The organism is Limnohabitans sp. 2KL-3 (genome assembly GCF_001269405.1).
Taxonomy (GTDB): Bacteria; Pseudomonadota; Gammaproteobacteria; order Burkholderiales; family Burkholderiaceae_C; genus Limnohabitans_A.
Map to the genome: position 1 here is coordinate 1 of NZ_CXON01000005.1, position 57,671 is coordinate 57,671.

The window sequence follows — 57,671 nt, forward strand, 5'->3', positions numbered from 1 at the left end:
ACCACCGCCACCACCACCACCACCACCACCGCCACCGCCACCGCCACCGCCACCGCCACCACCCACCAGCAATTCCATCTTGGGCACCGCTGGGGCAGACACCCTCAACGGTACAGCGCAAGCAGACCTGATCGAAGGACTGGCGGGCAACGATACCCTGACCGGTGGCGACGGCAACGACACCCTCATTGGTGGTGCGGGCAATGACCGCTTTTCGGGGGGTGCCGGCATTGACACGGTGAGCTTTTTGGGCACCACAGCGGCCGTTACTTTCAGTTTGGCCAGCACCGCCAACCAAAACACCCGAGGCTCGGGCACCGATGTCTTGGTGGTGGGCCATGCCATTGAAAACCTGACAGGCGGCAGCGCCGCAGACACCTTGACCGGAGACACCCTTGCCAACGTGATCGATGGCGCGGCTGGCAACGACACGCTCAACGGCGGTCTGGGCAACGACACCTTGATCGGTGGGGCGGGCAAAGACTTTTTTGTCTTCAACAGCCGACTCGGTGCAGCCAACGTTGACACCATCGAGGCTTACAACGTGGCCGACGACACCATGCGCCTGGAGAACACCGGCATCTTCACCACCCTGACACGCACCGGCACCTTGGCGGCCACGGCCTTCACATCAGGCACCGCGGCCAGCAGCACGGCACACCGCATCATTTACAACGCCAGTACCGGTGCCTTGCTGTACGACGCCGACGGCACAGGTGCTGCGGTGGCCGTGCAATTTGCCACCTTGCAAGGCGTGACCGGCACCCTCGGGAATACCGATTTTGTGGTGATTTAGGAGGTTTGAAAGCTTGGGTCGATTTGTGGTGTTGATGCAACAAAAATATCGTCAAAAAGTAAAAATTCTTTAAAAGCAAGCACTTGCTTGACGTCTTTGACAATTTAAATGAGAATTTCTCAGCGCAGACGAATTTGTTGTTTTCGCATTCACCACGAAAGGAAACCCGATGAAAAATTTGAGTCTTTTGAGCAAACGCTTGAACATCGCTTCGGCAGTTCAGCGTCAAAAAGGTGCCACCATGATTGAGTACGTTTTGTTGGCGGCTTTGATTGGGGTGGTTGTGGCGGCATTTTTGCCAGATTTAACAACTGCCATTGATGGTGCGTTTGGCACAATTCAGACTACTATTAACCCCCCAACCACAACTCCAGGCTCAGGCGGGTGAAAAAGCTTGCATTAACCGCCATCGCCCTTCTTTTAGGGGCTTTGGCAACTTACTTTGTTGCTCGTTCAATGGGCTTATTGGGCTCTACAGCTTCATCGGTGGATATAAAACTGGTTGTTGCTTCTTCCGTTATCAACTCGGGCCAGCTCATTGAAGCAGCTCAGATCAAGGAAGTGTCTTGGCCGAAGACAAATGTGCCTGAGTTAAGCTTTTTTAAGTCTTCACTTGTTGCTGGCCGTATTGCAAAGCAAACCATTTACCCAGGTGAGTTGATTCTCGAGCCAAAACTGGCAGGCGCTGATTCGAAGGGGGGACTAGCCTCTGCGATTGAAACAGGAAAACGTGCCATTTCAGTGCGTGTTAACGATGTCGTTGGAGTCGCTGGCTTTGCTTTGCCTGGCAGCTTTGTGGATGTTTTGGTCAGTGCAAAAGATGCAGCGAACGCCTCATTTTCAACTACGGTCCTGACACGAGTCAAAGTGCTTGCAGTGGCTCAGGAAACTGAGACTGAGCAAATGAAACCAAAGGTGGTCAACGCCGTAACCCTTGAGTTAACACCACCTGAAGCTGAAAAGCTGGACTTGGCGAGAAGCATTGGCACTCTGTCTTTGATTCTGCGCAATGAAAACGACACCACCGATGTGAACTCGGCGGGCACTCGTTTGAACGATATTTTGCGGACTGGCAAACCCGCGCCTGCACCAGCTGCGTCAAGGGTCAATTCTGGTCCCCCTGCGGCTCCACGCCCAGCCCGCCCCCCCTCTGATGAAACTGCCACCGTGACCTCGATTCGTGGCATCGCCAAGCGCGAGGAGCAACCCTGATGCCGACCTTGGCCCCGTTTTTTTCTGGCCACCGCCTTTGGGTCGTGGCCTGTTTGTTTTGTGTCAGTGCTAATGCTGCCTTAGCTTTGGAAACCCGTGAATCTTTGATGTTCAAACCGGCCGCTGATGCTTCGGTCAAGGCGGAGTCCAAAGCCCCGGTCAAACGGGTCACTAAAGCCACTAACGAACCACAGGCCAAAGCCTCCGACAAGAAGTCAGCACGCACTGCGCAGACCAAGGCACTGGCACAACCTGTCGTCGTGAAATCTGTGTTGCCCGCCAACCGCTTGCCTGTGGTCCTCGACATCGCGGCCGGGCGGGCCCATGTGTTGGTGCTGCCTTTTGCCGCCAGCCGTGTGGCCGTGGGCAACCCGCAGGTGGCCGACTTTACCCTGGTCAAAAACAACGAGCTCTACATCCTGGGCAAAAGCGTGGGTGCCACCAACTTGATTTTGTGGGACAAAACCGGCGAATCCCGAACCGTCAACCTCACGGTCGGTGTGAACCTGGGTGTGTTTGCCGACGTGCTCAGCCGTGTGCTGCCTCAAGAGAAAGACATCAAACTCACCAGCGCATCGGGCTCCATTGTGCTCAGCGGCATGGTGTCTGATGCCATTGCGGCCGACTCGGTGGTTAACCTGGCCCAAGCCTTTTTGCAACAGCTGCAGCCGGGCAGCGGCTTTGGCGGGCAAGCCTCGGCACTGTCCAGCAACCCTCAGGCGGGCAGCAACAATGGCTCATCGACGACACCCGGCGGCGGAGCCAATACCGCACAGGCTGGAGCCCTGGGCAACTTGTCGGCCAATGCCCAACGTGCCCAAGTCATCAACCTCATGCGCATCCGTGACCCCCAGCAAGTCATGCTGGACGTCAAGATCGCCGAAATTTCCAAAACCTTGCTCGACAAACTGGGTGTCAAAGGGGTAGAGCGAGGCGACCTCATGCGCTGGAACATCATCTCGAACGTGGTGGGCGGTGCCTCGGACGGCAGCTTGGGCTTGTTGCTGGGGGGCGGCATTGCAGGCAAGGGCACCCTTCTTGAAGCCAAGAAAAACGATGGCTTGGTCAAAATTTTGGCAGAACCCACTATCGTGGCCATGAGTGGACATGAAGGCAAGTTTTTGGTGGGTGGCAAGGTGTTCATTCCCATCACCCAAAACACAGGCAACTCGTCGTCTGTCGCTTTGGATGAGCGTGAGTTTGGTGTGGGCTTGAAGTTTGTTCCCACCGTGCTCGATGGCGGACGGATCAGCTTGCGGGTGGCCTCTGAAGTGTCTGAGATCTCCAAAGAACCTTTGGTGCTGTCGGTAGGTGCAACAACCTCGATCTTGCCGGCCATCACCACACGCAATGTGTCTACCACCGTGCAGTTGCGCGACAGTCAAAGCCTGGTCATTGGTGGACTGATGCGCAACAACATCACCGAATCCATCAAGGCTTTTCCTTTGTTGGGCGAGATACCGATCTTGGGTGCCTTGTTTCGCAGCACCGAATTCAACTCGGAGTTGACCGAACTGATTGTGGTGGTCAGCCCGCGTTTGGTCAGTGCGACCGATAAGCCACCGTCTCTGCCCACAGACAACTTCACGCCACCTTCACGTGCGCAGTTGCTGCTCGAAGGCAAGATGGAAGGCAGTAAACCAACGGAAAAACTATCCAATAAAAAATAAGATATCTTAAGTATGGAAAATAATAAATTTTTATACGAACATGCGATTTATTCAACCTTGTTCAAAAGAATAATGAAATTAAGTTTGATAAGTTTTTTTATCACTCTTTTGCAGGCATGTGGTTCAACAACACCAACGCTAGATGCGCAAATTGGTACGGCGTTGATGCAAGCCAAAACGGCGCAAAGCCTGCCGCCATCAGAGCCGGTGAGTATTGAAGCTATGCAGTTAGGAGAAGGATTGACTAGTGCTATTGAAAGCTTACGAGGTATGAGTCTTCACAACACTGGTCGGCCAGCTCCATCCGCACTCACAGTGAAATGAAGCACCGGTCCAGCTCTCGTAGTCAATGTGGCGTTTTCACGATCATTACGGCGGTCGGATCAATGTTATTGGTAGTGATTTTGGGCTTTGTAGTTGACGGTACCCGACTGATGGTTATCCAGGGCGAACTACAAAACGCTACTGATGCATGTGCACTAGCTGCTTCAGCTGAACTTAACGGTTTACCGGGCGCTACTTTTAGAGCAACTGCTGCAGGTAGTCATGTAGGTGGAGTTTTAAATAAGAAAAATTTCCAAAATGCGCTCGTCGATATAAAATCAAATGATGTCAAGTTCAGCGATGTAATAGAAGGTAACTATGTTGCAGCTTCGGCCGCAACCTCTGCTAATCTTAGATACGTCCAATGCACTGCAACGTACAGCGGTTGGGTCAATTTATTCATGGGTTTGGTTGGCGCTGGTTCTGCAGAGCCTGTAGCTGTTTCGAGGGCGGGACAGCAGCCAACACGCAAAGTTTGTGTGTTGCCGTTGGCACTGCAAACAGCAGCTACAACGGGTGAAATGAAGAATTTTTTGCGCGTAACAGACCATCAAAATGCAACACCAACGAAAACAGACAGTGATTACGAAGAACTTATAAATGGGTTTGGAACTTGCAATATTCCTACTGACTTAACTAAGATTCAAGTTCGTAATCCAACTGATATAGACAAATTATTAAACAACAGGTATAAAGCTGACCCTACATTTCCTGATGTGCCTGGGCAATCTAATCGTCGATTAATTGCAGTGCCTTCCATAAAACCGGATGGGTCCTTTATTCAGTGGGTATGTTTAGAGTTGAAAAAAAGCTCTGACTCAATTCAGGTAAGTTATTTAGGTTCGACAAAAATTCCGAATTCGCAGTGCGTAGTTTCTGGTGTAACAGGTTTTGGTGCAGTTGGCCCACCAGCTCCAGTTCTTGTTAGGTGATAATTATTATTATCAATCATTATTTATTTGTGGTTAGAAATAGTATGAAAAATCGTCATAATCAAAATGGGGTCGCATTTATTGAGCTTACAATTGTGTTGGCGCTTTTTTTGGTGCCTCTTCTAATCATTGTTATCGAAGCCGGGCGTTTGCTTTACACTTATAAGACGCTGGTTCATCAAACCCGCAATACAGCACGTTACTTGTCAGTACAGGTGCCTGGACAAAACCATGAATTAGCAAAATGTCTTTTTAAAACAGGAAAGCTAGTAAGCAATTGTAATGACGCGGATTTATTGCTTCCGGGTTTTGATAATCCAAAATTTGAATTTTCTATTACGGATTCAAATAACAATTCTTCCCAAAATAGAGGAATTCCTGTAGGTAATTCTACATATCCCGTAAATTTAAATATAGTTACTGTGTCTGCTAACAAATATCCGTTTAAATTTATTTTCCAAAATTTATTGAAAGATAATTATCTGTATTTTGGAATGATTGGTTCAACATTTAGACAGGTAAATTAATATGAAATATTTATTAAATAAACAAAAAGGATTAATTTTAATTGAATTTACTTTGAGTTTTATAATTTTCTGGATAATTTTCATAGCAATCATTGAGTTTGGTCGTGCCATGCTCGCATGGAATGCTGCTTCTGAAGCTACCCGACTTTCAGCTAGGGTGGCAAGCATTTGTACAAAAGCATCTAAATCAGCAATTACCAATAAAACCTTGAACCTTCTTCAGCTGACTGGTCAGGTTTTTTATATCGATGAAATAGATCAAGATGGAGACGGTATAAAAGAAATTATAAAAATAGATATGTCTCATGATGATCTTGCTTATGATGGTTCTACGGATTGGCTAAAACTTGATTATTCACCAATTGGTTGTGGTAATGGCAATTGTGAGTCTGTTCGAGCTAGCTTATCAAAACTGTATATTATTTTTGGGATTGCAGGTTTTACCTATAAAATTCCATTACCTTCAAGCTCAATAACCGTTTTGCGTGAGGGTATGAGTACACTAAATAAATTCAATACAGATAACTTGAATAATTTTTGTCGTTGACTATACAGGTTCACTAATGCACATCCTTGTTTATTCATCCAGCGGCTGGTTGATGCCAATTGACTTTTTGGCTAATAAAAATGACCATTTTTTGTTTGTTAGTGGCAGTTTGTCCGATATGGCCGACACTGTTATGGTCCGAAACCCAGAAGTACTATTAATAGCCGGTTTTCAAGATACATCTGCATTGTTGGTGGAGCTCGAAAGAGTTTGCCAGAGGCTGACGCAAACGGCCGTTTTGCCAGTTTGCGTTAGTCCAGAACCAGATTTCTTGATGCGCCTGATGCAGATGGGTGTTCGAGAAGTTTTGCCAGTTGATGGAATCCGTTGGAATGAAGCATTAGACCGTGTACGTTTACGTACATCGCAAGGCGGAACGCCGCAGCAACGGGCCTCGCTCAAAGTCGGCTTTTTGTCGGCCAAAGGCGGCGACGGCTGCACCAGTTTGGCGGTCAATATGGCGGCGGCTTTGGCCAAAGACACGGCGGCTAAAGTCTTGCTGCTCGACTTGTCCTTGCCCTTTGGCGATGCCGACGTTTACCTCACCCGCAAACCGGTGGAGCACGATTTGGCCGACTTTTGCAACGAGGTCAACCGCTTGGATGAGGCCTTGCTGGCCTCCATGGTCACGCCCATTGCCGACAATTTTCACTTCATCGCCTCGCCCGCCTCGTTCGAAAAAATCATGGGCATCGAGCCCGCGCAGGTGGAACAGTTGCTGGCCTTTGTGTCGCCGCTCTACAGCTTCATCTTGATCGACCTGGGCAGCAACATGGGCCCGGTGGGCTTGCGCATGTGGGAGCAACTCGACCAAGCCGTGGTGCTCTCGTCAGTCTCCATGCCGTCTTTGCGCCGCCTGAACCAAATCAAGCAGTTGTGGGAGAGCCTGGGCCTGAGCGCGGCCAAACTCAACTTTGCCATGAATCGCGTGGTGGGCAAGACCGACCTGGAGCTGACCGAGTTCCAGCGCATTTACCCCCAAAAACCTCTGCACCTCTTGCCTGCCGATGGGCCGGGCATGAAAGCCTCGGTGGTGCAAGGCACGCCCTTGGTCAGCCTGCAGCCGCGCAGCGACTACACCCGTGCCGTGGCGGCCTGGGCCGCCGATTGGTCGGGTCAACCCATGAAAGACAAGTCGATATGGCAACGCTTAAGGAAAAAATAAGCGCCTGGAGCTACGGCAGCGGGCCCAGCGCTTCAGCCGCTGCAGCGGCCTCGCCCGCGGGTGTGGCCCAGGCTCAGAGCATGCCGCCAGCCGCCTTGGCCGCTGCGGCCAGCGCCCCAGCGGCTGTGGCTGGCTCGGCGGGTGTGACCATGCCCGCAGCCCCGGCGGTGTCGGGCACTTATTACGCCCTCAAGACCCGGCTGCACCAGTCCCTGATTGCCAAGATTGACCTGGCCGCGGCCGAAGCCATGCAGCCCGACCAACTGCGTTCGCAACTGCGCGATGTGCTGCTGGGACTGATCGACGAAGAAGCCATTCCCATGAACGAGCAAGAACGCCGTTCATTGGTGGCCGATTTGCAAAACGAGGTGCTGGGTCTCGGCCCGCTGGAGCCATTGCTGGCCGACCCTGACATTTCAGAAATCATGGTCAACGGTTTTGACACCGTGTTTGTGGAAAAGCGTGGCCGCATCGAACGCGTGAACATCCGTTTCAACGACGACACGCATTTGCTCAAAATCATCGACAAGATCGTCTCGCGTGTGGGCCGCCGCGTCGACGAGTCCAGCCCCATGGTCGATGCGCGGCTGCCCGATGGCTCGCGCGTGAACGCCATCATCTCGCCCATTGCGCTCGATGGGCCAGCAATGTCGATTCGGCGCTTTGCCGTCAAGCCCCTCAAAATGGCCGACTTGGTCGAGCGGCGCACCTTGACGCCCGGCATGGCCGAACTGCTGGCCGGCATGGTCAAGGCCAAAACCAATATTTTGATTTCGGGCGGCACCGGCTCGGGCAAGACCACCTTGCTCAACATTTTGTCGAGCTACATCCCCGAGCACGAACGCATCATCACCATCGAAGACACGGCCGAATTGCAAATGCAGCAAAGCCATGTGGTGCGTCTGGAAACACGCCCGGCCAACTCCGAAGGGCGGGGCGAGATTTCGATGCGCTCGCTGGTCAAAAACAGCCTGCGCATGCGGCCCGACCGCATTGTGCTGGGCGAGGTGCGCGGCGGTGAGGTGATCGACATGCTGCAAGCCATGAACACCGGGCACGACGGATCGCTGACCACCGTGCACGCCAACACCCCGCGAGACGCTTTGGGGCGGCTGGAAAACCTGGTGGGCATGGGCGGCGTGAGCTTGCCGGTCAAACCCTTGCGCCAACAAATTGCCTCGGCCATCAACGTCATCGTGCAGGCCACGCGCCTGAGCGATGGCAGCCGCAAAATCACCAGCATCCACGAAGTCACCGGCATGGAAGGCGAGGTGATTTCGACGCAAGAGATCTTCCACTTCGAGCGCTCGGGTGTGGGCGCCGATGGTGCGGTGCTGGGCCGCTTCAAGCCCACGGGCATTCGCCCCTTGCTGGCCGAACGCCTCAAGATCAGTGGTGTGAACTTGGCCGAAGAGTTGTTCAACCCCCTGGTGTTTAACGAATGAACACGATGACTTGGCCCGAACTCATGCCTTGGGCGGTGCTCATGGTCACCTTTGTGTTGGTGGTGGGTGCCGTGGTGCTGCTGGCCAGTTGGTGGCGGCGGCAATTTGGCGCGGAAAGCCGGGCGCAGCGCCAACGCCTGGCCGCTTTTGTGCGCAACAACGCCGTGGGCGGTGGTGACGATTTGCTGCTCAAAACCACCGGCGGCAACCCCAACAGTGCCTGGTTGGCCCCATTGCAACAACTGCCGGGCTACGAACGCCTGGCCGACTTGCTCATGCGCACGCAGTCCACCCAATCGCCTTTGGGGTTTTTGGGTCTGGTGCTGGTCTTGTGGCTGGGGGGGCTGTTGCTGACCCTGGTGTTGTTCAAGTTGTCACTGCAGGCATCGGTGCTGGTGGCTTTTGGGCTGGCTGCGTTGCCCTGGTTGTTTCATTTGCGCAAAGACCAGCGGCAGCGGCGCAAGTTTGAAGAGCTTTTCCCCGAAGCGCTGGACTATTTGTCACGCGCCTTGCGGGCCGGGCAGGGCTTGTCGTCGGGCCTGAGCATGGTGGGCCAGGAGTTTGCCGACCCGATTGGGCGTGAATTTAAAAAAACCGTGGACGAGATCAATTTTGGTTTGCCCTTTGCAGATGCACTGGCCAACATGGGGCATCGCGTCAAAAGCCCCGACCTCGACTTTTTTGTGGTGGCCATCGTGATCCAGCGCGAGACGGGTGGCAACCTGGCCGAGTTGCTGGGGGGCTTGGCACAAACCGTGCGCGAGCGCATCAAGCTGGCCGGCAAGATCCGCATCATCTCGGCCGAAGGGCGGTTTTCTGGGGTGGTGTTGGGGGCCTTGCCTTTTATTTTGGGCGGCACACTCACGCTGCTCAACCCCAAGTACATGGACAGTCTGTGGGGCACGCCCGAGGGCCTGCGCATCGTTAGCATCGGCTTGTTCATGATGCTGCTGGGTGGCCTGTGGCTGTGGAAAATCGTGCAAGTCAAGGTCTGAAGCCATGCCCCAGTTGAACCCCACCCTGCTTTTGGTTTTGCTGTGCGCTCTGGTGTTTGCCGCCGTGGTCATGGCTGTGTTTGCCCTTAACCGTTATTGGGAGCAACGCCAACAACAAAGTCGCTTCAAAGACCTGGTGGGCGTGGTTCACACGCCCACCGCGCTGCCCACAGCGGCTGCGCCCAAAGCCTCGCGCTGGATGGATTCGCTGTACAAGTTGTCACTGCCCGCCGAGGGCTGGGGCGAGTCGCAAATCAGGCTCAAGTTTTTGCGAGCCGGTTTTCGGCAAAGCGATGCGCCACGCATTTACTACGTCATCAAAAGCCTGCTGGTGCTGGTGGTGCCGGTGCTGGTGTGGCTGGGCTTGTGGCTGTTCAAGCCCGCTTGGCCCAGCAGCCAAATGGCTCTGGTCACCTTGCTGACCGCCGCTGCGGGCTACTACGGGCCCGATGTGTTTTTGCAGTGGCGCACCCAAACCCGGCGCGACACCCTGCAACGCGGGCTGCCCGATCTGGTGGATTTGCTGGTGGTGGCGCTCGAATCGGGCATGGGGCTGGATGCCGCCATCACGCGGGTGTCCAAAGAACTGGCCCGCAGCCATGCCTTGCTGGCCGAAGAGTTTTACCTGGCCGGCCTGGAAGTGCGGGCCGGGGCAGGGCGCATGACGGCGCTCAAAAACCTGGCCTTGCGCATGAACCTGGACGACCTCAATGGCCTGGTCACCATGCTCAACCAGTCTGAGCGCTTTGGCACCAGCTTGGGTGAAGCGCTGCGTGTGCAGTCCGAGGTGATGCGCCTCAAACGCGGACAACGCGCCGAAGAAATCGCTGCCAAAATTCCGGTCAAGATGCTGTTTCCGCTCATCTTTTTCATCTTCCCCTCCATCATGGTGGTGCTGATTGGCCCGGGGTGGATGCAAATCTCGGCCGCTTTTGGATTCAAATGAACGCAGAACTTGTGACAAGCATGTGGGCCATCGGTTTGGGGGCAGTGGCCGGTTGGCTGTCGTGTGTGCTGGTGGTTTGGCTGCCGCAAAACATCCTGAATGAAGAAGCCCAATGGCTGGCCGAAATACAAGGCAGCGACTGGCAAGCCACACAGCCCCACGGCCTGCGAGCTTGTGCGGCGCACGCCATGGCCCAGCGGGGGCGCTGCCTGCTGTGGGTGCTGGGGGGCGTGGCCTTGGCCTTGGCCCTGTCATGGGGCATGGGGGCCTCTTGGCGCACCGCTTTGTGGGGCATGTGGCTGTGGGCCTTGCTCACGTCCGCTGCCATCGACAACAACACCCAACTGCTGCCCGACGCCTTGACCCAGCCTCTGCTGTGGTTGGGCTTGCTGATTCAAACCGTGCAGAGCCTGAGCACCATAGGCCTGGAAAATGCCTTGTGGGGTGCCGTGACGGGCTACATGATTTTGTGGATCATGGACCAGCTGTACAAGCGCTGGCGCGGCATCAGCGGCGTAGGGCAGGGCGACATGAAACTGCTGGCCGCCGTGGGGGCCTGGCTGGGGCCACAAGCCACCCCCAACGTGCTGCTGATCGCCGCCTTGGCCTCGCTGGTCAGCCAAGGCCTCATGCGCCTGATGAAACCCCAATCCACCCCAGCCGAATTCGCCTTCGGCCCCTGGATAGCCCTGGCCGCCATCGGCTACTGGCTCTGGCACTGACCCCCCACTTGGTAAACCATCGCCCACAGGGGTGGGCTCCTACAAAAATGTATCTCCCACGTAGGGGTTGGCCCCTACAAAAATGCAGCTCCCATATAGGAGCTAGCCCTGCTAGCGATAAACCTTTGCGCCCCACCACCGTCGCCATCGCCAGCAGGGCTGGCTCCTACAAAAATGCAGCTCCCATGTAGGAGCTAGCCCTGCTAGCGATAAACCTTTGCGCCCCACCACCGTCGCCATCGCCAGCAGGGCTGGCTCCTACAAAAATGTATCTCCCACGTAGGGCTTGGCCCCTACAAAAATGCAGCTCACATATAGGAGCTAGCCCTGCTAGCGATAAACCTTTGCGCCCCACCACCGTCGCCATCGCCAGCAGGGCTGGCTCCTACAAAAATGCATCTCCCACGTAGGGCTTGGCCCCTACAAAAATGCAGCTGCCACGTAGGGGTTGGCCCCTACAAAAATGCAGCTCCCATGTAGGAGCTAGCCCTGCTAGCGATAAACCTTTGCGCCCCACCACCGTCGCCATCGCCAGCAGGGCTGGCTCCTACAAAAATGCATCTCCCATGTTGGTTTGGCTCCTACAAAAAACAGATATTGTGGACCGTGACCATTTCCCGTTGGGCGGGTTCTGGCAAATCTGGTGTCTGGTCCCAATGAGCCATGTGGACGAAAAAAAAGCAGTGCGCTTTGAGGCGCACTGCTTTGGCGGTTGAAACCGGTGAAGGTGAATTAAACCGGCAGAACTGCGGTCACTTTGTAGTCGGTGAAGTCAAAGTTCACAAAGTGAGCGACTTGATCTTGAACACCTTCGTTGAAATACCAAATGTCGGAATTGCAACCATCGGTGGTGATCAGGTAGAAGTTGTCTGCAGGTGGTGTTTCCAAATAGGCCACCAAATCGGCCACATCGACTTTGTCGATCAGGCTGGCAATGGCATCTTCTTCAAACGTGATGGTGAATCCATCCAATTGAATGACCGAATCCTTGTCAAAGTTCACCACGGTATCGAATTGGTCTACGGTGGTGGGGTCTGTATCCAGATCACCCAAAACGACTGTAGCGACAACAGGGTGAACGTCCGAATCACCATAACTGGCGTGTTCGCCAATGAACAACAAGTCGCTGCCTTCGCCACCGATCAGGGTGTCACCCAAACCGTTGCTGAAGATCAAGTCGTTGTCTTCCAAACCATTGAGCACTTCGCCTGCACCGTCATCACTGGCCAACAGGTCGCGGCACACAGTGGCTGTCAAATCGCCGGTCTCTGTGTCACGGTCTGTGGTCAGGTGGTAGTAACCGGACTCGTTGTTTTGACCATCGTTCAGAATGTAGCCCGCAAAAGACATGTCTTGTCCAAATTGAACATATTCGACTTTGGTGTCAGTGCCTGCATACTGGTCGACCACGGTGACTTCCAGTTTGCCTTCCATATCGGAATCCATCACCACGTGAAGGTTGTTGACTTCGGTGCGCAGGTCGCTTTCTGTGGGCGTCACAGCCAGCACTTCACGGTGGAAGTCAAGTTTGGTGAACTCGGTGATGCCCATGTCCAGGTTCAACTTGTCGATCTGGCGAATGGGTGTTTCGGCTTCATCAACAGACTTTGCACCAATGGTTCTGTACTCATCAATGGTGATGGATGACTTGTCAATCGAAGTCGTCAAAGAGAAATCTAAATAGATGTCAAAGCCGCTCTTGATCGAATTGACCGAATAATCAGAGTCCATATTGCTGGAATCCAATGTCGGAATGGTCCGGTCAATGGTCACTGTTACCGCGGCGCTCACCATTTCGGTGTCGGTGACCACGATGGAGACGGTGTCGTCCACGCAGAACAGGGCTGGGTTTTCTTGATCGATGCCGGTGGCGGTGATCTGACCGGTTTCGGCGTTGATGTGGTAGCGGCCATCGGCCGATGTTTGCGACAAACGGCGGCCATCAATGGTCTGGACTGACAGGTCGTCCAAGCGGTCGTTTTCACCCAATTCAAAATAGAAGAAGGTGTTATGGCCGTCTTGATCGGTGTTGTCCCAATTGAGTTCAGCAGTACCTTGGTCTGGTGCGGCATTGACATCAAAAGTGATTTTTGCGTCTTCGTCTTCACCCAAAATGCGTTCGAGCATGGGGTCGTGGTTTTTGTCGATCACCACTGACACGGCCTCGCTCACCAGCTCGGTGTCGGTGACCACGACCAAAAGCGTTTGCTCAACCAGTTGTGGGTTGTTGGCTTCAGTCGGGTCGTTGCGTGTGATGAGACCGGTTTCCTGGTCAATGTTGAAGCGCCCGTCTGCTGAAGTCAAAGACAAGCGTTTGCCATCGATGACGATGACGTTGGCGTCATCGAATCGTTCGCCTTCATTGAGTTGAAAGTAATAGTGGGTGGGGTTATTGTCCGAGTCTCCGGGTACCCACTCAGGATTGGTCGTTTGGCCATCGTTGTCGCCATTGACGCCCAGAATCAATGTCACTGGGCCATCAGGGTTCAAGTCGCTCAACAACGTGGGTGCGTGGTTCTTTTCAATCACCACAGACACGGCAGCGCTGACCAAAGCGGTGTCGGTGACCACCACCTCAAGGGTTTGCTCTTCGTACTGGGGTGTGTCGATCAAGCGAGTGATCAAGCCAGTGGCTTTGTCAATGCCAAAACGGCCATCACCAGAGATCAAGGACAAACGCTTGCCATCGAGCAACAGCACGTTGGCATCACTCAGACGCTCACCGTCTTTCAGTTGAAAGTAAAAATGGGTGGGGTTCTTGTCAGGGTCAGCAGCCACCCAGTTTGGGTTAGTGGTTGTGTTTTCCTTGTCGCCCACAATCTCAATGGTCAACCTGACAGCGTCTGTTTTGTCAATGTTGTGCGCCAAGGTTGGGCGGTTGTTGACTTCGCCACCCGATGGCACCAAAGCCACTGCAGGCAAAAACACCAAAGGAGACACCAAAGGCAATGCTGCAGCGGCACCTGCTGCGCCTGCTGCACCCGCCGCACCTGCTGCACCCGCCGCACCACCTGCTGCGCCGCCTGCTGCACCACCGGCGCCGCCAGTGATGGCTTCAGGCAACACAGCGCCTGCTTGTGCCATGACCCACTCCGGTGAGTCGATCACCGTGCCGTCGCTGTTGATGAATTCTTCTTCGCCGGGCTTGAGCATCTTGCGACCCTTGCTGCTGGGCAGGGCCTTTTGAAAGTCAAGCAAGGCTTGCAGGTCAGCACCGGACAACTCGGCGAATGTATTGGTCGCTTGTGCAACAACCAGGCGAACGGTTTTGGGTGTGCTCATGCCTTGGGCAGGCACTGCAACAGCGGGTGTCATGGGTTTTGTCATGGCTTTGGTTTTATAGATGAAGTGGAGGGATCAGCGAGATGGCTGGGCGAATCAGTTGGTGCGCACGCAGTAATAACCGCCGCCCACAAATGGCTGACCTTCCAGGTTTTCTGCCTTGGCGTGGTAGCCGCGCACTTCGTGCTTGTACTGCTCGGTGTTCAGGGTTTCGCAGACCTTTTGGCCGTTGTCTTGCAACTCGGCAGGCACTGGACCAAATGCACCAGGGTTGTCCCATGTGCGAACGTCGTTTTTGATGATGATGCGGGGGGCCACATCGGCTTGTTTGTCACCAATAGAAGGTGCTGCACAAGCGGCGAGTAATGCCAAAGGCAAGCAGATAGCAAGGATTTTTTTCATTTTTGATCTTTAGAGTGGTTGAAAATTAAAAAGTATATCAAAGACATTGAAATCATCAAGGTTTTTGATATTTTTTGTGAATTAGTTATTTTTATCTCTCCCCCAGTGATTCGTTGAGTGTTTTGATCACCGGCTTGAGCAGGTATTTCAAAACGGTATTGCCCCCTGTTTTGATCTCAATGGTGGCCGTCATGCCCGGTTGCAATTGCAGGTTTTCGTTGGGGCGGCGGTTAAAGCGTGGGGACTCGGTTTTGACCTGCACCCGGTAATAAGCTTGTTCGCCTTGCTTGATGTCTTCGTTCAGCGTGTCGGCGCTGATGTAAGTCAACTTGCCTTCCAGCGATCCATAAATCGTGTAGTCGTAGGCGTCGATCTTGATGACCACGTCCTGGTTGGGTTTCAAAAACGCGACATCCGAAGGCTTGACCTTGGCTTCCACAATCAGCGCATCGTCCACAGGCACGATTTGCATCAACTCATCGCCAGGGCGCAGAACGCCACCGCGTGTGGTCACGCGCACGTTTTTCACCGTGCCGTTCACAGGGGCCCGCAGTTCGGTGTTGTCGAGCAAGTTCTTGCGTTGAATCAAGGATTCTTTGGCACCGGCCAAGTCTTCCTCCATTTTGTTCAACTCGGACTGGCTGTCTTGCTGGTACTTGTTGGTGCGGTTGGTGATCTGGCCTTCTTGTTCGGCCACCAAACGTTCCAGGCGCAGCACTTCGGCCATGCTCACGTCACCCGTTTTGAGCAAAGGCTTGGTCATGTCCAGTTCGCGTTGGGCCAGCACTTTCATGCGTTCAATGGCGCGGATTTCCTGGTCCAGTCCTTCGCGGCGTTTGCGCAGCAAATCGGTCTGGTTTTGCCTGAACTCAGGAAACTGCATGGTCTCGGCCTTGAAAATCGGCTCACCCCCAAATACCTCAGAGCGCAAGCGGGCCACGGTGGCGCTCAGGCCAGCCACTTTGAATTCGGCCTCGCGGTAGCTGGCTTCGGCTTTGGTTTGGTCAAAACGCACCAGCAGCTCACCCCGGTCGACTTCGGCACCTTCTCTTACCAACAGTTTTTCAATCACGCCGCCATCGGGCGCTTGGATGATTTGTGTGCGGCTGCTGGGAATGATCTGACCCTGCGCACGGGTGATTTGGTCAATATCCGCGTAGTAGGCCCAAGCCAAAAACAGGCCCACCACCATGATGCTGCCCCACACCCCCAAGCGCAGGGCGAAAGCGGATTCACCTTGCGGCTGGTTGTAAGAGAGAATTTTTCTTTGACGGCTCATATTCAGGTGGCTTGGTTCGCTGTAGGGTTGCTCTGGCCCGCAGGCGCTGGTGAGTTGGTGGCGACTTGACGCTGCAATTGCATTTGGGCTTGTGTGTCACGCAGACGGCGCAAAATTTCGTCTCGGGGTCCGTCGGCCACCACCTTGCCTTTGTCCAAAATGATGATGCGGCTGAAGTAGCGCAGCATGGCCGGTTTGTGCGTGACGACCACCAGCGTGGTGTCGGTGGGCCGGGTGCCAAACACGCGTTCGGCCACTTGCTCTTCGAGTTGTGGGTCCATCGAAGCGGTGGGCTCGTCCAGCAGCATGATGCGTGGCTGGGCCAGCACCAAGCGGGTCAAACCCACCAGTTGGCGCTGTCCACCGGACAAACCTCGCCCGCCTTCAGAGATCTCGATGCCCAGCCCCTTGGGGTGGCTGCCCAACAAACGGTCCAAGCCTGTCATGCGTGCCGCTTGCATGATTTGCTCATCGGTGGGCGAGGGCAGTCCCAGCGCCAAGTTCTCGCGCAAGGTGCCCTGAAACAGACGCACGTCTTGTGGCAAGTAACCAATGTGTTCGCGCACAAACTCCGGGGCCAGGTTGTTCATGTCCACGTTGTCCAAAAACACGCGGCCCTCGGCGGGTTTGTACAAACCCGACAAAGCCTTGATCAAGGATGTTTTGCCCGAACCTACGGCCCCCAACACGGCCACACGTTCACCGTTGGAGATGCTCAGGTTTTCAAGGGTCAAAGCGGGTGCTTCGGCGCTGTAGGCAAAGCTCAGTTGCTGCACCTTCAAATTGCCCATGCACCGCTCGGGCACCATGCGGCGTTCGCCGGGCTGGCTGTCGGGCTGCATGGCCATGATGGCGTCCAGACCTCGCAAGGCGGTTTGGGCCTGTTGCCACTGCACCATCAGGCCCGAAATTTGCGCAATTGGGCTCAAAGCGCGACCGCTGATGATGGTGCAAGCAATCAAGCCGCCTACCGTCAAGTTGCCTTGGTTAATGGCATACACACCCGCCGCCATCAAGCCGACATAGCTCAGCTGCTGCAGAGTTTGTGTCATGTTGCTCGACAAGTTGGTGATGTTTTTGATCGCCAGTTCATCGCGACCCAACAAGTGGGTTAGCGCACGCCAACGGTCCAGCATTTTCCATTCCGCACCGGCGGCTTTGACCGACTCGATGCCGTCAATGGCTTCGATGAGCAAACCGTTTTTGCGGTTGGACTCTTGCATGTGCAGCTCGGTCAGTTTGGCCAGTTTGGACCGGAACGCCAGACCAGCCAAAATCGAGATCGGGATGAAGATTAAAGGCACCACCGCCACAGGCCCAGCCAACATGGCAATCACCACCACAAACATCAAGGCAAACGGTGCGTCGGCAAAAATGAACAAGGTGGACGAAGTCATGAAGTTGCGCACCATCTCGAAGTGCCGAATCTGCGCTGCAAACGTGCCCACGGTGCGGGGTCGCTGGTCCATGCGAATGGCCAGTGCGTGACCGAAAAACACGCCCGACAATTCTTCGTCAATGGCTTTGCAGGCGTTTTCCACCAAGCGGTTGCGCACCTGGCGCATCACCAGCTCCAGCACAATGGCCATGAGCACACCCACCGTGAGCACCCACAGGGTTGAAAACCCTTGTGTGGGCACCACGCGGTCGTAGACCTGCATGCTGTAAAAAGACGAGCCCAGCGCAATGATGTTCACCGTGACCGTGCTCAAAGCCCCTTCCGCAAAACTGCGCCAGCGTTTGGCAATGGCGTGGCGAAACCACTGCTTGGCCGAGCGGCGTTTGACTTTGCTGGTGTCTGCACCCAAGTCGTGTGCGCCCGTGGCGGTGTCTTGTGCGCTGGCCAAAGGCTCGTCGGTGCGCATGACCAGCACCCGGCCCTTGGCTGCATCGGCAGCGCTCAGGTTGACGGCTTTGCCTTCGGCATCCACGCAGGTCAAAGCCCCAGTGGAGACCATGCCGCACACCACCAACACCGAGTGCTGGGCCAAATCGTTGCCCACATCGGTCACCCACAGAGCCGGGGCATCTGAGGGTTTGAGGGGAAAGTCGGCGTCAAAAATGTCCGAGGCTGGAAAACGCGCACGCCAAAGTTCAACCGCCTTGTCTGCCAAGTCCAGGTCGGCAATGGGTGCGCCATCGAGGGTTTGCGACATCATGGCAAAACGATGCCAGGGCACAGCGTGCCCCTGCATCGAGGCCAAACGGGTCAGGCATTGCGACAGGGGATCGGCCAAATTGGCCGCAGGATTCGTGTCTGCAGAGGGAGAGGAGATCATTGTTGTTCTGTCGTGGACTGGATGTCCATGGATTCGGGAATCAGGTCACCAGTCGATAAGTTCACGCGCATGGCCGAGCGCAAATAGCCCCATTCGGCGTCCGCTTGGGCGTAACGAGATTGGGCCACTTCACGCTGTGAGTTGAGGACATCAATCCAGGTTTTGCGGCCGACCGAATATTGGCGAATGGTCGAGTCAAACACTTCGGTGGTGGCCGCCACTTGGTCGCGCAAATCTTTGAGTTGCAACTGTTGTGACTTCAAATCGGCCAAATCGGCGTTGATCGATTCAAGGGCGTCGCGTTCGGCAGCTTCACGCGAAGAGCGCAGGCTCTCGAGCTTGGCAATGCCTTCTTTGACTTGTGCCTCAGCCACAAAGCCATTACCGGTTTGGTAGTCCATGGTCACGTAGACCTGCGACTTGTTGATCGAGCCGCCCGAGTTTTTTTCGGCACGCAACTTGATTTGTGGCCACAAAGCGCTTTTGCGCGATTCGATGTCCGCCGTCAGCACGGCTTCTTCTGAGCTCAAGCGGCGCAGGGCAGGGGAGTATTCCAGCGCTTTTTGGCGAATCAAAAAGTCGTTGGTGCCCGACAGGTTGGGAAAACTGGGGGTCAAAATGTCGACAACCGGTTTGCCCAAAGCTTGGGTCAAACTCGACTGTGCCCGTTCGGCCAAGGCACTCAGCTGGTTGAGCTCGGCACGCGCTTGCGACAAGCGGGCGTTGGCCATGGTGCCATCGCTCATGGGGCTGATTTGGCTCTCCACTCGGCGGCCAATCAGGGCGGCCAGGCGTTCGTGCTCTTGCACGTTCGATTGCGCCACCAACTGACGCGTTTTGACGCGACCCAAATCGGTGAATGCGCTGATCACGCGAGCCATGATTTCTTGTTGAGCCAAATTCACCGAGGCATAGCTCGATTTGATGCCAGCTTCTGCTGCTGCAATGTCGGCCGCTGTGCGTCCACCGTTCCACAGCGTCTTTTCAATGCGCATGGTGCTGGTGTCGTTGCCACTGACGTCTTTGCCGGTTTGGGCTTGAAAGCCGGGGTAGCGTTGGCGCACGGCAGCGTCCAGTCGGGCATTGGCTGCCTGCACATCGTTGCGGCGGCTGATGACCGAGGGGTGTGTGGTCACAGCAATGCGCAAAGCCTCTTCAAAGCTCATGGGCTCTGGCGTGGTTTGGGCATGCGCCGAGGCATGTCCCAGCACACTGGCCAGTGCAAAAGACAAAGTCGCCAGTTGGCGACGCATGGTCAAAGGTTTTTTCATTTTGAGAGTCATGGCCATGAGAGATCGGTTAAACCGAAAAAAGGCACTGGAAGGCGTGAGCTTTCCAGTGCCTGTCAACGGCGAATTACAGGTTTAGATCACCACAAAGTCGTTGTTGGTCAACACACCTGGGTTGGTGATCGTTGCAAACAACACCGACTGGGTGGCACCGTTGCCATCGGCGTCGTAGTACAGGCGGCCGGTGGCTTGGTCATAAACGATGTAGTCGTTGTTGTCAGCTGCCGCTGTGCCCGCACGGAAGTTGGCCGCGTTCAGAGTGCCTGTGGTCAGCAGACGCGTCATCACAGCATTTTCCAGTTGGATCTTGTCACCATCGGCCGACGAGAAGTCAGCAATGGTGTCCACGTTGGTCGTGCGGTTCAAGGTGGTGTTGAAGGTGAACAAATCTGCACCTGCGCCACCCGTCAAGATGTCCAGACCTGCGCCACCCCTCAAGATGTCGTTGCCCGCATCACCCATCAGGTTGTCGTTGCCTGCATCACCGTTGAGCGTGTCGTTGCCTGCACCACCCATCAAGTTGTCGTTGCCTGCACCACCTGAAATCGTGTCGTTGCCGGTGTGGCCCATCACAATGTCGTTGCCAGCCAAGGCATTGAGGGTGTTGTCGCCCGGATTCAACTGGATCAAGTCGTTGCCAGCTGTTGGTGTTGCAGGCACGCCAGTCGGCACGTTGCCGCCAGCAGCGGTCACACCCACAAAGTCGGTAGCGTCCAGGGCGAAGGCGCCAGTCAAGTTGATGGTCAACTCCGCTGCGGTGGTGTTGTTCGTGTCAATCTGAATGGCGGTGGTCGCGCCGGTGATCTGAATGCGAACTTGGTTCACGGCATCGGCTGTGAAAGCGTTTGTTCCGATGAACGTGAATCCACCCGTGAAGCCCGTCAATGCGCTCAAATCGATCAGGTCTTCTCCGCGGACAAAGTCTTGGATCAAGTCGGTGCCCAAGTTGGCTGTGGTGGCTGCGCCAATGTAGGCGTACACATCTCGGCCCAAACCGCCGTTCAAGGTGTCGTTGCCACCGCCACCAATCAAGGTGTCGTTGCCGCCGTTGCCCACCAAGGTGTTGACAGCGTTGCCGCTGGTCAGCACGTTGCTCCCATCGTTGCCAGTTCCGGTGCCGGTGCCACCCATGGTCAGGTTTTCGATGCCTGTGGTGCCCACCAGGGTGTAGTTCATGTTGACGGTGGTGCTGATGGTGTCGCTGCCACCGTTCACACCTTCAATGATCACGTCGGTGGTTGTGTCCACCTGGTAGGTGTCATTGCCGTTGCCACCCACCAAGGTGTCAATGCCTGCACCGCCGTTGAGCGTGTCGTTGCCCTGACCACCAGAGATCATGTTGTTGGCCGCGTTGCCGGTGCCGGTGAAGTTGCCTGTGCCGTTGGTGCTGTCAAAGGACAAGTTCTCAATTTCGGCCAATGCGGCCAGGCTTTGGGTGTTGCGGGTGGTGATGATTTCATCAATGCCGCCCAAAGCCAGTTCTGTGACCACGTCGCCAGCAGCATTGACAAAGTAGGTGTCGTCGCCCAAGCCACCCACCATGGTGTCGTTGCCTGTGCCGCCCATCAACATGTCGTTGCCGTCGCCGCCATTGATCAAGTCGTTGCCAGCGCCGCCGTCGAGCACAAAGTCCATGGGCAAGAACACTGGCAAGAGCACTGTGCCAAAGTTGATTGGCAAGCCCAAAGCGTCGAGCAACAAGCCTGTGCCTGCGGCCACACTGGCGCCACCGGTCAAGGTGTCGTTGTAGGCCGTGCCCACCACACCTTCAACCGACAGGTAAGCGTCGGTAATTTGCGGGGCCAAAGCCACACCGGGCACCACGGCAGGGCCGAGGTTGCTCAAGTTGATGTTAACGCCCTGGCGGTTGGCACCTGTGCCCACACCGTTGCCCACGCTGGCAGAGTAGTTGACGGTGTCAAAACCGTCACCACCGTCCAGAATGTTGGCAAAGCCAAAGTCATCAGCGTCCATCATGAATGTGTCGTCGCCGGTCCAGCCAATCAGGTTGTCAGCACCTACGCCACCATACAGCACGTCGTTGCCTTCCCCACCGTCAAGGGCGTCCACACCGCCACCACCGTAAATGATGTCGTCACCGTCACCACCGTTGATGATGTCGGCGTCGCCGTTGGAGTCCATGGACTGGATGGTGACGCCATTGAATACGCGTGTCGTGATGGCACCGTTGTCACCAAAAATGATGTCGTCGCCCGTGCCGCCGTCCATGATGTCGCCACCCAAGCCGCCGTACATGACGTCGTTGCCTTCGTCACCAAAGACTTGGTCAATGCCCACGCCGGCGTGGATGGTGTCGTTACCCTCATCGCCCCAGATCAGGTCATCGCCTTCCAAGTCGTTGATGGTGTCGTTGTCCAAACCGCCGTGCAAGAAATCGTTGCCCGTACCACCTTCGATGGTGTCGTTGCCGGCATCACCCCACACGGTGTCGTTGCCGCCGCCTGCGTTGATCTTGTTGACCGCATCAGTGCCGCCAATCATTTCGCTGGCGTTGCCTTTGCCGTTGGGGTTCAACACACCACGTGAGTCGAGATAGTTGCCGGTGTTGCCGTAGAAGGTGTCACCAATGAAGCCGGCTTTGCCCAAGGCGTTGCCCAGGGTCCACAAAGGCAGGGTGCCGGTGGTGTCAGCAATTTCAACGTAGCTGTCGGCCACAGTGAAAATGTCGGTGTACAGGTGGTTCACACCGGTGTTGCGCGACACGATGTCAGAGAACAACTGGCCTTCAATGTTCAGCAGCAAGTCAGTGCCTGCCAAACGGCCCAAGTAATAGAAGCGGTCCGAGTTTTGCAGGCTGATCATCTGCATGGCAAAGATGAAGTCAAAGGTCGAGCCCAGCATGCCACCGGCCACTTTGGCTTCGGCCAAACCGCCCAGCCAGAAGTCCACATTGTTCAGACCATCATTGCGCAACAAGAAGGCGGGGTCGCCCACGCCGCCCACATCGTTCAAAGCGGCTTCTGCTGCCAAACGCAGTTTGGTGTTGTAAGTTGCTGCGTCAGCCAATTGCAGCGCATCCCATGCGGCTTTGTTGCCCACGTTGACGCCTGCGGCACCGTTGAATTCAATGATGATGGTGTCACGCGCATAGGCCATGACAAAGTTCACCAAAGACTCGTGGTGGACCAGGTTCATGCCAAATTCAAGCCAGTTGTCGTAAGGCTTAAGCTGTGCATCACCTGTTTGTGCAAACAAATCGGCACGCACGGCGTTCAAGCTGGCCATGCCAGTGTCGCGGCCACGCACCATGTTCAGGGTGGCCAAGTCCAGTGGCAAACCGACCAGGTTGTTGCGCAGTGCACCGGTGACCCATTCGTCAATGCCGTTGGCCACTTGTGAACCCATGCCCAATGCAATTTCACCAGCGGTGGTGGACGTGTAGGCAGTGGGGTTCAAGAAGGCTTCGATCAAGCCCATGGAGTTGTCAACGCCGTTGACCAAACCCGTGGTAGCGTCAAAGCCCAGCATGTCCACACTTTCGGTCAGCATGGAGTGGCCAAAGCGGTAAACAGCATGTGCAAACTCGGCAGTGATGGCCGGGTCAATGGTCACGTCGTAGGCGGCAAAAGCGTTGACGTTGGGGCTCAACTTGCGGGCAAATTCACCAAACACCAAGTGCTGGTATTCCATTTCGGTGACCATTTTGGCCGCTTGGAACAGCATCTCGCCTGTCCAAGTGCCCGCATCGGCACGCGGATCGTGGGTCACACCCGAGCTGTCGGTGCCACCAAACACCAAAGCTTTGATGTCATTGAGCACATTGTTGTGCTCGGAGTGGAACACTTCGTGAATGGCAGTCAAGCCCAAGTTTTCGTTGGCACGGCCGTCACCTGCAATGATGTGCGCGTTCAACAAAGTGGGGTTGACCAAATCTCCGGCTGCAGTCATGGTGCCACTGAGAACGCCATGGGCCATGTCATCCAAGAAGGCGTGGCCAACGGTTTGCAAACGCAGATCGTCCACGTTGACCGATGCCAGTGTGCCATCGGCATTCAACACGGTGCCGGTGGCGTTAGCAGCCATGTAGCTGTCTTTGACGTAGAAAACGCTGCCCGAGAAAACGTCGCGGGCCACCAACCAGGCACCTTCTTGCAGGGTGCCTGCAGCACCCACAAACACCGAGCCATCAGCGTTCAAGCGCACCATGGGGGTGTCTGTCACGTTCACATCGTGCAAGATGATGCCCAAGCGTTCGGCGTTAACCTTGATGGCCAGCCAAGTTGACATGCCTTCGGCACCCACTTCGCCGTCGCCACTGACCAAGCGGCCAGTCACTTTCATGTCGGCGTCGTATTCGCGCACAAAGGCGGTTTTGCTGGGGTCTGAACCGTAAGACTGGCTCAAATCGATGAAAGGCGAAATCGTGTTAATACTTTCGCCGTTAGCGGGTGGGGTCAACACCAAGTTGCCCGAGCCATTCAAGGAGGCCACGATGCCGGTGGTGCTGGACTTGGCGTTGATCGCATCCAACAAACCTTGTTGTGTGGTGTTGGCGGCCAACTCGATGGCGGTGTTGTTGATCATCAACACACCGCTGAAGCTGTTGCCCAACACGGCAGTGCCGGTCACGGCTGTTTGCAAACCGGGGGTGCCGGTGGTTTCGCTGATGCCCAACAGGGTCAAAAGGGTGTTGGTGGTTTCTTCGCCAATTTGCACGTGGATGGTGTTGGTGCGCGAAGCCATCATGAAGTTGGTCTGGCTGCCTTCAACATACAAAGGATCACCAGGCAACAATGGCACCATGACCACACCGTCAGAGCCTTTGTGCACAAAGTCCAGACCGTGGTCAAAGAACTGACCAAACATGGTCATGAAGCCGCTGTAGGGCAGGGGGTTCATGTTGCCTGTCAAAGGCGAAACACGTCCACCGGGGGTGGTCATGGGGTCGTCCAGCACGGCCAGGCGTTGCTCTTCGGGTGTGAGGTAACCAATGGCTGCCAAGGCGGCAGAGCTTTGGTTGGCCACAATGTTGCTGATGATGCGGGGCGTGCTGTCCCACAGGTTCACGTCGCGAACTTGGTAAGAAGTCGGGGTGTTATTGGGTTGGAATGATTGGCTCAGCGTGCCTTGGGCGTTGGTCCAGCCCGCAGTGGTCAAGCGGGTAAAGGCTTGGTCTACAGCGCCCCAGCCAGGGTTGTTGACGTTGTTGCCCACACCGCCCACATCACGGATGCCGGATGGGTCCAAAACGGTGCCCAAGCCAGTCAAGGCGCGGCGTGGGTCGTTACCAGGCAAGTTGAGTTGCGCGAGGATGAAATCGATGTCAGTTTGATTGAGGAGCATGGTTCACATGTAATGTTGGGTTGACGGTGCTAACATGATATGAGAAATCTGTGAAAATCAAAGTGATTGACAGATGTTACGAAATGTTTTTGTGAAAAATGCGAAAAAGTTACATGGAGTAACTTTTATCATTTGTTGATTTGCGCGGGTTTCCACCAGTTAATTCGCACTTTTTCCGACATTTGCACTATTTGGGTGCAAAAGTCTGAGCGTTTTAATCGGCTTTTTTGTCATTGGTGATGATCTGGTGCAGCCCATGGGTCAATCGGGTGCAACAGTCGGCGCTGACTTGGCTCATTCGCTGGGGCGTTCAGGCAGGGCTTTTGCCCTTTGTGCAGGGAAACGACCGTGTTCAAGCCCTTGGTTGTGCAAGAGGGTGTCGTAAAATGAAACTGACACTTTTTGCAAATCCCGCCCGCATTTCACGCTCACCCTCATGACCGAACCTCACCAGCCCATGACCTCACGCTGGTACTTGGCCAGCACCAAACCCCGTCTCGAAAAAGTGGCCCGCTTCAACTTGGAAGAACAGGCGTTTGAGGTCTACCTGCCGCTGTACAAACAGTACAAAAAAACCGCCAACGGTCCGGTGGAAATGTTCGAGCCCATGTTTCCCCGGTACATCTTTTTCAGGCCCCAAAGCCAAAACCAAAGCATTTCGGTCGTGCGCAGCACCAAGGGCATCCACAACCTGGTGCGCTTTGGCTTCGAGCCCGCCTCGCTCGACGACGAACTGCTCGAGCGCATCCGCCAGGTCGAACACCTGCGCAACAACGCCAGCCTGCTCGAAATCAGCCAACTCAAACCCGGCCAAACCGTGCTCTTCAAACACAGCGCCCTGAGCGGCCTCGAAGGCATCGTGCAAAGCGTCTCCAGCAAACGCGTCGCCGTCCTCCTCCAAATCATGGGCCACCCCACCTTGGTCAAAGTCGAACACCACCACGTCGAACTGAGCACCTGACCCTGTAGGAGCGACGCCCCCCCGTGGTAACAACACGATCCCCGTAGGAGCGACGCCCCCGTCGCGATCACCCTCGCAGACCACCACCCATCGCCCCGAGGGCGGGGCTCCCACAAAATGCAGGGCATCCCCCTGTAGGAGCGACGCCCCCGTCGCGATGACCCTCGCATACCACTCCCATCAACAAAAGGGCATGACCTGCCCCCTGTAGGAGCGACGCCCCCGTCGCGATAACCCCCGCAGACCACGACCCATCGCCCCGAGGGCGGGGCTCCCACACAAGATAGATACCCCCGCAGACCACGACCCATCGCCCCGAGGGCGGGGCTCCCACACAAGATAGATACACCCGTACACCACGACCCATCGCCCCGAGGGCGGGGCTCCTACACAAGATAGATACGCCCCGCAGACCACCCCCCATCGCCCCGGTGGCGGGTCTCCTACAAAAAATGCCATCAGGCCAAGCTGTTTTAAAAATTTATTAATTTTGCTAATTATTTTATCGATTAAATCAATTAACGCATATGTTTCATTAAAACATTACAAAAAGCAATTCATTGAATTTATTAAATATAAATATTTACAAATTGTATTTTTATGTCAGTTAAGTATCAGTAATAAACCTACAATCGCCGGTTGTGTTGGCATTTTCGTGCTTGAAACACTGCGGTAGCCTGCCTGTTGAAATGGCGCTATTTCTATTAAGACGATACCCCGTATCCGATATTGATTGATCTCATGCCCAGCCCTTTGAAAATCACCTCTTCTGTTTGGTCGGCACAGACTCAAGGCTGGGTCTGGCGTGGACTGGTGTTGACGGCACTGTGTCTGGCGGGGGGCGCTTTGCATGCCCAGGACAGCATAGGCGTCATGCCGACGGCCAACGGTTCTTTGGGCAGCAGCGGTGTCGGTGGTGCAGCCCCTTTGAATGTTCAGGCCCCCGGTGGCTTGCCAAACCCCGTGCCGTCCATGCGGTCACCACTGGGTGCTGCGGTTTCGGGAGGGGCCAACCCCTTGGGCGCCTATGGCGACATGGGGCAGGGCACAGGCCCTGTGGTTCAAGGGGCAAGCGCTGAACGCCCGGCTTTGGGGACCAACCAATTTCAGCGTTTTGTGCAAAACGCCACTGGCCGCGACTTGTCCTTGCACGGCTACAACCTTTTTAATGGCCAAAAGTACAGCGCACTGGCCAACTTGCCTGTGCCTGCTGGTTACGTCTTGGGCCCCGGTGACGACATCGACCTCAAGCTCTGGGGCTCGGTGGACATGGCCCAGCGCCTGACGGTTGACCGCAACGGACAAATCAGCATCCCCAAAGTTGGCACCGTCACCGTGGCGGGCACTCGCGCCGATCAGCTCGAAAAAACGCTCAAATCGCACATTGGCCGCGTCTTCAACAACTTCGAACTCAACGCCACGCTCGGCCGCCTGCGCAGCATCCAGGTCTATGTGGTGGGCCAGGCCCGCCAGCCCGGTGCTTACACCGTGCCCGGCATGTCCAGTTTGCTGAGCACCTTGTTTGAAAGCGGTGGACCGTCTGCCACGGGCAGCATGCGCCACATTCAGCTGGTCAGGGCGGGCAAAACCGTCACCACGCTCGACCTGTATGCCTTCATTCACAGCGGTCGCACCGAAGGCGACGCCCAGCTCTTGCCCGGTGACGTGATCGTCATCCCCCCGGCTGGCCCGCGTGTGGCGGTGTTGGGGGCTCTGGACGCACCGGCCATTTATGAACTGCGCCAAGCGCAAGAAACGCTGGCCCAACTGCTTCAATACAGCGGCGGCATCAAGGTCATCACCACGCCGCACAAAGCGCTGGTGGAGCGCATTGACACCGCCAACAAACAAGCCCCACGCAGTGTGCAAGAGCGCAGCCTGGACGCACAAGGCCTGCAAAGCACGGTGCGCGACGGTGACGTGCTCACCTTGTTCCCTGTGGGCCCCCAGTTTTCCAACGCAGTCACCCTGCGCGGCAACGTGGCCGCCCCCCTTCGCTACAGCTTTCAAGCTGGCATGCGCATTGCCGACCTGATTCCCGAGCCCCAAGCCCTGATTCAAGGCGACTACTACACCCGCAAAAACATCATCGTGCAATACGAGACGGGCAAAAACGTCTCGAGTGACCGCGTCATCAACGACGTCAAAAATCTGCTCGAGGAAATCAACTGGGACTACGCCGCCATCGAGCGCTTGGATGCCCAGCAGGTCAAAACCCGGCTCATCCCCTTCAACCTGAAAAAAGCCATTCAAGACAAAGACCCCGCACACAACCTGCCGCTGCAAGTGGGCGACGTGGTCACCGTGTTTGGGGTCAAAGACTTGCCCGTGCCCATCGAGCAACGCACCCAGTTTGTGCGCATTGGTGGCGAAGTCAAAGTGCCCGGCATCTACGAAGTCAAACCTGGCGAAACCCTGATGCAACTGCTCGACCGTGTGGGTGGCTTCAGCCGCAACGCCTACGCCTACGGCACCGTCTTTACCCGCGAAAGCACCCGCCGCGAGCAACAAGCCAACCTGGACAAAGCCATTCGCAAGATGGAGCAAGACATCAACAACCAGGCCGCCACCCAGCTGCAAAACGCCATCGACTCAGAAAAAACCAACGCCGCCCAATCGCAAATCGCTGGCCAGCGTCTGTTGCTCAAGCGGCTTGAGGGCCTGCAAGCCAGCGGCCGCATTGCACTCGAAATGTCAGCGGCCGACACCCAGCTGCCCCACATCGTGCTCGAAGACGGTGACAGCATCACCGTGCCACACAAACCCAGCTTTGTGGGTGTGGTGGGGGCGGTGCAAGCCGAAACCAGCTTCATTCACAAAGTGGGTTATACGGTGGGCGAATACATCGAAAAAGCAGGCCCCACCGCCACAGCCAACCTCGATGCGGCCTTGCTCATCCGTGCCGACGGCACCGTGCAAGCCAACAAAGCCCAACGCAGCTGGACGGGCCGGGGCAACAGCCAATTCATGAGCACCCTCATGCAGCCCGGCGACACGATTTTTGTGCCCGAAGAGCTCGACCGCCGCAGCGCCTACACCCAGTTCATTCAGGGTGCCAAAGACTGGACCGCCATCCTCTACCAATTTGGCATTGGTGTCGCTGCTCTGAAAACCCTGAAGTAAGGCCAAAGGTCGGACTCGAAATCACCGACCTGCAAACCCTGCAGCCTTTGTAGTTCGGCGGCTTGAGCCCCGACAAGTGCCATCCAAATACACATGACCGATACAACCCACGCCTCAGAAGCCGAAGACGAAATCAGCTTGCTTGACCTGCTGCACACTGTTGTTGATAACCTGCGTTTGCTTGTACTCGGGCCACTGGCTGTGGGTGTGTTGGCTTTAGGGGGGACTTTTTTGGTCAAGCCCACCTTCACGGCCGAAACCAGCTTTTTGCCCCCACAACAACAGCAAGGCATGGCCGCCAGCATGCTCGCCAGTTTGGGCGCACTCGGCGGCTTGGCTGGCGCGGCCACCGGCCTTAAAAACCCGGCCGACCAATACGTGGCCTTTCTCAAAAGCAACAGCATCGAAGACGCCCTGATCGAGCGCTTCAAGCTCACAGAACGCTACGAAGCCAAATTCAAATCCGAAGCCCGCAAAACACTCGAAAGCAAAGTCAAAATCGCCAGCGGCAAAGACGGCCTCATCACCGTCAAAGTCGACGACACCGACCCCCAAATGGCAGCCGACATGGCCAACGCCCATGTGCAAGAGCTGACCAAACTCATGGGCCGCTTGGCCGTGACCGAAGCGCAGCAACGCCGCCAATTCTTTGAAAAGCAGCTCCAGCAAACCAAAGACAAACTCACCCAGGCTGACATTGCCCTCAAAGAAACCGGCATCTCGGGCGACGTGCTCAAAGCCAACCCCCAATCGGCCGTGGCCGCCGTGGCCGCACTGCAAGCACAGGTCACCGTGCAAGAAGTCAAGCTCGGGGCCATGCGTGGCTACTTGGCCGAAAGCGCTCCCGACTTCAAACAAGCCCTGACCGAGCTGGCCACCCTGCGTGCCCAACTGGCCAAACAATCACAAGACAGCAGCGGCGCAAGCAAAGGGCAGGGCGGCGCCCAAGGCGACTACGTCACCAAATACCGCGACTACAAATACCAAGAAACCCTGTTCGAACTGTTTGCCAAACAATTCGAAATGGCCAAAGTGGATGAGTCACGCGAAGGTGCCAACATCCAAGTGCTCGACGCTGCCCAGCCCCCTGAGCTCAAAAGCAAACCTCTAAGAGCCTTGATTGCCATCATCGCCACCCTGGCCACAGGATTTGCCCTGTTGCTGTTTGTCTTCATCCGTCAGGCCCTGCGCAACGCGGGTCAAAACAAGGCATCCGCACAAAAACTCAGCGATGTTCAAGCTTCGTGGCGCAAAGCCATTGGCCGATAAAAACACACCATCACGATCGCAGTCGACATCGAAGTCAATGTCGGTGCTTGATTTACCAACCCAACTCAGCCTATGACCCACCAAAATAAAACCATCGCCATCATTGGCCTCGGCTACGTCGGATTGCCGCTGGCCGTTGAATTTGGCAAACACCGCACCACCATCGGTTTTGACATCAACCAAACACGCATCACCGAGTTGCAGTCTGGGAAAGACCACACCCTCGAATGCAGCCCCCAAGAACTTCAAAGCGCCACACACCTGCGCTACAGCGCCCAAGTGGCCGACCTGCAAGCGGCGCACATCTACATCGTGACCGTGCCCACCCCGGTGGACCAAGCCAACCGCCCTGACATGACGCCCTTGGTCAAAGCCAGCGAGACCGTGGGCAAAGTGCTCAAGGCAGGTGACATCGTCATTTACGAATCCACCGTCTACCCCGGCGCTACGGAAGAAGTTTGTGTGCCCGTGCTCGAAAAATTCAGCGGTCTGAAATTCAACCAAGACTTTTTCTGCGGCTACAGTCCTGAGCGCATCAATCCTGGTGACAAAGTCAACACCCTCATCACCATCCGCAAAATCACCAGCGGCAGCACGCCAGAAGTGGCCGATGAGGTTGACGCACTCTATAACGACATCATCAAAGCCGGTACTTGGAAAGCCAGCAGCCTCAAAGTGGCCGAAGCCGCCAAAGTCATCGAGAACAGCCAGCGTGACCTGAACATTGCCTTCGTCAATGAGTTGTCGGTCATCTTCGATAGGCTCGGCATCGACACACTTGAAGTGCTGGAGGCCGCAGGCAGCAAATGGAACTTCTTGCCCTTTCGCCCCGGCATGGTGGGCGGTCACTGCATTGGTGTGGACCCTTATTACCTTACCCACAAAGCCGAAGAGGTGGGCTATAACCCCCAAGTCATCTTGGCTGGCCGTCGCATCAACGACAACATGGCCCGCTACGCCGCGCGTGCGGTCATCAAACGCATGCTGCAAAACGGTATCGACGTGGCCCGCAGCACAGTGGGCGTCATGGGCATCACCTTTAAGGAAAACTGCCCCGATATCCGCAACAGCAAAGTGGCCGACTTGGTCAAAGAGTTACAAGCCTGGGGCGTGAGTGTTGTGGTGACAGACCCCTGGGCTGACACCGCAGAAGTTGAGCACGAATACGGCATCACCTTGGGCAACATCAGCGCCCAAAACCCTGTTGACAGTCTTGTCATCGCTGTGGGTCACCAAGAGTTTCGCGCATTGACACCCGTAACCCTCAAAAGCTACTGCACCACCACTCACCAGCCCGTGGCCGCAGACCTCAAAACCCTGTACGACCGCCACGCCATGGCCGAAGCCGGCTTCACCGTCTTCCGCTTCTAAGCGCAGCCACATCCCTTCAAACCACTATGAAAAACTTCGCACTCATCGGCGCTGCCGGCTACATTGCTCCCCGCCACATGCGGGCCATCAAAGATCTTGGCCACAACCTTTCTGTGGCCTACGACATCAACGACTCAGTCGGAATCATCGACAGCATTTCGCCGCACAGCGAATTCTTCACAGAGTTTGAGCGCTTTCAAGAATTTGCCCACCAACTCCAACGCAATCCCGCCACCCGCCTCGACTACGTGGCCATCTGCTCGCCCAACTACCTGCACCACTCCCACATTGCTGCAGGCCTGCGCCTGGGCTGTGACGTCATCTGTGAAAAACCTCTCGTCCCCACACCCGAACTCTTGGATGAACTGGCTTTGGTGGAACAAGAAACAGGCAAACGCGTTTACAACATCTTGCAGCTGCGCCACCACGACGCCATTTTGAAGTTGCGGGACAAAGTCGCAGCCGCCCCGGCCGACACCAAGTTTGATGTCGAGCTGACCTATATCACCAGCCGTGGCAAGTGGTACATGGAAAGCTGGAAAGGCGACAACCGCAAATCTTTTGGTGTGGCCACCAACATTGGCGTGCACTTCTACGACATGCTGCACTTCATTTTTGGCAAACTGCAGCGCAATGTGGTGCATTACGCAGACACTCAAAAAGCCGCAGGTTACCTGGAATACGAACGCGCCCGCGTGCGCTGGTTCCTGTCGATTGACGCTAACGACCTGCCCGCCGACGTTCAAGGCAAAAAAACCACCTACCGCAACATCGACATCAGTGGTGAACAGCTCGAATTCAGCGAAGGATTTACCGACCTGCACACCACCAGCTACAGTGAGATCCTGGCTGGGCGGGGTTATGGCTTGATTGACGCCCGCCACTGCATCGAAACCGTCAACGTCATTCGCACAGCCCAAGTGGTCAAGGGCGAGCAAGGCGAAGTTCACCCTTTCGTCGCAGCCCTGCGCAGTTAAACACCCCTGTCACCCCAAGATGTCCTACACCGTCCACCCCTCAGCCATCGTCGACGAAGGCGCACAAATTGGCGCAGGCTCCCGCGTGTGGCACTTTGTCCACGTCTGCGGCGGCGCAAAAATCGGCCAAGGCGTGTCCCTGGGTCAAAACGTGTTCGTGGGCAACCAAGTCACCATTGGCGACCGCTGCAAAGTGCAAAACAACGTCAGCGTGTACGACAACGTCACGCTGGAAGAGGGCGTCTTCTGCGGCCCCAGCATGGTCTTCACCAACGTGCACAACCCCCGCGCCCTGATTGAGCGCAAAAACGAATACCGCAACACCCTGGTCAAAAAGGGCGCCACCCTTGGTGCCAACTGCACCGTGGTCTGTGGTGTCACCATTGGTGAATATGCCTTTGTGGGCGCAGGTGCCGTGGTCAACAAAGACGTCAAGCCCTACGCCCTCATGGTCGGCGTGCCCGCCCGACAAGTGGGCTGGATGAGCGAATTTGGCGAACAAATCCCACTGCCCCTGCAAGGCGAAGGCCATTACACCTGCCCCCACAGCGGCCAGGTCTACACCCTGCAAGCCAGCGGTCTGCAACCACAAAACAACCCCGCCTAATGGAGCTAAGCCTATGGACTTCATCGACCTCAAAACTCAATACCAGCGCCTCAAGGCCGACATCGATGCCGGTATCCAGCGCGTGCTTCAGCATGGCCAATACATCCTTGGCCCCGAAGTGGCCGAGCTGGAAGAAAAGCTGGCCGCCTACACCGGGGCCAAGCACTGCATCACCGTGGCCAACGGCACGGACGCACTGCAAATTGCGCAAATGGCGCTGGGCATTGGCCCCGGCGACGAAGTCATCACACCCGGCTTTACCTACATCGCCACCGCCGAGACCGTGGCCCTGCTGCGGGCCAAACCGGTGTATGTGGACATCGACCCCTGCACCTACAACCTGGACCCGGCCCTGCTGGAGGCCGCCATCACCCCCCGTACCAAAGCCATCATCCCGGTCAGCTTGTACGGCCAATGCGCCGACTTTGACGCCATCAACGCCATTGCCGCCAAACACGGCATCCCCGTGATTGAAGACGCGGCACAAAGCTTTGGTGCCACGTACAAAGGTCGCAAAAGCTGCAACCTGACGACCATTGCATGCGCCAGCTTCTTCCCCAGCAAACCCCTGGGCTGCTACGGTGACGGCGGGGCGATTTTCACGAACGATGACGAACTGGCCAAAGTCATGCGGCAAATTGCCCGCCACGGCCAAGACCGCCGATACCACCATATCCGTGTGGGTGTGAACAGCCGTATGGACACCTTGCAGGCGGCCATCCTGCTGCCCAAACTGGCCGTGCTGGACGAAGAACTGGCCCAACGCCAACGCGTGGCCGACACCTACCACACCCTCCTTTGTAGGAGCGCACCCCCGTGCGCGAATGACCCACAAACGAAGGCAGAGCCCATCCTTATCACTCCCTACGTCGAACCTCACAACACCAGCGCCTGGGCCCAATACACCATCCAAGTGCCCAACCGCGAAGCCCTTCAAAACCAACTCCAACAAGCCGGCATCCCCACCGCCGTGCACTACCCCATCCCCCTGAACAAGCAACCCGCCGTAGCCGATGCCAAGGTGCAGTTGCCCGTGGGTGATGCGGTGGCACAGCGGGTGATGAGTTTGCCGATGCATCCTTATCTGGACAAAAGCAGCATCCAGCAAATTACCTTATCCGTGCAAAGTGCCTAAGGTCTGGTCTGTTCAGTTGGCACTTGGAATCTGTGTTCTATTAATCGGTAATCAGTGTCCCGCCTCCAAAGACTTCTGAGCAGGCTCAAACCGCAAAACGCCCTTTACCGCAGCATCCTCGTGCTCAGTGGAGGGACAGCACTGGCACAGCTGATCGGCATATGCAGCTTGCCCTTGGTTACGCGGCTGTACACACCCGCCGAAATTGGCACTGTCTCTTTATTCCTGTCCTTTTTTGGCTTCTGGGTCACTGGCATTGCACTGCGCTACGAACAAGCATTGATGATCGCTGCTGATGACGCAGAGTCGCATGTGGTGCACCGATTGGCCACGATCTTGGTTGTTCTGATGTCTGTGTTGGGCGTGCCGGTTTTGTGGCTTCTGCAGCAAAACCATGTTTTGGAGTTCCAGCTTTTGCCAGTTTGGGCCCCCCTGATTGCATGGCCCATTTTGTTAGGCTATGGCCTGTTCATGGTTTACCGATCATGGGCACTGAGGGGTGGTTTGGTTTCGCAAATCAGTCAGGCATCGATTGTTCGTGCGGGGGCAATCGCCGGCACCAAGTTGGGGTTGGGCGCATTTGGTGGTGGCGTGGTTGCACTATTTGCAGCCGAGTTGGCTGGTGCTTTGTCTTCCATGCACAGGCTCATGCAAGCCACAAAGCTGCACTTTGCAGCGAGCAAACCCTCGACCATTGGCTACCTGCAGCTGCATCAAGCCGGACTGAGATATGCCAAATTTCCGATGCTCGATACCCCCTCGGCATGGTTGGATGCACTTGCAGCAACGTTACCCTTGCCCATGGTGGCGAGCTTGTATGGAGCAGAAGCTGCGGGATGGTTTGGCCTGGCACGTTTGGTATTGAGTCTGCCCAACGCACAAATAGGCGCAGCGGTGGCCGATGTTTTTCAGATGTCACTGGCCGAGGCTGTTCGCGACAAAGACCCTCAGCGTGCCCGCAGTGTTTTTTACATGTTGCTCAAAAAACTGGGCCTCATCGGCTTAGTCCCGCTGGTGGTCAGTCTTGCGGTTTTACCTTGGGCATTTCCCATCGTGTTTGGTCAAAGTTGGGCCCCTGCGGGCACCGTTGCGGCCAGTCTTGCGCCCTGGTTGTATTCGGCATTTGTGATCAGCCCGCTGAGCCGAGCATTGCCGGTCTTGCAAGCGCAGGAGTGGAAGCTTTTCTACGATGTCACGGCATTGGTGCTGATGATCGGGTGCTATTTCTTGGCATCCCATCTGGCACTGAGCTTGGTTGAATTTTGTCTGTTGGTATCCCTAGCCCAAGCGCTGGGCTATGTTGCGTACGCCCTGGTTCTTTACCTGTTGGTGGAGAGCAGGCTTCAAAAAAAATAACGGAATAAAAAAATGTGCGGTATTACAGGTGGCTGGTGGATAAACCCAGAGCATGCAGTCCAAAGACTGCCGATGTCACTCAAGAAAATCAAACACCGTGGTCCCGATGACGACGGTTATCAGCTTTATCCCGTTGGTAACGCTGCGGTAGCGCTCGGTCATACCCGCCTGTCCATCATTGATCTGAGTTCTGCCGGCCATCAGCCCATGCACTCGCGTGATGGTCGCTGGGCCATTGTTTTCAATGGCGAAGTCTACAACTACCGTGAGTTGCGCACTCAACTACAGAGCATGGGGCACAGCTTTAATTCGGACTCAGACACTGAAGTGCTGCTCGCTGCATGGGCCCAGTGGGGCGTAGATTGCTTGCCACGCTTGGTGGGCATGTTTGCCTTTGCTGTCCTTGACAAAACAAAGGCCACCTTGACCTGCGTGCGGGATGCCTTCGGTATCAAACCATTCTTTTATTCTGCTGCAAATGGTCAATTGGCATTTGCATCAGAATTGCCTGCGCTGTTGGAACTCTTGCCTACCAAACCAGCCCTTAACTGGCAGCGCTCTTACGATTATTTAGTGCATGGTGACTACGACAGCAACACAGAAACTTTTTATCAAGGGGTTCACCACTTAGGACCTGGCCATTGCATGGAAATCAATATCCAGACTGGCCATGTGCACTCTCCAAAGCGCTGGTGGTATCCAAACACGCAAGAAGCTATGGGCTGGAAGTTTGCGGATGCGGTGGAGCAGGTGCGGGAGCAGTTCTTACATAACGTTCGCTTGCACCTAAGAAGCGACGTGCCGCTGGGCGCAGCCTTGTCAGGGGGGATTGACTCTTCTGCCGTGGTATGTGCCATGCGACACTTGGAGCCTGATTTGCCTATTCACACATTCAGTTTTATTGCAGAAGATACTCAACTTAATGAAGAGAAATGGGTTGACCGTGTTAACCGGCATGTTGGTGCAATATCTCACAAAGTAAGAGTGTCATCGCAAGATCTAATGAGAGATTTAGACGACATGATACTTACACAAGGTGAACCTTTTGGCAGCACAAGCATCTACGCGCAATACCGTGTCTACCAAATGGCACGGGAACATGGAGTAACCGTAACATTAGATGGACAGGGGGCCGATGAAATGTTAGCTGGGTATGACGGCTATCCAGGCCAACGTTTGAGGAGTCTTGTCGAAACAAGTCAATATGCCAACTTATTTCAATTCTGGAATAATTGGGCGGAATGGCCAGGTCGTAGCCACTTAATTGGATTAAAGTATTTTGCATCAGAAATGTCAGACGGTAATTTTTATAAACTACTACGCAAATTAGATGGTAGAAAAACGGTCCCGACTTGGATAAACCCTGAAGTATTAATGGAACAAGGCGTTAGTTTGATCAAACCAAGGCTTAGGCCAGAAGGCAATATAAAAGGCAGAAGGGTGATTGATGAGTTGGGGCTTTCACTTTCAAAGCGCGGGATAGCAAGTTTGTTAAGACATGGGGATCGAAATTCTATGAGATTCAGTGTAGAGAGTCGTGTCCCTTTCTTGACAATTGACTTTGTAAAATTACTTCTGTCTATGCCTGAGAATTTTTTAATATCACATGAAGGGCAAACTAAACATGTATTTCGGTCTGCGATGAGCGGAATAGTTCCTGAAGATGTGCTAAAACGAAAAGATAAAATTGGATTTGCCACTTCGGAATATGGTCTCATGAAGTTGATGGCTGACCAGTTGAAAGTTGTAATCAATACAAATTTGGAACTACCCTTTATTAACAAGAAAGAGTTAATCAAGGAGTTTGATAATAAAATATTTGGCCATAAAAACTATTCACCTCAGGTGTGGAGGTGGATGAATTTTGCTTTATGGCACAGAAACCTTTAGTGGGTGAAATTAATCATGCAAAACACTGTTGAAAGAAAGAAAGAAAAAGAAAATAAAGCTTTTTTTTTGATTGCCGCTGTATTATTTAAACTCGTTCTAGCGTTTGCCTACATAGAATTTATAGTCCCTTTGTTTGAGTATGAGGGGTATAGTATAAAGTATGATTTATTTAAGCGTATTGAATCTTGGTTAATTTATATTCCTTTAATTGTTGCGACGCCAAAAATTTTAACAAAACCATCTGATTTTTTGATGGTATTTTTATTGTTTACATTTCTAACCCCTCTGCTTGTTTTTTATGGTTTATCTGGTGCTGATCGTGGCGCACTTTACATCGTATTTATGTCGGTTCTCTTGATTTATGTATTTAGGCTTGGTCCGGTTTTTGGGTTGAAGAATCTGAAAGATGGAGTTGGGCTGTCTTATTTTATTTTGATTTTTGGTGTTATTATTGTTACTGCATGGATGGTTAAAAGCGGCGGTTTAAATTTTTTCAATCTTGATTTTACGTTGGTTTATGATTTCAGAGATGATGTCGGTGAGTTAATTGATAAAGGAGTTATGGGCTACCTAAATGTCTGGGCAAGCAAAGTATTTGGCCCTGTTTTATTAGCTCTGGCTCTGTGGAAGAAAAAATATTTGCTCGCAGGTTTTTTTATTGGTCTACACTTATTTTGGTTTGGTGTAAGTTCACATAAGTCTATTATAGTTTATCCTATGTTAATAGTTTTTATTTGGTTTTGGTTCGCTAGGACAAAAACCCTTTCTTTGATTCCTTTTGCGCTTTTTATTTTAGTTGTGGCTTTGCTATTATATTATTATATTTTTGATGAAATTTTTCTTCCCTCTATGTTTATAAGGCGTGTTTTTTTTGTTCCAGCAAAGTTAACGTTTGATTACTATGAATTTTTTTCGGTGCATCCATTTGTATACTGGTCTAATTCAATTGCTGCGCCCTTTTTGCAATATCCTTACTCAACTAATACTGCGTTATTAATAGGTGGTTATTTGGGTGATGATACTACTGCTGCAAATAATTCATTCCTTTCAACTGGGTACATGCATGCTGGCGTATTTGGTATGTTTATTTACGGTTTGTTAGTAGGATTGATGTTTAAATTAATTGATAATCTTTCTTCAAAGCATATGCCGGTATGGATTGCCGTGGCCGTAGTAATTATCCCATCTCAAGCACTTCTTACTAGTGCAGATTTGCCAACATCACTATTGACACATGGCTTCGGTGTATCTATGGTATTGCTATACATGCTTAGGTCGAAAAATTATTTCAAAAATTAAATTGGTAATTAGTTAATAGCAAGTGGGTTATATAATGATATTCAAAATTTTGCACTTAACCTCCGCACATTCACGTGACGACACGCGTATATTCCTCAAAATGTGCCTTTCGTTGGCGCGTGGGGGCTATGAGGTTATTCAGGTCGTCGCCGATGGAAAAGGTGATTATTTTTACGAAGGCGTACAAATAATAGATGTAGGTTCTTGCAAGGGGAGACTGGACCGCATTCGCAACTCACCTAAAAGGGTCTTTAAGAGAGCGGCCAGTCTAAATGCAGACCTGTATCATTTGCACGACCCTGAGCTCATCCCGATTGGGTTGAAACTCAAGCGTTTAGGTAAATGTGTTGTGTTTGACTTTCATGAAGATGTGCCCAAGCAATTGTTGGGCAAGCCCTACTTAAACAAAGCGGCCCTTTGGTGCCTGTCTAAATCGTTTGCCATATTTGAGTCTTATGCGTGCAAACGGTTTGATGGCGTCATAGCCGCCACGCCTTTTATTCGTAACAAATTTCTGACAATAAACCCAAATACCGTGGATATCAATAACTTTCCCATGTTGGGTGAGTTGGCAACCGATGTGGAATGGGGCAACAAGCAGGCCGAAGTTTGCTATGTGGGCGGCATCGCCAAGATCAGAGGAATAACTGAGGTGTGCCAGGCCATGGGTATGGTTCAAACCAAAGCAAGGCTTAACCTTTGTGGTGGTTTTTCTGAGTTGGGTACGAAGCAAAGCGTTAAAGACCTACCCGGGTGGCAAAAAGTTAACGACCTTGGTTTTGTGGACCGTTTGGGTGTGCGCGAGGTATTGTCAAGATCGGTAGCAGGTTTGGTCACGTTTCACCCTCTCCCCAATCACGTAGACGCGCAGCCCAACAAAATGTTCGAGTACATGAGCGCAGGCATTCCCGTCATTGCTTCTGACTTCCCGTTGTGGCGCGAGATCATTCAAGGCAATGATTGTGGTTTGCTTGTGGATCCACTTGACCCTGCGGCCATTGCACAAGCCATAGATTATTTGGTATCCAACCCAAGAGAGGCTCAGCGAATGGGAGCAAATGGTCGCAAGGCTGTGAACGAGCGATACAACTGGGCCATTGAGGAACAAAAGTTGTTTGCTTTTTATGATCGTACATTCAGCTACACTGACAAATGAGAAAAATCCTTACCGTTTTGGGCGCACGCCCTCAGTTCATCAAAGCGAGCGTGGTTTCGCACGGTTTCAGGCAGTCTGGCCAGTTTCAAGAGGTGTTAGTCCATACGGGCCAGCACTTCGATGCCAACATGTCAGATGTATTTTTTGACGAGCTAGGCATGAGCAAGCCTGACCATTTTCTGGACATTCACGGTGGCGGGCACGGCGCCATGACGGGTCGCATGCTGGAGCGACTGGAGCAAGTCATGCAGGCCGAACGGCCTGATGCCGTACTGGTGTATGGAGACACTAATTCCACACTGGCTGGGGCCTTGGCTGCTGCAAAGCTGCACATTCCAGTGGCACACATTGAGGCGGGTTTGCGCAGCTTCAACATGGCCATGCCTGAAGAGGTCAACCGCATCCTGACGGATCGCGTCTCGCGCTGGTTGTTCACCCCTACAAACGCTTCCACCCAGCATTTGGTGCGGGAGGGCGTTGCGCCTTCAGCCATCGAAGAGGTGGGAGATGTGATGTATGACGTGGCCCTTCACCACGGCCAGCGTGTGGATGCAACGGGTCGTGTGTTGCAGCAACTGAACTTGGCCCCAGGCGCGTATGTGTTGGCAACTGTGCATCGCGCCGAAAACACTGACCACTCCGCACGCCTCCGAGCCATTGTGGACGGCCTAGAGGTTTTGGCTCAAAAGTTGCCTGTGGTTTGGCCCATGCACCCGCGAACCAGGGGGGTGCTGCAAAGCATGGGACGTTTGGCCATGCTGTCACCGCAGTTGCGCCTGCTCGACCCGGTGGGCTATTTGGACATGGTGCAACTCGAAAAGCATGCAGCTGTCATTGCCACAGATTCGGGTGGGGTGCAAAAAGAGGCGTTTTTCTACCGAGTGCCATGTGTCACTTTGCGAGACGAGACGGAGTGGGTGGAACTGGTCAATGCGGGTTGGAACAGGTTGGTGCCGCCTGTTTCATCAGCAGCTGTTGCCAATGCTGTCATCTCTGCCATCGGTAGTAAAGGTCAAGCCATTGAGCCGTATGGCAAAGGCGATGCTGCTATAAAAATTGTGAATGCCCTGAAGGATTGAATCTATGTGTGGAATTTTCGGGGTTGTCTCAAATACATCCATCAACAAAGAAGAGCTGAGTTTGTTGGCCCAGCATTCAGAGCAGCGGGGCAAAGACTCCAGTGGCTTGTTCATCAGCATCAACAATAGCTACGACCTGCACCGTGCCAACAAAGCGATCACCGCTTTGTTAAAGCATGTGAACACATCGTCTGCCGGCTTGGTCATGGGGCATAGCCGCTTGATCACCAATGGCCTGGTCGACAACCAGCCTGTTTACCGTGATGGTGTGTGTGTGATTCATAACGGCATTGTGGTGAATGATTCAGCTTTGTGGGCTCAGGTCGCTAAACCCCGGCACCAAGAGATCGACACTGAAATCATTGCGGCCATTGCAGCTGAGTATTTGGAGAGGGGCGGGCTGGTTGAAGGTGTGGCTGCGCGGGTTCTGGCGTTGTGTGAGGGCGTGGTGGCCTGCGCTTTGGCCTTGCCAAAGTTGGGCAAGATGTGTTTGTTTTCAAACAATGGAAGCTTATTCCACGGCACCAAGCAGGGGGCACATTACTTTGCATCAGAAAAATACCCGCTAACGCAGTTGAATTGTCAAGAAGTGACGCAGGTACGAACTGAGGGTTTGGTGTTTGATATCCCTGTTGTGGCAGCTGAGCCGACCATTCACGAGCATGCCCAACGCACGACCAATCTGATTCCCAGTTTGGGCACGCACAGGGCTGAAGAGGCGATGCTAGAGTACAAACGCTACACCTTGCGCCGTTGTACCCGTTGCATCTTGCCCGAGACGATGTCATACATCCGCTTTGATGAGGCAGGTGTCTGCAACTATTGCCACACTTACAAACCACGGAACCGTCCCAAGCCTGTTGAACAACTGTTCAACTTGGTGGAGCCTTTTCGGCGCAAAAATGGCGACGATTGTATCGTGCCGTTTTCAGGGGGGCGCGACAGTTGCTACGGACTGCACTTGATTGCAAAAGAGCTGAAGATGAAGCCGATTACCTATACCTATGACTGGGGCATGGTGACAGATTTGGGCCGTCGCAATATCAGCCGCATGTGCGCAGAGATGGGTATTGAGAACATCATCGTGGCGGACGACATTGCGCTCAAGCGCCGCAACATCGCCAAAAATTTGCAGGCATGGCTGAAGTCGCCACACTTGGGCATGGTGAGCATCTTGACGGCGGGGGATAAGCACTTTTTCCGCCATGTGGAGACGGTTAAGCAACAAACGGGCATTTCGCTCAATTTGTGGGGTGTCAACCCGCTGGAGGTTACGCACTTCAAGGCGGGCTACTTGGGGGTGCCACCAGATTTTGAAGAAGAAAAAGTCTATTCAAGTGGCGCGATGAAACAGCTTCGCTACCAGTGGCTGCGCCTGAAGGCGATGGCGCAAAGCCCAAGCTATTTCAACAGTTCGCTGTGGGATACCTTGTCGGGTGAGTATTACCGCAGCTTCAACAAAAAGACCGACTATTACCATATCTTTGATTATTGGCGGTGGGATGAGAAGACCATTGACGACACATTGATAAACCAATATGACTGGGAAACTGCGCCAGACACCAATACCACTTGGCGCATTGGTGACGGCACGGCCGCCATTTACAACTACATCTATTACACCGTGGCGGGCTTCACCGAACACGATACCTTCCGCAGCAACCAAATCCGCGAGGGGGACATGACCCGCGAAGAAGCGCTGGTGCTGGTTGAAGATGAGAACCGGCCACGGTACCCCAACATCAAGTGGTATTTGGATGCGATTGGGATGGACTTTGACAAGGTTATTCCTGTGATCAATGCCATCCCGAAACTTTGCAAGGTCTAAGTAACGCATGAGTACATGTATTTGGTATGTGTCAAAGTACGTGGCACCACCCGGCAGCGGCACGGCAGGCGGGCGTGGTTATTTGCTCATGAAAGAGTTGGCCCACATGGGTCACAAGGTGGTGATCATCACTTCCGACTCAAACAAATTGGCTGCGCCACCGCAGTTAGATGCTGGTTATCTGCTGCAAGAGGTAGATGGCATTCAACTGTGGTGGGTGCGCACTATGAAATACACAGTGGCCAAGTCCATGCGGCGGATATTGAGCTGGCTGCATTTTGAGTGGCGATTGGTGTGGTTACCAAAGAAATCCTTGCCCAGACCAGATGTGGTGGTAGTGTCCAGCCTTTCCTTGCTGACGATTTTCAATGGCTTGTGGTGGAAAGTTCGGTACAAATGCCGCTTGGTTTTTGAAATACGCGATATTTGGCCTTTGACGATTATCGAAGAGGGGGGGTTTAAGTCAACCAATCCTTTTGTTTGGGTCTTGGGCGTTGTTGAGCGTTTGGGCTACAAGTATGCCGATGCCATTGTTGGCACCATGCCGAATTTGGGCGCGCATGTGCGCAATGTGTTGGGCTACCCACGACCAACACATTGCATTCCTATGGGTGTAGATGCAGATTTGTATGCTGTGCCTGCAGCTTTGCCAGACGGCTATGAAAAGATGAATTTTCCGAAGGACAAATTCATTGTGGCGCATGTGGGCTCAATCGGTATTACCAATGCGCTAGATACTTTCCTTGAATGTGCCCAAGCCATGAGCGCGAGTCTACACATTCACTTCCTCGTGGTGGGCGATGGTGATTTGCGCGAGACGTATCGGCTTAAATATGCGCATTTAAACAATTTGACTTTTGCACCACGCGTAGCTAAGACCATGGTTCAGACTGTCTTGTCGCAGTGTGACTTGCTGTATTTTTCAGTCCATGTTTCACAGGTGTGGCAATACGGACAATCGTTGAACAAGGTCATTGATTACATGATGGCTGGCAAGCCGGTCGTGGCCTCGTACACGGGCTTTCCGTCCATGATCAACGAAGCTGATTGCGGCAGTTACGTTCCTGCAGGTGATGTGACGGCGCTGCAAAATGAGGTTGAACGCTACGCTCAGATGCCTGAAGAAGAGCGGGTTGTCATTGGTATGCGGGGGAAAAACTGGTTGCTTGCTAACAGGCAATACCCGAAATTGGCCGCAGATTATTTGGCGATCATGCTTGACTTAAAAGCACCGGCTTGACTTGTACGGTCTGGAATATGAAACGGATATTTGATTTTATTTCCGCCTTGCTTGGACTTCTTGTGCTTGCCCTGCCATTATTGACGCTGGCTTGGCAGGTGCGCCGCAAGCTGGGCAGCCCGGTCTTGTTTACCCAAGTGCGCCCAGGTTTGCATGGCAAGCCGTTTCGCATGGTCAAGTTCCGAACCATGACGGATGCACGAGACGCCAGTGGCGCTTTGCTGCCCGATGCGCAGCGGCTCACGCCTTTTGGCCGCTTTTTGCGTTCTAGTAGCTTGGATGAGTTGCCCGAGCTGTGGAATGTCTTGCGTGGCGAGATGAGCCTGGTGGGGCCACGCCCTTTGCTGATGGAATATTTGCCACTTTATTCGCCCGAGCAGGCCCGCCGCCACGAGGTACGCCCGGGCATCACGGGATGGGCGCAGATCAATGGCCGCAACGCGATCAGCTGGGCCGACAAGTTTGCGCTGGACGTTTGGTATGTAGACCACCGTAGCCTGTTTTTGGATATCAGGATCTTGTGGTTGACCGTGCGCAAGGTGTTGGTGCGCGATGGCATCAGCGCAGCGGGGGAGGCGACGATGCCTAAGTTTGAGGGAGACAAGGCTTGAAGCGTTTTGCCATTTTTGGAGCAAGCGGTTGTGGCCGTGGCGTGTTGCCTTTGGTGCGCCTGCAGTTGCAGGCCGCTTTGGCGGCGGGTGATGCCGATTTGGTGTTTGTGGACGACCACCCGCCAGCGCCCATGGTCAACGGGCAGCGGGTGCTGACTTATGCGCAGTGGCTGAGCGAGCCTGCCAGCAGTCGGCACATGAATGTGGCCATTGCCAACAGCCGCGTGCGCGAGCAATTGGTGCAGCGCTGCGCGGCCGATGGGGTGCAGTTTTTTGAGGCGCGGGCAGCCAATGTGGTGCAGCTCGACGATGTGCAGCTGGGCGAGGGCGCGGTGTTGTGCCCCTTTGTCACGCTGACCAGCAACATCCGCATTGGCCAGCATTTCCACGCCAACATTTACAGCTATGTCGAGCACGACTGTGTGGTGGGCGACTTTGTGACTTTTGCCCCGGGCGTGATGTGCAACGGCAATGTGCACATTGAAGACCATGCCTACATTGGCGCGGGTGCCGTCATCAAGCAGGGCCTACCCGGTGCACCTTTGGTCGTTGGCCGTGGCGCAGTGGTGGGCATGGGCGCGGTGGTGACCAAGAGCGTGCCACCGGGGGTGACGGTGGTGGGCAATCCGGCGCGGCCTTTGATCAAAAACTGAAGAGACAACATGCTGAACACTCCCTTTTCCCCCTGGCCCAGTTTCACCCCCGAAGAGGCCGACGCGGTGCACCGCGTGGTGATGTCCAACAAGGTCAACTATTGGACGGGCACCGAGACCCGCGAGTTTGAAAAAGAGTTTGCCGCTTGGTGCGGCACGGCGCATGCCGTGGCGCTGGCCAATGGCACGTTGGCACTCGATGTGGCGTCGAAGGCTTTGGGCATTGGCCCAGGGGACGAGGTGGTGGTAACGCCGCGCACTTTCATTGCGTCGATTTCGTGTGTGGTCAATGCCGGCGCAGTACCTGTGTTTGCCGATGTGGAGGCCGACAGCGGCAATGTGTCGGCCAGCACGATTGCGGCGGTGTTGTCGCCCCGTACCAAGGCGGTGGTGTGTGTGCATTTGGCAGGTTGGCCGTGCGACATGGACCCGATCATGGCGCTGGCGGCTGAGCGTGGCTTGATGGTGATTGAGGATTGCGCCCAGGCACATGGCGCACGTTACAAGGGGCGGCCTGTGGGCAGCATTGGTCATGTGGGGGCTTGGAGTTTTTGCCAGGACAAGATCATGACCACGGGCGGCGAGGGTGGCATGGTCACAACCAATGACGAGGCGCTGTGGCGGGCGATGTGGTCGTTCAAGGACCATGGCAAGAGTTACGAGGCGGTGTACGAGCGCCAGCACGCGCCGGGGTTCAGGTGGTTGCACGAGAGTTTTGGCACCAATTGGCGCATGCTGGAGATGCAGGCGGTGATTGGGCGCATTCAGCTGCGGCGCATGAAGGATTGGTCTGCAGCGCGTGCGCGCAATGCGCAGGCGATTTGGGCGGCGTGTGCTGAGTTTGCGGTTTTACGGGTGCCACAGTTGCCGCTGCTGGGCTGTGGCAGTTGCCCGGGGGGTGCGGGTGGTGTGGGTGCTTGCACTGCGTCAGGCACGGCTTGCGAGCATGCGCATTACAAGTGTTATGCCTATGTGCGTCCCGAGCGTCTGGCCCCGGGCTGGACGCGAGACAGGATCGTAGAGGCGATCAACACAGAGGGAGTGCCTTGCTTTCAAGGTTCTTGTTCTGAAGTTTATCTAGAGAAAGCCTTTGATGGCACGGGTTGGCGCCCTGAGACGCGTCTGCCGGTGGCCAAAGAGTTGGGTGAGACATCGGTGATGTTTTTGGTTCACCCTACCTTGACCGCAGATGAGATTCAAAAGACCTGTGCAGCCATACAGAAGGTCATGGCTTTGGCAAGTCAATGAGTTCAGAAAACACCTGTGAACGACATCAGCCCGGCAGTTTTGGGCTTCAATAAAAAAAACTGATCTCATGATTCGAATTCCCTTTTGGTTTTTGACTTGGCCTCGTCGGTACAAGCAAGCGGCAGTTGTGTGCGTCGATGCGGTTTTGTGCGCATTGGCTTTGTGGGGCGCAGTGTGTTTGCGACTGGATGAATGGGTGCCTTGGTCTTGGTCACTGTTGGCCTTGGCTCTTGGTTCGGTGGTTTTGGCCTTGCCTTGGTTTGTTGGCTTTGGTCTTTACCGCGCGATTTTTCGGTATTCGGGCATGAGTGCTTTCATGGCCATAGGCAAAGCAATCGGCATCTACACCATCTCGTTTGTGGTTTTGGTGGGGGTGTTGGGCGTGCACGGTGTGCCCCGTTCTGTGGCATTGATTCAACCCTTGTTGTTTTTGTGTTTGGTGGGGGGCAGCCGTGCTTGGGTGCGGCATTGGTTGGGGGGCTTAAGTCCGGAGGATCGGCGTCGCTTGGCTTTTGATCGTGTGCTGATTTTTGGGGCGGGATCTGCAGGTCGTCAATTGGCGGCAGTCTTGTCCAGCAGTGCACAACTGCGTGTTGTGGGTTATGTGGATGACGATGAAAGGTTGCATGGGCATGTGCTCAATGGGGTGCGCATTTATGCCCCAAATGAGTTGTCAGAGTTGGCCGAGTCTGGTTATGTGTCTTTGGTTTTAATGGCCATACCCTCGGTGTCAAGGACGCGGCGCAACGAGATTTTGGAACAATTGCGATCACTCAAAATCAAGGTGCGTACCTTGCCGGGTCTGGAGGACTTGGCACGCGGCTGTGTCGATGCTGCTGATGTGCGCGAGCTCGATGTCGAAGATTTGTTGGGCCGTGAACCCGTGCCGCCAAACCCTTTGATGTTGGCCAAAAAAATTCAGGGCAAGGTGGTGATGGTGACAGGGGCTGGGGGCTCAATTGGCTCAGAGCTGTGTCGCCAAATCATCAAATCATCGCCTTCTGTGTTGCTGTTGGTGGAGTTGACCGAGTTTGCGCTTTATTCCATTCATGCTGAACTAGAGCGTTTGCTCAAAGAGAAGGCTGACCATGGCATTGTGGTGGTGCCATTGCTTGGCAATGTGCGTGATGCCGTTCGGATGGGAGAAATTTTGGCGACCTGGAAGCCGCACACGCTGTACCATGCTGCGGCTTATAAGCATGTGCCTTTGGTAGAGCACAACCCGGCTGAAGGAGTCAAAAACAATGTGCACGGCACTTTGATGACGGCATTGCAGGCGGTTGTGCATGGGGTGAGTGATTTTGTTTTGGTGAGCACCGATAAAGCAGTTAGGCCCACCAACATCATGGGCACCAGCAAGCGTTTGGCCGAAATGGTGTTGCAAGCACAGGCTCAAGTGATGGCAGAGCGTCAAGGTCAGACACGTTTTAGCATGGTGCGTTTTGGCAATGTGTTGGGGTCTTCGGGGTCGGTGGTGCCTTTGTTTCGCAGGCAGATTGAAGAGGGTGGGCCAATCACTTTGACGGATGAGCGCATCACTCGTTATTTCATGACCATTCCGGAGGCCGCGCAGTTGGTGATTCAGGCTGGGGCCATGGCCAAGGGTGGCGATGTCTTTGTGCTGGACATGGGAGAGCCTGTCAAGATCATGGATTTGGCGAGTCGGATGGTGGCTTTGTCTGGCATGACGGTCAAGGACGAAGAAAATCCTGATGGTGACATTGAGATTCAAATTACCGGTTTGCGTCCTGGCGAAAAACTCTACGAAGAACTGTTGATTGGCGACAACCCTTTGCCGACGCTTCATCCTTTGATCATGAAGGCGCATGAAGATTTTTTACCGTGGGATCAACTCTTGAGCAAGTTGAATCTGTTGAACGATGCATTGGATTTAAACGATGTGCCACGGATTAGAGGCTTGCTGCAAAAGCTGGTGCCTGGTTATCAGCCGGATGGTGAAGTGGTGGATTGGGTTTGGAGAGAAAACGAACGACAAGCTGCATGAGTGGCTTAAGTGATGAACCATTGATGGATTCAAAGTACAAATTGAAAAATTATTGTGTGTGGGCTTGTATTGCGTTGGGGTCTGCCAGTCCGCTGCAGGCTCAAACACAAGCCAGTGTCCCTTACTCCCCAAGTTGGCAAGTTCGGCACCATCTGCAATGGTTGTCTGATCACGCGGGTTTACAGCTAACGACAAGCCATTGGCCTTTGCCAATGGCTGCTGTGGAACAGGCTATGTCGCATTTGTCGCGATCGCAACCGGATCAGATTGCCCAGCAGGTGGCGTGGTCCCGTTCAGAGGTGCTGCGTGAGTTGAATGATCGTCAAGAGGCCTGGCGTTTGCGTGCGCAGGTGCGTTCGCGTTCAGATGCGCTCAATGGTTTTGATGAGAACTACACGCCCGGAAGCAGTGTGCAAGTGGAGTCTGAAGCGTGGCGATTTGGAAGCCCAACTCAGAAGCTGACAGGGGCTCTGCGCCTGGGGGGGCGGGTTGAGGTGAGCCCTAATTCGCTGCAAACACAATTCAGTGGTCATGGTGCAGAGGGGCTTGTACAGTTTCGCCCCGACGGCAGTGCTGCGGTCTTGGGTTTTGACGGCTGGAATGTGCAGGCTTTGAGTCAGCGTTATTGGTGGGGACCTGGCTGGCAGAGCAGTTTGATCAATGGTCACAACAACCCTTCATGGACGGGTGTCGGTTTGCAGCGCGGCATTGGCAGCGAGTCTGAAAGTGCTTGGCTGAGCTGGATGGGGCCTTGGAATCTGGATGTTTTTTTTGCAAAGGCACAAGACCCTCAAGTGGTTACACAGCAGCCAAGCGGTTTTTTGTTTTCGGGCATGCGCTTGACCATGAAGCCCAAGCCTTGGCTGGAGCTGGGTTTTAGTCGAGGGGTTCAAACAGCAGGAGCTGGACGACCCAGTGGTGCAGCCAATTTGGTCAAGGCGATCTTGGGCCAACAGTTAAACAAAAGGGTTCAAGACACGTTTGTCGACAGCAGCAGCCAAATTGCAGGTTATGACGCTCGTTTGACATGTCCCGAATCCTGGGGTGGTTGGTTGGGCAGTTGTGCTGCATACACGCAATGGATGGGCGAAGACGCAGTTGGCAAGGTGCCTTTGCCTTACAAGTTCATGAGCATGTGGGGTTTTGAAAGTACTTTGCGTGAGGGCCGACACCGGGTGTTTGTAGAGTGGACCAATACCAATGATTACAGCTTGCCATGGGACACCAAGCAGTCCTATCCGGGGTATTTGAATTCTGTGTATTTACAGGGGTATACCCAAGGTGCACGCTGGGTGGGCAGCGCACAGGGTTCGGGCTCAAAGGTCATGACTTTGGGCTGGATGGATGCCGAGAATTTGCGTGTATTCAAGTTGCATACGGGGCAAATTCAAACCAGCTTGGGCGCATACGACCCCCGTGTGACTGCGCCGCATGGCCGTTTATTCAGCATGAGTGCTGCGCAAACCCTGGATTTCAAGTCCATGAATTTGACCCCTGAAGTGGCCTACACACGGTTGTCTCAAGGCATTGATCAAGGCGCCAATTTGCGCAAAGACTTGCGGATCAGCGTCATGATGGATGTGAAGTTTTGAGCCTCCGCGCCCCTCACACCCCACCCTGCGGATGGGTCGGGTCGATCCACAAAACGGTTTCGGGCTTTTCGACGGGCTCGATGTCCATGTTGACGGCCACGGCTTGGCCGTCGCTGCGGCACAAGACGCACTCAAGCGTTTCGTCGGCGCTGGCGTTGATCTCTTGGTGGGGCACGTAGGGCGGCACATAAATGAAGTCGCCAGGGCCGGCTTCTGCGGTGAATTCCAGGGCGTCGCCCCAGCGCATGCGGGCGCGGCCTTTGACCACATAGATCACACTTTCCAGAGGCCCGTGGTGGTGTGCGCCGGTTTTGGCATTGGGGTGGATGTGCACGGTGCCCGCCCAAAGTTTTTGAGCGCCCACGCGTGCAAAGTTGATGGCCGCTTTGCGGTCCATGCCCGGTGTGGAGGGCACATTGCCGTCCAACTGGTTGCCCGGCACCACGCGCACACCGTCGTGTTTCCAGTTGGTGCTGGTGGCCTCAGGGGCGGCTGAGTGATCATGGGGTTCGTGGGTTTGTGACATGGAAAGTGCCTTTGCAAAAAAGTTGGAATTGACTTTAGCAGGGTATGGGTCAACAGGTCATGGCCAGATCTTTTTTGTAGGTGCAGCGCCCCCACGATGTAGGAGCGGCGCCCTCGCCGCGATAGAGCCTTTCAGACCACTGCCCATCGCCCCGAGGGCGGGGCTCCCACAAAAGGCAGGTCGTCACCTGTAGGAGCGGCGCCCTCGCCGCGATCGAGCCTTGCAGACCACGACCCATCGCCCCGAGGGCGGGGCTCCCACAAAAGGCAGGCCTTCCCCCTGTAGGAGCGACGCCCCCGTCGCGATAGAGCCCCGCAGACCACTACCCATCGCCCCGAGGGCGGGGCTCCCACAAAAGGCAGGTCGTCACCTGTAGGAGCGGCGCCCTCGCCGCGATCGAGCCTTGCAGACCACGACCCATCGCCCCGAGGGCGGGGCTCCCACAAAAGGCAGGCCTTCCCCCTGTAGGAGCGACGCCCCCGCCGCGATCGAGCCTTGCAGACCACGACCCATCGCCCCGAGGGCGGGGCTCCCACAAAGGCAGGTCGTCACCTGTAGGAGCGGCGCCCCCGCCGCGATAAAGCCTCGCTCAATGGCTGTGCATGGCGCTGACCACTTGCACCGCCGACCCGGCGGCCAATGTGAAGCCCAGGCCCCCGTGCCCGGTGTTGAGGTAGAGGTTGGCTGGGCCGTTTTTTTGTCGGCCGAGCACGGGCAGACCGGTGGGGGTGGCCGGGCGCATGCCGGTCCAGGGGTGCAGGTCGGCAAAGCGCGAACAGTCGCCAAACAGGTCCCGGGTGTCGGTCAGCAGGCTGTTGATGCGTTCGGGGGGGATGTGCGTGTTGTGTCCGACCAACTCGACCATGCCGGCCACGCGCAGGCGTTCGCCCAAACGCGCAAACACGACTTTGCGGGCGCTGTCGGTGATGCTGACGTGGGGGGCCAGGCCGGGGCCATCCGTGTCCACCGTGATGCTGTAACCCTTGAGCGGGTAAATCGGCAAATGAATGCCCACTCGGGCGGCCAGACCTGGGGCGGTGTGGCCCGTGCACAGCACAAAGGCATCGGCTTGGATGTCTTGCCCCGAGGCCAATGACACGGCCTGCATTTGTTGGTCACGCACCAACAAGCGTTCAATGCGCTGACCCATGCACCATTGCACATCACGGGTCGACAAAATGCGCACCCATTCCTCACACAGTTTTTTGCAGTCTGCGGCGCATTCGCTGGGCGTGTAAATGCCGCCCGCAAACAGCTCGCGCCGGGGAGCCAAGGCGGGTTCGATGGCGCAGGCTTCGCTGGCCGACACCGCATGCTGGGGTGATCCGCCCAGCTGCTGCTGCAAAGCCAGTTGCTGGCGTGCCGCGTCAAAGGCTGTCGCTGAGCGAAACATCACCAGTTTGCCGCTGCTGGAAAAATCAAAGTTCAGTGTTTCTTGCTCGCGCCAGCCGTCCAGAGCGGCGCGGCTTTGGGCGGCCAAGCGCAGCAGTTGCGCCGTGGTGCTGTGCGACTGCGCGGTGTTGCAGGCCTTAAGAAAGCGCAGCAACCAGGCCCACTGCGCCGGGTCCCACTGGGGGCGGATCTTGAGGGCGGAGTCTGGGGACAGCATGAGCTTGGGCAGTTGTGCCCAGATGCCAGGGTCGGCCATGGGCTGCACGTAGTCGTAGCTCAGCTGTGCCCCATTGCCTCCGCTGGCCCCCGAGGCCGCTCCACCCTGGTCCACCACGGTGACGCGGTGGCCTTGTTGCGTGAGTTCGAAAGCGGTGCTCAGGCCGATGATTCCAGCACCCAGAACGCACACATGCATGAGACACCTTTGACAAAAACAGCCAGTTTAGCGCCTGCCTTATCAGGGTGATCGATATCAGCGTCAACCCTGATGCGGGCCTGTTTGGACCCAAAATGGGCACAAGTTGTGCTACACCCTAGGCTGTTGGTTTTTAACCTTCTTTCGTAATTCACACTCCAAGGAATGTCATGAAGCGTCGTCAACTGGTTTTGGTTTTGGGTTTGGCAGCGGCCATGGTCGCCCCGGTGCAAGCACAACAATTTTTCCGCATCGGCACGGGCGGCACAGCGGGCACGTATTACCCCGTGGGCGGCATGATCGCCAACGCGGTCAGCCAGCCCGGCAAAATCGTGGCCACGGCCCAGGCCACCAACGGCTCGGTGGCCAACGTCAACGGCGTGGCCGGTGGCGCTTTGGAGTCGGGTTTCTCTCAGTCGGACGTGGCCACCTGGGCTTACACCGGCACCGGCGTTTATGAGGGCAAGCCCAAGGTCACTGACCTGCGCATGATCGCCAACCTCTACCCCGAGAGCATCCACCTGGTGGTCAAAAAGGGCTCGGGCATCAAGTCGGTGTCTGACCTCAAAGGCAAGCGCGTGGCGCTCGACGAGCCAGGTTCTGGCACCTTGGTCAATGCCCGCATTGTGCTGGCCGCTTATGGCGTGAAGGAAAGCGACATCAAGCCCGAGTACATCAAGCCCAACCAAGCCGGTGACAAGCTCAAAGACGGCGCACTCGATGCCTTCTTCTTTGTGGGTGGTGCACCTGCGGGCGCCATTGCCGAATTGGCATCCAGCGGCACCGGCATCGAGTTGGTGCCTTTGGCCGGTCCTCAGGCCGATGCTTTGCGCAAGACCAACCCTTATCTGGCTGTGGACACGATCGCTGCAGGCACTTACAAGGACGTGCCCGCCGTGCAGACCATGGCCATGGGCGCCCAGTGGGTGACCAGTGCCAAGGCCGACGCGGAAACCGTGTACCAAATCACCAAGGCCTTGTATGGCAAAGCCGCTCAGGACACCCTGGCTGCTGGCCACGCCAAAGGCAAGTTCATCACCAAAGAGAACGCGGTCAAGGGTGTGGGCATTCCTTTCCACCCCGGTGCCGAGCGCTTCTACAAAGAAGCCGGTCTGCTCAAGTGATGCAGGGCGCACCGAGCCTGGTGCAGGCGCGGTGCCCTTGCTGTGATCGACCCTCGCAAATCTCCACCGATCGCCCCGGGGGCGGGGCTCCCACAAGGTGGCAGGTGTATTGATTTTGCAGGTGCCCACCCCGTGGGCGATGATGTTTGAACAGGGCGCCATGGCGCCCTGTGTGTTGTGAACAAGGCCCACGAGGGCCTTGTGTTGTGAAGGACAGGTATGGCCGAAGCCCTTGAGCGCAATGTGCGCAATTTGCAAGAACTCGAAGAAAAGTTCGACCCCGAAATGCGCTTTCGGCCGACGCTGCCACCCGCGACGGTGATCGTGAAATGGCTGCTCATCATCTTGTCGGGTTTCCACTTTTACACGGCCGGTTTTGGTCTGCTGCGCGAGACCACCCACCGGGGTGTTCATTTGGCCTTTGTGCTGGGGCTGATTTTTTTGGTGTTTGCGGCGACCAAGTCAGACGCCAGCAGCACCGTGTCCAAAAGCCGCCTGAGCATTGGCGGGGTGCCACTGATCGACTGGCTGCTGGGCCTGGCCTGCGCGGCCAGCGTGATGTACATCCCCTATGTGTTTGACGACTTGGCGTTTCGGGTGGGCAACCCGGACACGATGGACGTGGTCATGGGCTCGGTCCTGTTTGTCACCTTGCTCGAGGCCACCCGCCGCTCCATGGGCTGGCCCTTGCCTTTGATTGCGCTGGGCTTCACGGCCTATGCCTTGACCGGGCCGTATTTCCCGGGTTTGCTCAAGCACGCGGGCGCGAGCTGGAGCCAGATGATCAACCACCAATACCTGACGAGCCAAGGCATTTATGGCGTGGCGGTGGGCGTGGTGGCGACTTATGTTTTTCACTTTGTGCTGTTTGGTGTGTTGGCCACGCGCATTGGTTTGGGGCAGTTGTTTTTGGACATTGCCTCCACCGTGGCCGGGCGTTATGCCGGTGGCCCGGCCAAGGTCAGTGTGTTTGGTTCGGCCATGTTCGGCACGCTCAGCGGTTCTTCGGTGGCCAATGCGGTCACGGTGGGTTCGCTCACCATCCCGGCCATGATCCGGGTGGGCTACCGACGTGAGTTTGCGGGCGCGGTCGAGGCCGCATCGTCCACAGGCGGGCAGATCACGCCGCCTGTGTTGGGTGCGGCGGCATTTTTGATGGTCGAGTTTTTGAACGTGTCCTACCAGACCATCATCGCGGCGGCCATCGTGCCGGCCTTCATGCATTTCTTTGGTGTGTTCATGCAGGTGCACTTCGAGGCCAAGCGCTACGGCTTGCGCGGCCTGACCGAAGAAGAAATGCCCAAACTGCGCGAGTCCTTCAAGCAGCGCTGGCCCACCTTGATTCCACTGGCCCTGCTGATCGCCATTTTGGTGTCGGGCCGCACGCCTTATTTGGCGGCGTTCACCGGCATCACGTCTTGCATGATCGTCGGCTTGAGCACCACGGTGTGGGGCAACCGCAGCAGCAACTGGCTCATGCTGGTGGTGCTGCATGTGTTGCTGGCGCTGGTGGCGTTTGTGGACTGGGGCAGCGACGGCGAGACCATCAAGCTGGGCTTTTTGGCGCTGGGCGTGGCCCTGATTTGGGCTGGGCAAAAGTGGTTGGGTGTGGTGGGTCGCATTGACAACGCCGTGCTGCTGGAGGCCTTTGAAACCGGGGCCAAGTACGCGCTGGCGGTGGGCGCTGCGGCGGCCACGGTGGGCATTGTGATTGGCGTGGTCACACTCACAGGCGTGGGCTTCAAGATCAGCTTCATCATCACCGGCTGGGCGCAGATGATCTCGGCTTTCTTGATGGACTGGTTGCCTGCCTTCATGGCCGACAGCAAGTCCTTGACCCTGCTGGCGGCGCTGTTCATGACGGGCATCGTCTGCATCTTGATGGGCTGCGGCATCCCGACCACGGCCAACTACATCATCATGGTCACGGTGGCCGCACCCACCTTGGTGCAGCTGGGCGTAGAGCCTTTGGTGGCCCACTTCTTTGTGTTTTATTACGGCGTGTTGGCCGACATCACGCCGCCGGTGGCGCTGGCCGCTTATGCGGCAGCGGGCATGGCCGGTGGTGACCCGTTCAAAACCGGCAACATGGCGTTCCGTCTGGGCCTGGCCAAGGTGCTGGTGCCCTTTGTGTTTGTGTTCTCGCCTTCTTTGCTGCTGGTGGCCAAGGGCTTCACCTGGGCCGACTTTGCCATCACCTTCACCGGTTGTGTACTGGGCATCCTGGCGCTGGCTGCGGCGCTCAGTGGTTACCTGATGACCGTGATGAAGGGTTGGGAACGTGCGCTGTGCGCCATCGGTGCCCTGTGCCTGATTGCGCCGGGCCTGAAAATCAGTTTGCTGGGGTTGGTTTTGATGCTGCCAGTGCTGGTTTACCAGTGGGTCCACCGGGACCGTTGACCTAAAAATGCGGGGCCCTCACAAAATGCGGGGCTCCCACAAAACGCGGGGCCCTCACAAAATGCGGGGCCGTCCCCTTGTAGGAGCGACGCCCTCGTCGCGATCACCCTCGCAGACCACCAACAATCGCCCCGAGGGCGGGGCTCCCACAAAATGCAGGGCTCCCACAAAATGCGGGGCCTCCCACACAACGCGGGGCCGTCCCCTTGTAGGAGCGACGCCCCCGTCGCGATCACCCTCGCAGACCACCAAGAATCGCCCCGAGGGCGGGGCTCCCACAAAATGCAGGGCTCCCACACAACGCGGGGCCCTCACAAAATGCGGGGCCGTCCCCTTGTAGGAGCGACGCCCTCGTCGCGATCACCCTCGCAGACCACCAACAATCGCCCCGAGGGCGGGGCTCCCACAAAATGCTGGGCTCCCACAAAACGCGGGGCCTCCCACACAACGCGGGGCACTGGCTTTACATGCGCTCAAAAATGGCCGCGATGCCCTGACCGCCGCCGATGCACATGGTGACCAAGGCGTAGCGGCCGTTTACCCGCTGCAACTCGTACAGTGCTTTCACGGTGATCAGTGCACCGGTCGCGCCAATGGGGTGACCCAGCGAAATGCCCGAGCCGTTGGGGTTGACCTTGGCGGGGTCCAGGCCCAGCTCGCGGGTCACAGCGCAGGCTTGCGCGGCAAAGGCTTCGTTGGCTTCGATCACGTCCAGGTCGTTCACCGTGAGGCCGGTTTTCTTGAGCACGGCTTGTGTGGCCGAGATGGGGCCCACGCCCATGATTTTGGGGTCCAGACCGGTGTGGGCGTAACCCACCAGGCGGGCCATGGGCTTGGCCCCACGAGCCTTGGCGGCACCGGCTTCCATCAGCACCACGGCGGCGGCGGCATCGTTGATGCCCGAGGCGTTGCCAGCGGTCACGGTGCCGTTTTCTTTCACGAACACGGGCTTGAGTTTGGCCATGTCTTCGAGCTTGCAGCCAGGGCGGAAATGCTCGTCGGTGGCGTAGGCCACTTCGCCTTTTTTGCTTTTCAGCATGACCGGCATGATCTGGTCTTTGAAGCGGCCCTCTGTTGTGGCGCGTTCAGCACGGTTGTGGCTTTCCAGCGCCAATGCGTCCTGCATCTCGCGGGTGATGCCGTATTTGGCGGCGACGTTTTCCGCCGTCACGCCCATGTGGATGTTGTGGAAGGGGTCGTGCAGAGCGCCGATCATCATGTCGATCATCTTGGTGTCGCCCATGCGTGCGCCAAAGCGGGTGGCCAGACTGGCATAAGGGGCGCGGCTCATGTTTTCT

At 55.4% G+C, this 57,671-nt stretch carries 42 protein-coding genes and 1 pseudogene (1 of these 43 running past the window's edge); 34 read left to right on the forward strand and 9 right to left on the reverse strand.

All coding sequences use genetic code 11. The features are described 5' to 3' along the window. The 13 genes and pseudogenes from AMM41_RS08570 to AMM41_RS08625 all read left to right on the forward strand — a co-directional run. Nucleotides 1–796, forward strand: a pseudogene (locus tag AMM41_RS08570) (hypothetical protein); the annotation flags it as partial. Between the two features lie 169 nt (nt 797–965). Next, nucleotides 966–1,184 (forward strand): Flp family type IVb pilin, encoded by a 219-nt coding sequence (locus AMM41_RS08575; protein WP_089956396.1) that lies wholly within the window; start codon nt 966–968, stop codon nt 1,182–1,184. Beyond that, nucleotides 1,181–2,008, forward strand: coding sequence for a Flp pilus assembly protein CpaB (cpaB, locus tag AMM41_RS08580; RefSeq protein ID WP_228769175.1), 828 nt, complete (start codon nt 1,181–1,183; stop codon nt 2,006–2,008). The genes AMM41_RS08575 and cpaB overlap by 4 nt, the downstream gene beginning before the upstream one ends. Before the next feature lie 107 nt (nt 2,009–2,115). After that, nucleotides 2,116–3,678 carry a type II and III secretion system protein family protein gene (locus AMM41_RS08585; protein WP_194944672.1) on the forward strand — a complete coding sequence of 521 codons (1,563 nt, stop codon included), beginning with the start codon at nt 2,116–2,118 and terminating at the stop codon, nt 3,676–3,678. 12 nt (nt 3,679–3,690) lie between these two features. Next, complete coding sequence (locus AMM41_RS21830) at nt 3,691–4,002, forward strand: hypothetical protein (protein WP_194944673.1); 312 nt, start codon at nt 3,691–3,693, stop codon at nt 4,000–4,002. Next, the gene (locus tag AMM41_RS08590) at nt 3,999–4,934 is read left to right on the forward strand and encodes a TadE/TadG family type IV pilus assembly protein (protein ID WP_089956400.1); all 936 of its coding nucleotides are present in this window, start codon (nt 3,999–4,001) and stop codon (nt 4,932–4,934) included. The genes AMM41_RS21830 and AMM41_RS08590 overlap by 4 nt, the downstream gene beginning before the upstream one ends. Nucleotides 4,935–4,978: 44 nt before the next feature. Then, nucleotides 4,979–5,461: a TadE family protein gene (locus tag AMM41_RS08595; protein WP_089956403.1), complete on the forward strand. Its 483-nt coding sequence runs from the start codon at nt 4,979–4,981 to the stop codon at nt 5,459–5,461. A 1-nt stretch (nt 5,462) separates the two neighbouring features. Beyond that, a complete protein-coding gene (locus tag AMM41_RS08600) occupies nt 5,463–6,008 on the forward strand; it encodes a TadE/TadG family type IV pilus assembly protein (protein WP_089956406.1) in 546 nt (181 codons plus the stop codon). A gap of 307 nt (nt 6,009–6,315) precedes the next feature. Then, nucleotides 6,316–7,173 carry an AAA family ATPase gene (locus AMM41_RS08605; RefSeq protein WP_194944675.1) on the forward strand — a complete coding sequence of 286 codons (858 nt, stop codon included), beginning with the start codon at nt 6,316–6,318 and terminating at the stop codon, nt 7,171–7,173. Nucleotides 7,174–7,322: 149 nt separating this feature from the next. After that, nucleotides 7,323–8,618 (forward strand): CpaF family protein, encoded by a 1,296-nt coding sequence (locus tag AMM41_RS08610; protein WP_228769211.1) that lies wholly within the window; start codon nt 7,323–7,325, stop codon nt 8,616–8,618. A 5-nt stretch (nt 8,619–8,623) separates the two neighbouring features. Beyond that, nucleotides 8,624–9,613: a type II secretion system F family protein gene (locus AMM41_RS08615; protein ID WP_194944676.1), complete on the forward strand. Its 990-nt coding sequence runs from the start codon at nt 8,624–8,626 to the stop codon at nt 9,611–9,613. A 4-nt stretch (nt 9,614–9,617) separates the two neighbouring features. Further along, nucleotides 9,618–10,559, forward strand: coding sequence for a type II secretion system F family protein (locus tag AMM41_RS08620; RefSeq protein WP_089956418.1), 942 nt, complete (start codon nt 9,618–9,620; stop codon nt 10,557–10,559). Then, entirely contained in the window at nt 10,556–11,281 is a 726-nt protein-coding gene (locus AMM41_RS08625; RefSeq protein WP_089956420.1) for a prepilin peptidase, read from the forward strand. Before AMM41_RS08620 ends, AMM41_RS08625 begins: the two co-directional genes overlap by 4 nt. Before the next feature lie 732 nt (nt 11,282–12,013). Here AMM41_RS08625 and AMM41_RS08630 read toward each other — a convergent pair. The 6 genes from AMM41_RS08630 to AMM41_RS22420 form a co-directional block, all read right to left on the reverse strand. Continuing rightward, nucleotides 12,014–14,608, reverse strand: coding sequence for a hypothetical protein (locus tag AMM41_RS08630; protein ID WP_194944677.1), 2,595 nt, complete (start codon nt 14,606–14,608; stop codon nt 12,014–12,016). 51 nt (nt 14,609–14,659) lie between these two features. Next, on the reverse strand, nt 14,660–14,965 hold the full coding sequence (locus AMM41_RS08640; RefSeq protein WP_089956427.1) for a hypothetical protein: 306 nt from the start codon (nt 14,963–14,965) through the stop codon (nt 14,660–14,662). A gap of 91 nt (nt 14,966–15,056) precedes the next feature. Further along, a complete protein-coding gene (locus tag AMM41_RS08645; RefSeq protein ID WP_228769176.1) occupies nt 15,057–16,244 on the reverse strand; it encodes a putative HlyD family type I secretion protein in 1,188 nt (395 codons plus the stop codon). 2 nt (nt 16,245–16,246) lie between these two features. Next, nucleotides 16,247–18,523: a type I secretion system permease/ATPase gene (locus AMM41_RS08650; protein WP_089956429.1), complete on the reverse strand. Its 2,277-nt coding sequence runs from the start codon at nt 18,521–18,523 to the stop codon at nt 16,247–16,249. Then, nucleotides 18,520–19,794, reverse strand: a complete 1,275-nt coding sequence (locus tag AMM41_RS08655) for a TolC family protein (protein WP_194944678.1) — start codon at nt 19,792–19,794, stop codon at nt 18,520–18,522. Before AMM41_RS08655 ends, AMM41_RS08650 begins: the two co-directional genes overlap by 4 nt. A gap of 93 nt (nt 19,795–19,887) precedes the next feature. Next, nucleotides 19,888–25,116 (reverse strand): peroxidase family protein, encoded by a 5,229-nt coding sequence (locus tag AMM41_RS22420; RefSeq protein ID WP_304438326.1) that lies wholly within the window; start codon nt 25,114–25,116, stop codon nt 19,888–19,890. A gap of 436 nt (nt 25,117–25,552) precedes the next feature. On the opposite strand from AMM41_RS22420, the gene AMM41_RS08680 reads away from it, so the two are divergent. From AMM41_RS08680 to AMM41_RS08770, 19 genes are all read left to right on the forward strand, one after another. Continuing rightward, nucleotides 25,553–26,077, forward strand: a complete 525-nt coding sequence (locus tag AMM41_RS08680) for a transcription termination/antitermination protein NusG (protein ID WP_089956433.1) — start codon at nt 25,553–25,555, stop codon at nt 26,075–26,077. Between the two features lie 741 nt (nt 26,078–26,818). After that, a complete protein-coding gene (locus AMM41_RS08685) occupies nt 26,819–29,200 on the forward strand; it encodes a polysaccharide biosynthesis/export family protein (RefSeq protein WP_089956436.1) in 2,382 nt (793 codons plus the stop codon). A gap of 93 nt (nt 29,201–29,293) precedes the next feature. Then, nucleotides 29,294–30,469 carry a GumC family protein gene (locus tag AMM41_RS08690; protein ID WP_089956439.1) on the forward strand — a complete coding sequence of 392 codons (1,176 nt, stop codon included), beginning with the start codon at nt 29,294–29,296 and terminating at the stop codon, nt 30,467–30,469. A gap of 72 nt (nt 30,470–30,541) precedes the next feature. After that, a complete protein-coding gene (locus tag AMM41_RS08695) occupies nt 30,542–31,840 on the forward strand; it encodes a nucleotide sugar dehydrogenase (protein WP_089956442.1) in 1,299 nt (432 codons plus the stop codon). A 26-nt stretch (nt 31,841–31,866) separates the two neighbouring features. After that, nucleotides 31,867–32,817 (forward strand): Gfo/Idh/MocA family oxidoreductase, encoded by a 951-nt coding sequence (locus AMM41_RS08700; protein ID WP_089956444.1) that lies wholly within the window; start codon nt 31,867–31,869, stop codon nt 32,815–32,817. Between the two features lie 19 nt (nt 32,818–32,836). Then, nucleotides 32,837–33,424: a UDP-2-acetamido-3-amino-2,3-dideoxy-D-glucuronate N-acetyltransferase gene (wbpD, locus tag AMM41_RS08705; RefSeq protein WP_089956447.1), complete on the forward strand. Its 588-nt coding sequence runs from the start codon at nt 32,837–32,839 to the stop codon at nt 33,422–33,424. A 13-nt stretch (nt 33,425–33,437) separates the two neighbouring features. After that, a complete protein-coding gene (locus AMM41_RS08710) occupies nt 33,438–34,559 on the forward strand; it encodes a DegT/DnrJ/EryC1/StrS family aminotransferase (RefSeq protein ID WP_089956450.1) in 1,122 nt (373 codons plus the stop codon). Nucleotides 34,560–34,613: 54 nt separating this feature from the next. Then, on the forward strand, nt 34,614–35,915 hold the full coding sequence (locus AMM41_RS08715; RefSeq protein ID WP_089956453.1) for a lipopolysaccharide biosynthesis protein: 1,302 nt from the start codon (nt 34,614–34,616) through the stop codon (nt 35,913–35,915). A 12-nt stretch (nt 35,916–35,927) separates the two neighbouring features. Then, complete coding sequence (gene asnB, locus AMM41_RS08720; RefSeq protein WP_089956455.1) at nt 35,928–37,805, forward strand: asparagine synthase (glutamine-hydrolyzing); 1,878 nt, start codon at nt 35,928–35,930, stop codon at nt 37,803–37,805. A 15-nt stretch (nt 37,806–37,820) separates the two neighbouring features. Further along, nucleotides 37,821–39,104: a hypothetical protein gene (locus tag AMM41_RS08725; protein WP_089956457.1), complete on the forward strand. Its 1,284-nt coding sequence runs from the start codon at nt 37,821–37,823 to the stop codon at nt 39,102–39,104. Between the two features lie 34 nt (nt 39,105–39,138). Continuing rightward, on the forward strand, nt 39,139–40,260 hold the full coding sequence (locus tag AMM41_RS08730; RefSeq protein WP_089956968.1) for a glycosyltransferase family 4 protein: 1,122 nt from the start codon (nt 39,139–39,141) through the stop codon (nt 40,258–40,260). Then, nucleotides 40,257–41,339: a non-hydrolyzing UDP-N-acetylglucosamine 2-epimerase gene (gene wecB / locus AMM41_RS08735; RefSeq protein WP_089956459.1), complete on the forward strand. Its 1,083-nt coding sequence runs from the start codon at nt 40,257–40,259 to the stop codon at nt 41,337–41,339. Before AMM41_RS08730 ends, wecB begins: the two co-directional genes overlap by 4 nt. A 106-nt stretch (nt 41,340–41,445) precedes the next feature. Next, entirely contained in the window at nt 41,446–43,167 is a 1,722-nt protein-coding gene (locus tag AMM41_RS08740; protein ID WP_228769177.1) for a glucosamine 6-phosphate synthetase, read from the forward strand. A gap of 88 nt (nt 43,168–43,255) precedes the next feature. After that, nucleotides 43,256–44,407 carry a glycosyltransferase family 4 protein gene (locus tag AMM41_RS08745; protein WP_194944679.1) on the forward strand — a complete coding sequence of 384 codons (1,152 nt, stop codon included), beginning with the start codon at nt 43,256–43,258 and terminating at the stop codon, nt 44,405–44,407. Between the two features lie 17 nt (nt 44,408–44,424). Further along, nucleotides 44,425–45,018 carry a sugar transferase gene (locus AMM41_RS08750; protein ID WP_089956463.1) on the forward strand — a complete coding sequence of 198 codons (594 nt, stop codon included), beginning with the start codon at nt 44,425–44,427 and terminating at the stop codon, nt 45,016–45,018. After that, the gene (locus AMM41_RS08755) at nt 45,015–45,671 is read left to right on the forward strand and encodes an acetyltransferase (RefSeq protein WP_089956465.1); all 657 of its coding nucleotides are present in this window, start codon (nt 45,015–45,017) and stop codon (nt 45,669–45,671) included. Before AMM41_RS08750 ends, AMM41_RS08755 begins: the two co-directional genes overlap by 4 nt. A gap of 9 nt (nt 45,672–45,680) precedes the next feature. Continuing rightward, nucleotides 45,681–46,919 carry a DegT/DnrJ/EryC1/StrS family aminotransferase gene (locus AMM41_RS08760; protein WP_089956466.1) on the forward strand — a complete coding sequence of 413 codons (1,239 nt, stop codon included), beginning with the start codon at nt 45,681–45,683 and terminating at the stop codon, nt 46,917–46,919. A 67-nt stretch (nt 46,920–46,986) separates the two neighbouring features. Next, nucleotides 46,987–48,924, forward strand: a complete 1,938-nt coding sequence (locus AMM41_RS08765; protein WP_089956469.1) for a polysaccharide biosynthesis protein — start codon at nt 46,987–46,989, stop codon at nt 48,922–48,924. A 233-nt stretch (nt 48,925–49,157) separates the two neighbouring features. Continuing rightward, a complete protein-coding gene (locus AMM41_RS08770; protein WP_194944680.1) occupies nt 49,158–50,516 on the forward strand; it encodes a capsule assembly Wzi family protein in 1,359 nt (452 codons plus the stop codon). A gap of 13 nt (nt 50,517–50,529) precedes the next feature. Here the strand turns inward: AMM41_RS08770 and AMM41_RS08775 are convergent, their stop codons facing one another. Continuing rightward, on the reverse strand, nt 50,530–51,042 hold the full coding sequence (locus tag AMM41_RS08775; protein ID WP_089956472.1) for a cupin domain-containing protein: 513 nt from the start codon (nt 51,040–51,042) through the stop codon (nt 50,530–50,532). Between the two features lie 589 nt (nt 51,043–51,631). Then, a complete protein-coding gene (locus AMM41_RS08780; protein WP_089956474.1) occupies nt 51,632–52,849 on the reverse strand; it encodes a D-amino acid dehydrogenase in 1,218 nt (405 codons plus the stop codon). Between the two features lie 170 nt (nt 52,850–53,019). Here AMM41_RS08780 and AMM41_RS08785 point away from each other — a divergent pair, with 170 nt between their 5' ends. Both AMM41_RS08785 and AMM41_RS08790 read left to right on the forward strand, forming a co-directional pair. Further along, nucleotides 53,020–53,973 (forward strand): TAXI family TRAP transporter solute-binding subunit, encoded by a 954-nt coding sequence (locus tag AMM41_RS08785; RefSeq protein WP_089956475.1) that lies wholly within the window; start codon nt 53,020–53,022, stop codon nt 53,971–53,973. Nucleotides 53,974–54,192: 219 nt separating this feature from the next. Further along, a complete protein-coding gene (locus AMM41_RS08790; RefSeq protein WP_089956477.1) occupies nt 54,193–56,373 on the forward strand; it encodes a TRAP transporter permease in 2,181 nt (726 codons plus the stop codon). A 463-nt stretch (nt 56,374–56,836) separates the two neighbouring features. On the opposite strand, the gene bktB is transcribed toward AMM41_RS08790, so the two are convergent. After that, nucleotides 56,837–57,671, reverse strand: the 3' portion of a protein-coding gene (bktB, locus tag AMM41_RS08795) for a beta-ketothiolase BktB (protein WP_089956478.1). The gene runs 350 nt beyond the window's last position; the window shows 835 of its 1,185 coding nt (coding positions 351–1,185); its start codon lies off the right edge, out of view — the gene reads right to left on this strand; its stop codon occupies nt 56,837–56,839.

Excerpts from the sequence above, each read along its gene's own strand:
- AMM41_RS08575 (WP_089956396.1), top strand. The coding sequence starts at position 966 with ATGAAAAATTTGAGTCTTTTGAGCAAACGCTTGAACATCGCTTCGGCA.
- AMM41_RS08585 (WP_194944672.1), top strand. The coding sequence starts at position 2,116 with ATGTTCAAACCGGCCGCTGATGCTTCGGTCAAGGCGGAGTCCAAAGCC.
- AMM41_RS21830 (WP_194944673.1), top strand. The coding sequence starts at position 3,691 with ATGGAAAATAATAAATTTTTATACGAACATGCGATTTATTCAACCTTG.
- AMM41_RS08590 (WP_089956400.1), top strand. The coding sequence starts at position 3,999 with ATGAAGCACCGGTCCAGCTCTCGTAGTCAATGTGGCGTTTTCACGATC.
- AMM41_RS08595 (WP_089956403.1), top strand. The coding sequence starts at position 4,979 with ATGAAAAATCGTCATAATCAAAATGGGGTCGCATTTATTGAGCTTACA.
- AMM41_RS08600 (WP_089956406.1), top strand. The coding sequence starts at position 5,463 with ATGAAATATTTATTAAATAAACAAAAAGGATTAATTTTAATTGAATTT.
- AMM41_RS08610 (WP_228769211.1), top strand. The coding sequence starts at position 7,323 with ATGCCCGCAGCCCCGGCGGTGTCGGGCACTTATTACGCCCTCAAGACC.
- AMM41_RS08615 (WP_194944676.1), top strand. The coding sequence starts at position 8,624 with ATGACTTGGCCCGAACTCATGCCTTGGGCGGTGCTCATGGTCACCTTT.
- AMM41_RS08620 (WP_089956418.1), top strand. The coding sequence starts at position 9,618 with ATGCCCCAGTTGAACCCCACCCTGCTTTTGGTTTTGCTGTGCGCTCTG.
- AMM41_RS08625 (WP_089956420.1), top strand. The coding sequence starts at position 10,556 with ATGAACGCAGAACTTGTGACAAGCATGTGGGCCATCGGTTTGGGGGCA.
- AMM41_RS08630 (WP_194944677.1), bottom strand. The coding sequence starts at position 14,608 with ATGACAAAACCCATGACACCCGCTGTTGCAGTGCCTGCCCAAGGCATG.
- AMM41_RS08640 (WP_089956427.1), bottom strand. The coding sequence starts at position 14,965 with ATGAAAAAAATCCTTGCTATCTGCTTGCCTTTGGCATTACTCGCCGCT.
- AMM41_RS08645 (WP_228769176.1), bottom strand. The coding sequence starts at position 16,244 with ATGAGCCGTCAAAGAAAAATTCTCTCTTACAACCAGCCGCAAGGTGAA.
- AMM41_RS08650 (WP_089956429.1), bottom strand. The coding sequence starts at position 18,523 with ATGATCTCCTCTCCCTCTGCAGACACGAATCCTGCGGCCAATTTGGCC.
- AMM41_RS08655 (WP_194944678.1), bottom strand. The coding sequence starts at position 19,794 with ATGAAAAAACCTTTGACCATGCGTCGCCAACTGGCGACTTTGTCTTTT.
- AMM41_RS22420 (WP_304438326.1), bottom strand. The coding sequence starts at position 25,116 with ATGCTCCTCAATCAAACTGACATCGATTTCATCCTCGCGCAACTCAAC.
- AMM41_RS08680 (WP_089956433.1), top strand. The coding sequence starts at position 25,553 with ATGACCGAACCTCACCAGCCCATGACCTCACGCTGGTACTTGGCCAGC.
- AMM41_RS08685 (WP_089956436.1), top strand. The coding sequence starts at position 26,819 with ATGCCCAGCCCTTTGAAAATCACCTCTTCTGTTTGGTCGGCACAGACT.
- AMM41_RS08690 (WP_089956439.1), top strand. The coding sequence starts at position 29,294 with ATGACCGATACAACCCACGCCTCAGAAGCCGAAGACGAAATCAGCTTG.
- AMM41_RS08695 (WP_089956442.1), top strand. The coding sequence starts at position 30,542 with ATGACCCACCAAAATAAAACCATCGCCATCATTGGCCTCGGCTACGTC.
- AMM41_RS08700 (WP_089956444.1), top strand. The coding sequence starts at position 31,867 with ATGAAAAACTTCGCACTCATCGGCGCTGCCGGCTACATTGCTCCCCGC.
- wbpD (WP_089956447.1), top strand. The coding sequence starts at position 32,837 with ATGTCCTACACCGTCCACCCCTCAGCCATCGTCGACGAAGGCGCACAA.
- AMM41_RS08710 (WP_089956450.1), top strand. The coding sequence starts at position 33,438 with ATGGACTTCATCGACCTCAAAACTCAATACCAGCGCCTCAAGGCCGAC.
- asnB (WP_089956455.1), top strand. The coding sequence starts at position 35,928 with ATGTGCGGTATTACAGGTGGCTGGTGGATAAACCCAGAGCATGCAGTC.
- AMM41_RS08725 (WP_089956457.1), top strand. The coding sequence starts at position 37,821 with ATGCAAAACACTGTTGAAAGAAAGAAAGAAAAAGAAAATAAAGCTTTT.
- AMM41_RS08730 (WP_089956968.1), top strand. The coding sequence starts at position 39,139 with ATGATATTCAAAATTTTGCACTTAACCTCCGCACATTCACGTGACGAC.
- wecB (WP_089956459.1), top strand. The coding sequence starts at position 40,257 with ATGAGAAAAATCCTTACCGTTTTGGGCGCACGCCCTCAGTTCATCAAA.
- AMM41_RS08745 (WP_194944679.1), top strand. The coding sequence starts at position 43,256 with ATGAAAGAGTTGGCCCACATGGGTCACAAGGTGGTGATCATCACTTCC.
- AMM41_RS08750 (WP_089956463.1), top strand. The coding sequence starts at position 44,425 with ATGAAACGGATATTTGATTTTATTTCCGCCTTGCTTGGACTTCTTGTG.
- AMM41_RS08760 (WP_089956466.1), top strand. The coding sequence starts at position 45,681 with ATGCTGAACACTCCCTTTTCCCCCTGGCCCAGTTTCACCCCCGAAGAG.
- AMM41_RS08765 (WP_089956469.1), top strand. The coding sequence starts at position 46,987 with ATGATTCGAATTCCCTTTTGGTTTTTGACTTGGCCTCGTCGGTACAAG.
- AMM41_RS08770 (WP_194944680.1), top strand. The coding sequence starts at position 49,158 with ATGTCGCATTTGTCGCGATCGCAACCGGATCAGATTGCCCAGCAGGTG.
- AMM41_RS08775 (WP_089956472.1), bottom strand. The coding sequence starts at position 51,042 with ATGTCACAAACCCACGAACCCCATGATCACTCAGCCGCCCCTGAGGCC.
- AMM41_RS08780 (WP_089956474.1), bottom strand. The coding sequence starts at position 52,849 with ATGCATGTGTGCGTTCTGGGTGCTGGAATCATCGGCCTGAGCACCGCT.
- AMM41_RS08785 (WP_089956475.1), top strand. The coding sequence starts at position 53,020 with ATGAAGCGTCGTCAACTGGTTTTGGTTTTGGGTTTGGCAGCGGCCATG.
- AMM41_RS08790 (WP_089956477.1), top strand. The coding sequence starts at position 54,193 with ATGGCCGAAGCCCTTGAGCGCAATGTGCGCAATTTGCAAGAACTCGAA.